The sequence below is a fragment of the Sneathiella litorea genome, from assembly GCF_009882915.1.
GTDB classification, from domain to species: domain Bacteria; phylum Pseudomonadota; class Alphaproteobacteria; order Sneathiellales; family Sneathiellaceae; genus Sneathiella; species Sneathiella litorea.
Genome location: NZ_WTUW01000001.1, coordinates 1,206,370 through 1,264,040, shown reverse-complemented (window position 1 = coordinate 1,264,040; position 57,671 = coordinate 1,206,370). Strand labels below are relative to the sequence as shown.

Genomic DNA, 57,671 nt, shown 5'->3' with positions numbered 1-57,671 from the left:
TTCAGGTGTATCTGGATTGGCCGCGCAATCAACGGCGATGGCAACCATTTCGGACAACATCTCAAATTCCAACACCATTGGCTACAAGGGCACTAATGCGATTTTTTCGACACTGGTGACAGAAAGCGCAACGGACACAACATATTCTGCCGGCGGCGTCCTTGTACATCCGCGCGCGCAGATTGATCAGCAGGGCCTGGTCACGGGATCAAGCTCCACAACACATATGGCAATTGCAGGCGATGGTTTCTTCGTCGTATCGGACGCAGCCGACCCGAGTGCATCCGGCGGAAACTATGTCTACACTCGCGCGGGTACTTTTGAACCTGATGCTGCAGGCCTGCTGCGTAATGCCCAAGGGTACTATCTTCAGGGCTGGGAAATTGACGCTGCTGGTAATATTCCTGCCAACCAGTCAAATCTAGCCGCACTAACTCCGGTTAATATCACAGGCCTTACAGGTAACGCCGAAGCAACCTCAACCATTGACCTCAAGGCTAACCTCTCCTCGGATCAGGCAACCTATGGGGCCGGTTATGTCGCTGGCGATATGACAAGTGGTACTGTTGATCCTCACTTTGTCCGCTCTTTCCAGATATACGACAGCATGGGGTCTGCCCATAGCATCACTTTTAATTATCTGCGGACAGGCAGCGGGGCGACTCCAAATGAATGGACGGTCGAAATAACAGCAGACATCGACGGTGATGGTAACGAGGATATGCTGAGCTCAGACATTCTCGCCTTTAATTCCGACGGAACGCTGGATATGGGATCTACAACGCTCTCGAATACGGTCACGATTCCCTGGGCTGCGGCTATGGGTATTGATACGCCACAGGCCGTTACCCTGAACTTCGGCAGCGATGGTCTTTCAGACGGTTTCACCCAATTCGCGTCAAATTCCGAACTCGTATCCTCGGAAGTAAACGGTGCATTGTTTGGTGCCTTCAACTCTGTCTATATTGATGAAGAAGGAACCGTGATTGCCAAATTCGACAACGGTACATCGAAGGAAATCTATAAAATTCCGATTGCAACTTTTGCAAATCCAAACGGACTGCAAAACCGTGATGGCAATGCCTATGATGAAACGCCTGAGTCAGGCGCCTTCACTCTGCGTGAAGCTACAGTAGGCGGTGCCGGCACCATCATTTCTTCAGCAACGGAAGCTTCAACCGTCGATATTGCGGAAGAATTTACCCGTATGATTATTACCCAGCGCTCCTACTCGGCGGCCGGTAAAATTATTACGACGGCAGATGAGATGCTTGAAGAACTAATCCGCCTGAAACGATAGTTCCCTAAAGCCCTACAGTCGACCTCTTCATGGCAGGAATTAAGCCTTTCTGCCATGAAGATAAAATTAACCAACCTCATTAGCTGTTTGTTAAATCGATGGGCCTATTATCTCAAATCAAGGCGAAATGTAAGAGTGAGGTAGAGTGCAGATGCAGTCGCAAATGGACCGCAAAGTAAATCGGATTATTGGACTGGACGGTCAACCCATGACGATTCATGATCTACCGCCGAAAGATACCAAGAGATGGGTTATCCGGCGGAAGGCTGAAGTCGTTGCCGCTGTTCGCGGTGGATTGATCAGCCTGGATGATGCATGTCGTCGATACACGCTTTCAGTCGAGGAATTCCTATCCTGGCAAAAAGCAATTGACAAGCACGGTCTACCGGGTCTTCGGACGACCCGGATCCAGGAGTACCGTCCCAATGATTCAACATTTAAAAGTGACTAGTTAATTTACTTGTTATTCTCTTTTGTAAAAAGCCCGGCAGGAAATGTCGGGCTTTTATTTTGGCCAGAGCAGCCCGTATCCAAAATCCGGGCTTTAGAAGGCATTTAACGCCAAAGAAAATCTACTAGGCAAAAATTTCCACATACCCGGCAAATATTGCCTGCCGTTAACCACTTGTTTATCTCCTCATCGTATCGTTCATGAAGTGGAACAAATTTTACGAGTAATTTAAGTGAGTGGGAGCATCAACGTGAACGGATTAAGCCAGCTTCTGCAAAGTCTGGGAACAGTGAGGGTTATGATCCTCGGCGGTGTGGCCGTCGGGTTGATTTCGTTGATCATGCTAATGGCAACGCGGATCAGCAGCCCGGATTATGCCCTGCTGTATGGTGGTCTGGAGCCATCCGACTCTGCGGCAATCGTTTCTAGGCTCGAAACAGAGAATATTCCGTTTCAGATTGGCGGTAACGGCCGCGATATCCTCATTCCTGATGACCAGGTAGCTTTGGTGCGTCTGAAAATGGCGGAGGCAGGCCTCCCGAATGGCGGCTCCATTGGTTACGAAATTTTTGACAGCTCCGATACGTTCGGTACGACCAGTTTTGTGCAGAACGTAAATTACGTCCGGGCTCTTGAAGGCGAACTTGCACGCACTATCCGTGCCTTGAATAATGTGTCCGCCGCCCGTGTCCATCTTGTGCTTCCAAAGCGGGAAGTCTTTAGCCGCGACAAACGCGAAGCCAGCGCCTCTATAGTGTTGAAACTTAATGGTCGGGGCCGACTTGCGGATGACCAGATTGCTGCTATTCAGCATATGACAGCATCTGCTGTACCTTCCCTTTCACCATCACATATTTCTATTGTTGATGAAAATGGCAACCTGCTCGCCCGTGGCGACGGCAAGGAAACACCGGGTACCGGCTTCAGTTCACAAAATGACTTCAAGCGCATCGCTTATGAAAGTCACCTGAAAGAACAGATCGAGAAGCTATTGGAGAAATCCCTGGGCCCCGGCAATATCAGAGCAGAAGTAAGTGCCGTCATGGATTTTGACCAGCGCACAATTCATTCCGAAACTTATGATCCGGATAGTCAGGTCGTCAGATCTTCGCAGCTCGTTGAGGAAAACAGCTCATCAAACGAAGGTACTTCCATCGATCCCGCTGTTTCCGTCGCCAACAATCTTCCTGAAGCAGACGCCGATAATGGTGGTGGCTCCAACTCCAAGAATGCCGCATCGCGGACAGAAGAGACAGTTAATTACGAAATCTCAAAAACCATTACGACAGAAGTGCGTGAATCCGGCCCGGTTCGTCGCCTCACTGTCGCCGTCCTGGTCAATGGTCGGTCTGAAACTGCAACGGACGGCACCCGATCCTATGAACCACTCAGCGAGGAAGCTCTTACACAAGTCAGCCGCCTTGTAAAATCAGCGATAGGTTATAATGAGGAACGCGGGGATGTCGTCGAAGTCGTTAATATGCCGTTCGCCGAGGTAATAGAGAATTTCTCGGATGAAGAAGTCATCACTGACGATATTTTCATGGGCCTGACGAAAGCCGATCTTTTCAAAATGGGTGAAATGGGCGTCCTTGTAATAGTCGCGATTCTCGCACTTTTGCTGGTTGTCCGACCCCTTCTAAATCGCGCTCTCACCGCTGGCGGTGCGACGCCCGCGCTTGCCGGCCCCGGTGGCGCTGCTGCGGCCGGTGTGCTGGGTGGTGGCGGCTCCGTACCGGCGATCGCCAATGGCCAGGGACAAGCTGGAAATCCTGCACAATCTCAAACACTCAATGAAATCGATAACATGATTGATCTCGATAAAGTTGATGGTCAGGTTAAGACCTCGGCCCTCAACAAGGTCAGTGAAATCGTAGACAAACATCCAGACGAAGCAATTTCCATTCTTCGTAGCTGGCTCTATCACGACGCGTAAGGAACCGTCATTTCATGGTAATAACTGATACAAAATATCTAAACGGTCCGGACAAGGCCGCCATCATGATGCTCGCCCTCGGAGATGAGCATACAAAGGATCTTTGGACTCGCCTCGACGAAGAGGAGATCAAGGAGATTTCTCAGGCGATGTCAAATCTAGGATCTGTCTCCTCGGAGGTGATGGAAGCGCTTTTCGTCGAATTTGCGAGTAAGATTTCTTCTACCGGAAACATCGTCGGAAGCTATGAAGCCACAGAACGGCTTCTGATGAAGGCGCTTTCCGGCGACAAGGTCGAGGGTATCATGGAAGAAATCCGTGGTCCCGCAGGTCGGACCATGTGGGACAAGCTGGCAAATGTTAACGAACAGGTGCTCGCGAACTATCTCAAGAATGAATATCCCCAGACCGTGGCCGTTGTCATAAGCAAAATTAGCCCCGGCCACGCGGCAAAGGTCTTATCGACACTGCCTGAAGACTTCTCCCTCGAAGTCGTGAATCGCATGTTACAAATGGAATCAGTTCAAAAGGAAGTGCTCGACAAGATCGAAGATACTCTGCGCAGTGAATTCATGAGCAATCTTGCGAAAACCAACAAGCGCGATAGCCACGAATTGATGGCGGAAATCTTTAATAATTTCGATCGCAATACTGAGGGTCGTTTTATTTCAGCTTTAGAAGAACGCAATCGGGACTCCGCAGAGAAGATCAAAGCGTTGATGTTCACATTCGAAGATCTACTCAAGCTCGATCCCGCTGGTGTTCAAACACTGCTTCGGAATGTCGACAAAGAACGCCTGGGTATCTGCCTGAAAGGTGCCTCGGAAAGCCTTCGTGACCTCTTTTTCACAAACATGTCAGAGCGGGCAGCAAAGATACTCCGCGAGGATATGGAAGCCATGGGGCCGGTTCGCTTGAAAGACGTGGACGAAGCGCAAATGGAAATTGTTAATACGGCACAAGAGCTTGCCGATAACGGCGAAATAATGCTGGCCGAAAGTGGCGGCGATGACGAGTTAATTTACTAAGGTGCAATTAGACATGGCTGCTACCAACAGATTTCTTTTCGATACTGAGTTCGGCACGGACTCTTCATCATTTGATGAAGCGCCAAAGCAAGCTGAGCGAGAAGAAATGGTATACACGAAAAGCGATGTCGAAGCGCTTAAAGCCGAAGCCTTTGAAAACGGGTTGCGTGAAGGGCAAAACCAGTCACTGCAGGGAATTGAAACGTCCGTTGCTGAAACGATGAGCGCAATCAATACCCAATTGGCGCAACTTGCATCCGAACATGATGGGAGAATGAACGTTATCAAGCAGGATTCAGCCCATCTTGCATTCTCCATCGCCTCAAAGTTTGCGCCCGCCCTCATCGACCTCACGCCGGAAGCGGAAGTACAGAAACTGATCGAAGAATGCCTCATCGATCTTCACGATGAACCACGGATAGTCGTTCGGGCGAATGCAGAGGTATGCGACAAGATCTCCAAGAAAATTGATGATCTTACCAGTCGCTCTGCTTTTCAGGGGAGTATTATCCTACTCCCGGACGAGACCAAACACGCGGGAGATTGCCGGGTTGAATGGGCTGATGGTGGCACGGAGCGCCGTCTTGAAGACATTCAGCAGCGCCTTGAAGAAGTGATCAATCGTTTTATTCGCTCGAACCGTGGCGAAAACCAGGAATTCAAGAATGATATGGATCAGCCGACAGCTGACCAATTTTAAGGAGTGATAACGTGGCAGAAGATGAAGAACTCAATCTCGAAGACTTGGGTAAACCGCAAGCCCCGGAAACCGACATAGCAATCCCTGAGGAAACTGCCAATAACATGGCTTCCGATGACATTGATACGGATGAAGATACAGAGATTGCCCGCACAGCAGCGGATCTTGAAGCTGTTTTTGATATCCCGGTGCATGTGACAGCCGTTCTTGGCAAATCACGGATGCGGGTGAGCCAGCTTCTTAAACTTGGTCGTGGGGCAGTGATTGAACTTGATCGTAAAGTTGGTGAAGCAATTGATATTTATGTAAATAACCGTCTGGTTGCACGAGGCGAGGTCGTTGTTGTAGAGGACCGCCTTGGCGTAACGATGACAGAAATCATCAAAGCGGATCGCCGCTAGAAAACAACGGGTAACGCAGTGAATAAAATTGATTTAGCAACGGTTCTGGGTCTGTTTGGCAGCTTTATGCTTGTCACAGGTGCCGTTTTGCTCGGAGGTTCAATCGGCTCATTCTATAATCTGCCGTCTGTCCTGCTGGTGCTTGGTGGAACCTTTCTGGTTACGATGATCAGCTTTTCCCTGTCTGACATTATCCGTGCCCAACGATTAATTCTGAACACCCTATTCACGCGAAATGTAACACCGAACTACGCCGCCTACTCCATGCTTGATCTCGCCGATAAATGCCGCGGCAAGGGAGTGTTGCATCTGCAAGATTATCTGCAGTCTCTTGAGGAGGACAGCTTTCAGCGCAAATCGCTGCAACTTGTTGTTGACGGCTTGCCCGCAGAAGAGGTCAATCGCATTCTGCAAAATGATTTAAATGGCATGATCGCACGGCATAACGCCTGTTCCAGCGTTCTACGCAAGGCAGCAGAAGTCGCGCCGGCGATGGGCCTGATCGGGACACTTGTTGGCCTGGTACAAATGTTGGGTAACCTGAATGACCCATCCAGTATTGGACCAGCCATGGCCGTTGCCCTGCTCACGACATTCTACGGAGCCGTTCTCGCAAATATGTTTTTTAATCCGCTGGCATCCAAACTGGAGCGTAACTCTGCGGAAGAAGTTTTATTGAACCGGGTATTTATGCTCGGTGCAGCGTCCATCGGACGGCAGGAAAACCCCCGCCGCCTTGAAATGTTGTTGAACACCCTGCTGCCGCCCGCAAACCGCGTGCAGTTCTACAGTTAAGATACTAGGAGAGTAAGTCGATGAGGTTGCTTATAATTGGTTCCCTGAACGGTCAGATTGGCGCTGCCAGCCAGATCGCCATCTCGCGCGGTGCCAAGGTCAGTCATGTGGACGATATCGAGATGGCAATGGCGTCCCTGCGGGCGGGCAAGGGTGCGGACATGGCCATGATTGACGTCAATCTGCCGATAAAGAACCTTGTCAGTATGCTTTCCGGCGAACGGATCAATCTCCCCGTCATTGCCTGCGGCGTAAACACCGACGCAACCGCAGCGGCAAACGCCATCCGTGCCGGTGCCAAAGAATTTCTTCCTCTGCCGCCTGATCCCGAACTGATCGCAGCAGTCCTGGAAGCAGTATCCCAGGAGAACAACAAGCTCGTTTTCGCTGATCCCGCCATGAAGGACGTCGTCAATTTGGCAGAGCAAATCGCACCCTCATCTGCGTCTGTTCTGATCAATGGCGAAACCGGAACAGGTAAGGAAGTCATGGCAAGTTATCTGCACTCACATAGCAACCGTGCTGATAAGCCATTTGTTTGCGTAAACTGCGCTGCAATCCCTGAGAATTTGCTGGAATCAGAACTTTTTGGTCATGAAAAAGGAGCCTTCACCGGTGCAATTGCCCGGCGTATCGGTAAGTTTGAAGAAGCAAACGGTGGAACCCTGCTGCTTGATGAAATCAGCGAAATGGATATCCAACTGCAGGCGAAGCTCCTCCGTGCAATTCAGGAAAAAGTGATTGATCGCGTGGGCGGATCAAAACCGGTTCCTGTCGACATTCGTATCATCGCGACATCTAACCGCGATCTTGCGGAAGCAGTCGCCGAGAAAACCTTCCGCGAAGATCTGCTCTTTCGTTTGAATGTCGTGACTCTCAAAATCCCGCCGCTTCGCCAACGGCCCGTAGATATCGAGGTTCTCTCGCAGCATTTTGCAAAGAAATACGCTGATTCAAACGGACTTAGCGAACGCCGTATTGATGAAAGCGCGATGGCCAAGCTCAAGCTTAACCCCTGGAAAGGGAATGTGCGTGAGCTTGAAAATACTATCCACCGCGCTGTTCTCCTCTGTCAGGGCGATACAATAACCGGGGAGGCAATATTGATGCCGGATGGCAGTGCCACACCATCCAATCAGACTGCCTCTGCCGAGAATGGCGTTGCGGCTACTGCGGCGGGCGCAGGTTCCCTCGTCGGCAGGAAAGTCGCTGACGTTGAGAAGGATCTCATTTTGAACACGCTTGACCATTGTTTCGGCAATCGAACACACGCTGCGAATATTCTCGGTATTTCAATCCGGACTTTGCGCAATAAGCTGAAGCTCTATTCCGATGATGGTGTCAACATCCCGGCGGCAACTGGGGACAACCGTTATCAGGCTCGTGCGTAAACACCAGTAAAACTCCATAAGCTCTTGAAAGTGCCCCGTAAATGAGTGACCCCCAATCAACAGCAGCAGCCCCTCAGGGAAGCGGTGAAATTCTTCAGCGGATAAGGCAGGTAGTCGGGCGCAGTGATATCGGTTTGGCACTTGGTGTCGTCTGTATCCTGATCATCCTGATCCTGCCGATGCCAAGCTGGTTGCTTGATTTTAGCCTTGCCATCTCGATCACCTTTTCCGTCGTGATCCTGATGACCTGCCTGTTCATTTCCAAGCCATTGGATTTCAGCTCATTCCCGACTGTACTTCTGATTGCAACGATGTTGCGGCTGGCACTCAACCTTGCGTCTACACGCCTTATCCTTTCGGAGGGACACACCGGCCCGGAAGCGGCAGGACATGTAATTGCAGCCTTTGGCAGTTTTGTCATGGGTGGCAATTTCGTCATCGGGATCATTGTATTTTCCATTCTGGTACTGGTGAACTTTATCGTCATCACAAAGGGTTCTGGCCGTATTGCTGAAGTCGCAGCTCGCTTTTCCCTCGACGCGATGCCAGGCAAGCAGATGGCAATCGATGCAGACCTTTCTGCAGGCATGATCAATGAGGATACGGCCCGCACACGCCGCAAGGAACTGGAGGACGAAAGCGGTTTTTTCGGCTCCATGGACGGTGCATCAAAATTTGTTCGGGGCGACGCAATCGCGGGCCTTTTGATCACCTTTATCAATATTATTGGCGGCATCATTATTGGTGTTGCTCAGGAAGGCATGTCTTTTGCGGCCGCCGCGGACAGCTACACGCTTCTCACTGTTGGTGATGGCCTGGTCAGCCAGGTCCCGGCTCTGATTGTATCTGTCGCCGCAGGCCTCCTGGTATCGCGCGGCGGCGTTGTTGGCACGACAGACAAGGCCTTGCTGGGCCAGCTCGGTGGCTACCCCCGTGCCCTCGGCGTGAGTTCCTTCTTGCTGGTCGGCCTCTCTCTTCTTCCCGGCGTACCTATGATTCCGTTTCTGATTTTGGCAGGCGGCATTGGCTATTCCGCATTTGTTCTGAACCGCCGACAGGAGGTTAAAGCGTTCGAGGAAGAACAGCTAAAGATTGATCACAAGAAAACGGCAGTTCCAGCGGAGGAGCCAATCTCCACGGCCCTTGCGATTGACGATTTGCGGCTTGAGCTCGGCTACGGTCTTCTGTCTCTGATCAATGACAATGAAGGCTATCGCCTTACTGATCAAATCAAGGCCCTGCGCCGACAGATTGCCAGTGAAATGGGTTTCGTGATGCCAAGTGTGCGCATCCTCGATAACATGCAGCTGCCCGCAAATAATTACCTTGTCAGAGTCAAGGAGGTTGAGGCCGGTGCTGGCGATGTTCGGCCTAATAATCTTCTAATCATGGATCCCCAGGGACAGCATATCGATCTTCCTGGTGAAGAGACAGTAGAGCCAACATTTGGCTTGCCCGCTGTCTGGGTTGATACGGGCCAGCGTGAAGAAGCGTCTTTCCGTGGTTACACAATTGTTGATCCGGCAACCGTTATCACCACCCATCTGACAGAGATATTGAAGGATCATATGCCGGACCTGTTATCCTATGCGGAGACACAGAAACTTCTCGATGACTTGCCAAGCGTTCATCAGAAGCTCATCGCCGACCTGATCCCGACGCATATCTCGGTAAGTGGCGTTCAGCGCATCCTGCAAAACCTTCTTTCAGAACGCGTTTCCATTCGGGATCTACCAACTATTCTGGAGGGTATTTCTGAAGCTACCGGGTACTCACAGAACATCAATATCATTACAGAGCATGTCCGCGCCCGACTGGCCCGGCAAATCTCCGCAGTAAATACAGCTGACGATGGCTATATCCCACTCATTACACTAACACCGCAATGGGAGCAGAATTTCGCCAATGCCATCATTGGGCAGGGCGACGATCGGCAACTTTCCATGGCGCCTAGTCAATTGCAGGAGTTTATTGCAAGAGTAAGAGAGGTATTCGAAACGCTGGCAACACAGGGCCACAATCCGGTAATGCTGACCAGCCCTGCTATCCGTCCGTATGTCCGGTCCATTATTGAACGCTTCCGTCCGTCAACCGTGATCATGTCACAGAATGAAATTCACCCAAAAGCCAAACTAAAAACACTGGCGCAGGTTTAAGGCAGCGATAGATGCGGATCAAGACCTACACAGCCCCAACCATGGAGAAGGCAATTAACAAGTTGCGCCTGGAAATGGGACCGGAAGCAATCATTCTCTCCAGCCAGAATACGGATACTGGAGATGTCCAGCTGACTGCTGCGATTGAGCAGGTGGATACTCCAGCGCCTTTAAATGGAAATGGCTGGGCGGAGGAGTGGGATAGTGACTGGAAAACGGAAGCCGCCGATCCGTTGCACCAGAAGCCAAATGGTCAAGCCAACATTAAAGCATCCACGAAACCTTCTGCTTCCGCGACAAGGAAGAAACCTAACACGGTTCAAGTTACGCCAAAGATGGAATCTCTGGTTCAATCCATGGCCTATCACGGGATTCCGACGAAATTAGCGGAAAAGCTATGCCGAACGGCACTCTCCATCAATACAGAAGATACCGGAATGGCACTAGCCGCCGCACTGGACAGCCATTTCAAATACTCTTCGAAGGTTATCGGCCGAAAAACACCAATAATGCTAGTAGGGCCTCCCGGTGTTGGGAAAACCATAACGATTGCCAAATTTGCAGCGACCGCCAATAGGGAAAAACGCAAAGTTCATATTATCACCACAGATACCAGCCGAGCCGGCGCTGTCGAGCAGCTCAAAGCATATACAGATATTCTTGGGTTTGGTCTCGATATTGCCAAGACGCCGGAACAGCTCGCCTCACTTGTCAATGAAAGAAAGCTGACGGAGAGTACAGACATTCTCATCGATACCGGCGGGATCAATGTTTATGATACAGAGGAGGTCACCAAACTGACCCGGCATATCATCGCTGCAAAGGCGGAGCCCGTGGCGGTTCTTGCGGCAGGCACAGATACCGCCGAAATGAGTGATACCGCGGAGGGTTTTGCGGTCTTGGGCGCGCGACGCATGATCGTCACACGCCTTGACACCACGCGTCGATATGGAGGGGTTTTCACGGCCGCCCATTCCGCCAAACTCAGCTTTTCATACGCCAGTGTTTCTTCCTCCGTTGCTAAGGGATTGCATACTATCAATCCAGTTAACCTCGCCAGGCTTCTGCTTAGAGATCCGACACGATCTGAAGTCGACAAAGAATTTGATAAGGTAAAACCATGATTCAGACTGAAAGCCCACTTCGCAACCGCCCGTCGATGCACCCAGCGACGCAAGCCTCCGGTAATAACCTGATTACTGTAGCCTCAGGCAAAGGCGGTGTCGGAAAAACAGTTCTTGCCATTAGTCTCGCCCAGTCGCTTGCCAAAGCAGGAAAAAAGGTTCTGCTTTTTGATGGTGATGTAGGACTTGCCAATGTGGACATCCAGCTCGGGATTATGCCCGAAAAGGATCTGGCGACCGTCATCACGGGGGAAATGACCCTGGAAAATGTGATTTTTAAGTGCGCGGCAGGGGGATTTGATCTTATCGCGGGTCGATCAGGATCTGGCACGCTCAGCACGATGTCTGTCGGACAGCTAAAGAAAGTCCGTGAAGATCTAACGATCCTCGGCAACAAGTATGATTTTATAATTTTGGATCTTGGAGCAGGCATCGATGATGCGGTGAAAACACTTTCAAACGGACTGGGGCCAAAGCTGGTCGTAACGACCGGCGATCCGACGTCACTCACCGATGCCTATGCGTATATAAAGGTCACATCGCAAATTATGCCCGGCGCCGACCTGCGGGTACTGGTTAATATGGCAAAATCGGAAGCAGAAGGCCGAAAGGTTTATGAAAAGCTGCTCAGTGCATGCCGGAATTTTCTCAAATTTGAACCTCCGCTCGCCGGCATCATCGAGCTGGACGAAAAGGTTTCCAACGCTATCCGCGCTCAGTCTGGATTAATGACGCGATATCCAACCAGTCGAGCCGCAGGCAATATTGATGATCTTGCCCATGGAATTATAAAGGGGACTGCATAGTTATGCGGTGATGATGAATGAGTGGCATTCGCTCACCATCCGGCGTGCCGTCAGGTTTGACGGGAACCGCTAATTCTCCCGCCTCCGGTCAGGGGCCGATAACACCTGCCGCACCTGCAACCGCGCCAGGTAACGAAAGCAGCTTGCCTACAAATACACCCCGGCCCAAACCCGCGGCGACAATCAGCGAAAACACCCCGATAAATGCCGTGGTTATGGCCAAATCCACGAATGAGAATGTTGTCCTGCATACCGAATTCGGCAATTTTCGAATGACAACCCCCACCCCGCTGCCACTCGGGAGCCATATCGTCTTTGAGGTCATCGAGTTACAGGAAGTTATTTTAGCGCGGCTGCTCTCCATGAATGGCAAGGATATTTCACCGCCCCTCGACATCCGCCTTTTACCCACCGTTGAAAAGACAGCATCCGGGGCGGAAGGCTACTTGAAAGCCGGACAATTACATCCACTCGAATTAAAAGCGGGTATGCAGGCTCTTGCCTCTCTGCTCCCCGGTGTCAAAGCGGAGGCGATGCTCCCCAAAATACCTGCTCCGTTATCTGCAATGATGCCTGATCTGCGCGTCGCCTCATCCTCGGGCAGCGTCGCCACCATTCAAGATGGTCGATCACTCGGAATGAACCAGCAGGGTTTAGCTGCGTATCAAAGGTACCATAACCCTTCAGCCCCGGCATCCTCTTCCCCCTATGGGACGTCAATAAGTTCAAGCGGCAACCAATTTCATGTTGTCGAAGCTGATATCCTGCGCCTGTCTGCTCTTGCAAAGGGTGATGCATCGAAAGGTTCAGGTTCACTCGTGGATGGCGCCAAAATTAATCTCATCATTCGGCCACAACAGATGGACGGTTTGCTATCTTCACGTCCTGGACTTTTTCAAGGTACTGTTATCGCCGCAAGCACAGAACTGGCGACAAATGGCAGTAGCCGCGTGACCCTGCAAACACCTTTAGGGACACTGTCCTTTAACTCCTCGACACCTCTTGCGACGGGAACAACGGTACAGTTTGCTCTTGCAAACAATATTGGAGCTTTCCCCCTTCCCAATGCGGAAGCTCAGCAAGCCGGCGGACGACTACCGGCGATCGGTGCAATGGGAGACTGGCAGAACCTCCGTGAGGCACTTAATCTTGTTGCTCATCATGACCCCATCATTGCCCAAACTGTTATCAGTCAAATTATGCCGCAGGCCAATGCACAACTATCAAACACTCTATTATTTTTCATGGCGGCGCTCAATCTGGGTTCTATTGAAAAATGGCTGGGTCAGGACTTTACGCTTGCCTTGAAAGCCGCTGGCCGCAATTCGCTTCTAAATGCACTCGAAGATGATTTCGCTACTTTTTCAAGGCTGCAGTCTGAGCCTGGAGGGCAAGATTGGAAGGCCCTTAACTTCCCCTTCTTTGACGGCACTAATCTCCGGCAGGTCCGTATGTTTCTGCGGAACCATAAAAACCCGAACAATACTGACAATGAGAAGGATACAACGCGTTTTATAATCGAACTTAATTTGACGAAAAACGGACAGATTCAGCTCGACGGGCTATTTAAGCGCCATTTATTTGATCTGGCCATTCGTAGCCATCAGGCCATACCGGAAGAGATGCGACTTCATATCGGCAAGCTTTTCAATGAACATATGGAAATTTCAGGCCTTAAGGGGCAATTGATTTTCAAGACAGTCCCTTCTTTCCCCATCGACCCCCTGGCAGAATGGGAGAGTTGCCCGATGAGTGGCGCAAACACCTAGAGTCCCAACTTTTTGCGCATGGTCTTGGTTAGCTTCAACTTTATAATGGAATAGGCTTCGCGAATATAAACCTTAATATCTTGATCCTGCATAGCGTCCAAGGAGGCCAGCTGCACCCATTTCGCCCGCGCAAGATAGGGAGCTGGTATAATCCCTTTTTGTTCGATTAGTATTGCATAGGTAAGATCGCTACATTTAAAGCTGATTTTATCTGTCTCGTCCGCGCCCCAGTTGGAACAGATGGCAAAAATCTTTCCCCCGACTTTCCAGACAGATGCATTCCCCCATTGAATAACATTGGCGGTGGCGGGCAGTGAGCCACAGAAACGATCAAACTCTTTTCGCGTCATCGTCTATTTCTCCATTCACGGCACCTGATCATACCAGCATTCCTTCAATTACATTTCAAATTTCGATCTTGATAGATCGCTACCGCTACGCCATATTCGCGGGCAATTCTATACAGACAGGAAAACGAGTGATGTTCGTTGTTGCAGCGCTTTATAAATTTGTAGCCCTGCTTGACTATGAGGAGTTGCAGGGACGACTGCTCACCCTTTGTCAGGAGAAAAATATTCAGGGAACGCTTCTTCTTGCTGAAGAAGGAATTAACGGCACGGTTTCCGGTACGCGGGAGGCCATCGATGCGTTGCTTGCATTTCTTAAAGCTGATTCCAGGTTTGATGATTTGCAGTACAAAGAATCATTTAATGAAGTTCAGCCTTTCTATCGCATGAAGGTTCGCCTCAAGAAGGAAATCGTCACTCTCGGCGCAGCGGGTCTCAATCCACGTGAAACAGTTGGCACCTACATTAAGCCGAAGGATTGGGATGCTTTGATAAGCGATCCAGAAACCTTAGTGATTGATACGCGCAATGATTATGAAGTTGAGGTTGGTACCTTTCAGCGGGCTATTAATCCGGAAACCAAAACCTTTCGGGAATTCAAGAAATTCGTCGAGGAAAAACTTGATCCTGTGCGGGATAAGAAAGTTGCGATGTTCTGCACGGGCGGTATCCGTTGTGAAAAATCAACCTCCTATCTTCTCTCCAAGGGCTTTGAGAATGTCTATCACCTCGAAGGCGGCATTCTGAAGTATCTCGAGGAAATTCCGAAAGAAGAAAGTAGCTGGGAAGGTGAATGCTTTGTGTTTGACCAACGGGTCACGGTCAACCATGATCTTGAAAAAGGCTCGTATGACCAATGCTATGCCTGCCGCTATCCGATTACGGACGAGGATAAGACGTCGCCACTATATATGGAGGGGGTTTCCTGCCCGCGCTGCCATGATAGTTTAAGCGCAGATCAGAAAAAACGGTTTGCGGACCGCCAGAAACAGATCACTCTCGCAAAAGCACGAAACGAAATCCATATTGGCAACAAGTAAAGCCAATTTTTGTCACCGGTATTCCACTGAGATATTTCTCATGATTTTCTTAGTACCAGCCGCTTAACGGTGCAGCGCGAGTAAGAAATAATTTTAATTATGTTATAACGGTATGGTGATGTTATCGCGCCCGGCTTTTGCGCCGATGCAGCTCGATCGCAAGCTCATCTAGGCCCATCTGTTCGATCCTGTTGCGCTCATATTTCTCCCTTACCTCCCGGGCATTGAGTGCGACCTGGTACTTTTTTAGTTCCTGATACAAGACACGCACCTCTTCATTCAGCTCCGTGAGCTTGTCATCAACCTCCGCAATGCTCGCCTGGATATTTTCTCTTTGCTGCTTGGCGGCGGCGACATAATTGGCAAACGAAAACCCGACCTCCGGATTATTACCGGCGACATCCTGCTCTCGCTGTTGCTCCTCCTCAAGAGATCGCAATTGCTTGACAAAACCTGCCCGCAGGTTTTCGAAATCAGCAAGCTCTCGCCGTTTCTCGTCAAGTTTCCATTTATGGACCCGTATGAGACTATCCAAGCCCTTCATATTCTTCTCGACCTCATAGCATCAGCTCCGAAATTATGCCGTTTCAAAATTTGGTTCCCGCGCAAGAATTTCAGAAAGCGCGGTAAAACACTCGGATAGGCTGGTCCGTTCCTTCTTCCCTTGGCTCATGAACTTCTCCAGCATGGGGAAGAAGTGAATAGCTTCGTCAACTAATGGATCCGCCCCTTGTCGATAGGCACCCAAGCGGATCATTTCTGACATATCTTCATAAGCGGCAAGATATTGTTTCGCCTTCGAAATGACGACGTTCTCGGCGTCGCTGTTACATCCTGGCATGGTTCGGGAGACAGATTTAAGAACATTGATCGCCGGGTAACGTCCTCGCTCCGCAATCTGTCGCTCCATTACGATATGACCATCGAGAATTCCCCGGACGGCATCCGCTATCGGTTCATTATGATCATCGCCCTCAACAAGAACGGTAAAAAGGCCCGTAATACTTCCCTTGCCGGAACCGGGGCCGGCACGCTCAAGTAATTTTGGCAATTCACTGAAAACCGTTGGCGTATAACCTTTACTCGTTGGAGGTTCACCGCCCGATAGACCGATATCACGTTGTGCCATGGCAAATCTGGTGACGCTGTCCATCAGGCAAAGCACATCGCGGTCCTCATCACGGAAATACTCCGCCAGCGAAAGCGTCAGATAAGCGGCCTGGCGTCGCATAAGAGCGGATTCATCTGATGTCGCGACAACAACGATGCTTCGCTTCAGTCCTTCCTCGCCGAGGTCATCCTTAATGAACTCCTGCACCTCTCGGCCACGTTCACCGATAAGACCAATTATGTTGATGTCTGCCGCTGTATTCCGGGCAAGCATTGAAAAAAGGACAGACTTGCCCACACCAGAACCGGAAAAAATTCCCATTCTCTGGCCACGACAGCAGGTTACGAATGTATTTAGGGCGCGGACGCCAAGATCTATTTTTTCACCAACCCGTTGCCGCGTATGTGCAGGCGGTGGCGCACTCCGAAAGGGTACCGCCTTATTTCCGGGCTTTAGCGGTGGTCCGCCGTCTATCGGCTCCCCCATCGCATTGACGACACGCCCGAGCCAGCTCTCATTCGGAAAGATAACCGGGTCCCGCTCCGCGATTTCCGCTTTGCAGCCTATACCAATGCCCTCCAGCACCCCAAACGGCATTAGCAACGCGCGTTCATCTCGAAACCCAACGACCTCGCATTCAACCTTTCCACCGTCACGGGCCCGTAAATTAACCCGGCTACCGATACTCAAGTGTCTTTGGATGCCACCAATTTCAACCAGCAATCCCATGATTGCGACCACGCGCCCGTAATATTGGGCTGTAGGAACCCTGCTGATTTCCGAAATAATATTCTTCACGAAAGACGCCTCGCTATTCTTTTTCCGCAACCCTGATTTCAGTTGGTTAAGTCATTTTGCCTGAGACACTTTAAAGTTTCGTAAATACCGTCATACGAGGTTAATAAAGATAGTTAATTTTTATCTTTTGTTTTAACTAATTGTTAAGTTAAGTTGTTAATAATAGTTGCGTACAGGAGGTACAGTATATGCGGGTACTATTGATAGAAGATGATAGCTCTATGGCTCGTGGCATTGAATTGATGCTGAGCGCAGAGGGCCTAAACGTTTACACCACCGACCTCGGTGAAGAGGGTGTGGATCTCGGTAAACTCTATGACTATGACATTATTATACTGGATTTGGGTCTACCTGATATGTCTGGATACGACGTCTTGAAAAAGCTTCGTACGGCCAAGGTAGGGACACCCATTCTGATATTATCCGGCATGTCCGAACCTGATGACAAGGTTAAGGGATTGGGTTTCGGCGCCGATGACTATTTGACCAAGCCTTTTAACAAAGATGAACTTGTTGCACGAATTCATGCAATTGTCCGTCGTTCGAAAGGTCACGCACAGTCCACAATTCAGACCGGAAAGCTAACGGTCAACCTTGACTCCAAATCTGTTGAAGTTAGTGGCCAGCGCCTGCATTTGACAGGCAAGGAATATGGCATGCTTGAACTTCTCAGTTTGCGGAAAGGGACGACATTAACAAAGGAAATGTTCCTCAATCATCTTTATGGGGGCATGGACGAGCCTGAATTGAAGATCATCGACGTTTTTGTCTGCAAATTACGCAAAAAACTCGCCGCAGCGACCGCCGGAGATAACTACATCGAAACCGTTTGGGGACGAGGATATGTTCTTCGTGATCCAGAAGAGAACCTACAAGCCCGGGCAAGTTAATTACATTCAGTTAGCGAGAAGACCTAAAAAAGCACCCCCGCAGTACCGAAAATACTGCGGGGGTGCTTTTTTATAGGAAATATGGCCCACCAAAGAACCTTTTAGAATTATGCGGCAGAATTAGCTTGTGGCGCGGCCGTCAGACCGCCATCAGCTGAAGTATAAACTCCCCGCTGACCGTCTATCGGCTTAAAGCTGTCACAAATGCCAAGGACTGTTTCTGCACCTCCCAGGAAGAGCGCGCCATCATCGGCCAAAGCTTTATGGATCTCCTTCAACACCTTGCTTTTTGTTATTTGGTCAAAATAAATCAGGACATTACGGCAGAAAATAACGTCAAATTGCCCGACACTTCCTAGATCTTCCAGAAGATTTTTAGGCTGAAATTTAACCATGGCCCGTATGGAGCTATCGATTTGCCACATCTCACCAACCTGATGAAAATGTTTCATCAAAAGCTGAATGGGAAGGCCCCGCTGCACTTCAAACTGAGAATAAAGCCCAGCCTTTGCTTTTTCCAAAACTTCGCGCGAGATATCGGTTGCCATAATTTCCACACGCCAACCGGCCATTTTGGCGGCCTCTTCCTTCAGCAACATAGCAATGGAGTAAGGTTCCTGCCCGGTCGAGCATGCGGCTGTCCAGATGCGCAACGATTTCTTCGCAGCCCGCTGTTTCAACAACTGCGGCAACACCGCGTCACGGAAAGTGTCAAAAGGCTTGGTATCGCGGAAGAAAAACGTTTCGTTGGTCGTCATCGCCTCAGTAATTTCTTCCAGAAGATGTTCGTCATTGGATCGACGTACTTCATCTGCCAAGGCTTCAAGATTTTCCAGGCCGCGCCTCCGTGCAAGAGGTACCAACCTGCTTTCCAGCAAATACACTTTCTCTTCGGTCAATACCAGCCCGGAGCGCGATTTGACGATATTACTGAACAGTTGGAAGTCCTGACTATTCATACTGGCCCCCCACAAGTTAAATTTTCAATCGCAACGGGGATTTTCTGCAATGGTAAAACCTTATTACAAAGGCCTGCATTCGCGACGGCCCCTGGCATTCCCCAAACAACACTTGTTTCTTCATCCTGGCCGATCACCACTGCTCCTGACTCCGCAAGTTTTTTGCAACCGTCCAGCCCATCCTGTCCCATGCCTGTCAAAATAACCGCGAGTACATGTCGACCATATACATCGGCCAGGCTTCTCAACATTGGATCAACCGAGGGACGGCAATAATTCTCAGGCGGTTCTTGGTTCAGCTCAATAACTACATCCAAATTTCTTCTAGCGACCGTCATATGCCAACCTCCCGGAGCCACATATACGCGATTGCCCAGAACTCTTTCACCGTCAGTTGCCTCAACACAATCCTTGTCGTAAATCTTGTTCAGATGCTCTGCCAAAATCGTCGTAAAAGTGCCGGGCATATGCTGTGTAATTAATATTGGCAGACTGGTTTTGCCTCTCAGCGCGTCAAAGGTTTTAAAGAGCGCTTGCGGTCCCCCCGTGGAAGCTCCAATGGCAATCACTTCAGGTTCGAAGCCAGTCTCTAAAGGCCGTAATTTCAGAGAATTTTTCTCTGAAATTAAAGGTGTTCGTCTCTGCTTTGGTAAAACCTGTCTCAATAGCGGTCGTGCTGCCACATTATTCGCTATGCTGTTTCTCGAACGTCGAGTTGCGCCAAGTGCCCGAACCTTTTGCATTAGGCCACGATGGAACTCTTCCTTTTCATTGGCTACCCTGATTGATTCCGGTTTCGCAATATAATCAGCAGCACCACTAGACAGCGCCTTCAAACTGACATTGGCATTTCGCCGCGTCAGGGTCGACACCATGATAACCTGAACATCCGGATCCATTTCAACAAGTTGCGGCAATGCCGTCAGGCCGTTCATTTCCGGCATCTCAATATCCAGGATAACCAACTCCGGGCGGGTGCGTTGGAACTCGCGTAGGGCCACAACGCCGTTGTTGGCTATAGCAACAACCTCGATATCCGCTTCAGCTTCAAGCCACCTCGTCAAGAACCCGCGTATTACCGCGGAGTCATCGACGATCATCACCCGGTATGGATCACTCGTGCCCTTGTCCTGCAGCTTTGCTATCGTGTTGGCGTGCACCACTTAGAGAACTCCCACCTGTGAGAATTTCGCTTCAATAATTGCCCTGTCGAATGGCTTCATAATATATTCGTTTGCGCCCGCGGAAATAGCTTCGCGAATATGCGCCATGTCATTCTCGGTTGTACAGAAAATGACGACAGGCTGCTCGCCATTCTCGGAACTGCGGAGTGTCCGCAGGAAATCTATTCCATTCATTACCGGCATATTCCAGTCGAGCAATATGACATCCGGCATTTTTTCAAGGCACGTATTCAGGGCCCCTTTCCCGTCTTCCGCTTCAAGGATACCGAAACTTAAATCCTCCAAAATGCGTTTCGCGACCATGCGAACAACTTTGGAATCATCAACAATCAAACACGATGGCATCGAATTTCTCCGTTCTATATCAAGCTGCGATGGTCGAATTGGCTGTAATGTCCAGAAGCCGCTCAATTTGCAAAATAACGAGCAGCTCATTTTCCAGGCGGTAAATCCCCCCAGAAATATCTTTCCAGCAGGCATTCAACGTGACTGGTGTAGGTTGTAATTCATTCTTATCCAGGCTGAGCACCTCGCCGACATCATCGATCATCAAGCTATAGGGTTCGCCGTTATGTTCGACGACAATACTCAGGCCATTTTCATAATTCTCTAGCTGCGGCAGGCGAAGCCGCTTGCGAAGATCAATGGCGGTTACAATACGGCCGCGCAGATTGAGAACGCCGGCAACTTCAACTGGTGCCAGAGGTACTTTCGTTAGTTTAAGACCGCGAAGAACATCATGCACTTCGAGTACCGGAATGCCGAAGAGTTGATCCGCGACTATAATCGTTACATAGTCTTGCATATTGCTGACGGTCATTTTGCACTCCCACATTCTTTGAGGGTTTGCGAGAGCGTGGATATCAATGAGTCTCTGTCGAATTTTGCGACATAATCTGAAAACCCGACGGCGCGACCACGATCAAAATCTCCTTGTGTGGTATGGGAGGACAACGCGACGATTGGCGTCTCATGCCATCTGTCGTCTCCCCGAATTTCTTCAGCGAACTTGAAGCCATCCATCTCAGGCATTTCAATATCGCTGATGATGATGTCGAAATGCTCGCCTATGTCCCGTTTCTTGAGAGCATCAAGCCCATTTTCAGCTGTTGAGACATCATAACCAGCGCTTTTGAGAAGCGGCACGAGCATATTTCGGAAAAAGGGGCTATCATCGACCAGCAGGACTTTCTGTTTCTCGCTGACGGGATCGAAGGGTCGTACGTCCGATCCGCTGAAACTATTACCAAAGCATTTCTGCAGGCAATAACCTACGTCAATAATATCCGTTGTCTTGTCCCGAATAATGGCGCTGCCAACGTAACCGTCACCTTCGGAAATTATTTCGATATCAAGGTAATCTTCAACGATATCGATAATCTCATCGACAACCAACCCCATCGTATGGTCTTGATCGCTGAAGACAAGGACGGCCTGTCGGCCTTGTTCATTGATCTTGGTGTCCTCGTCAATTGTCATCAGCGGCATTAACTTTCCGCGGTACTGCACAACTTTTCTGCCGTTAGCGACCTCGATGGTGTCTACGTCAATTTCCTCAAGACGCGCGACCAGGGATAGAGGAACAGCCTTCGGATTTTTTCCGCCCGCCCGGAAGAGAAGAAGAGCGACCTTCTCCTCCTTTACCTCCGCCTGGGTTGTTTCCTCTTTTATGGAACTGCCCGACCCGACAACGGCATCGCCAGACATTGCAGCTATACCATTCGGATCAAGGATCATAATTACGCTGCCATCCCCGAGAATTGTATTCCCTGAAAAGAGGGCGAGATTTTTCAGAATTGGCGCAATCGGTTTAACGACAATTTCCTCAGTATCAAAGACACGGTCGACGACAATGCCAAATACAAAGCTTGCGACCTGAATAACAATGATAAACTCCTCGGCACCTTTAACATTACTTTGGTCAGCAATTTCATCCGCAGCCGTTTCAAGGCGCAGGATTTCATTCAGGTGAACGAGTGGCAATAATTGATCACGCAGACGGAGGACCGCCGCCTCGTTTATCATTTCGATGAAATGGTTGCAGTTGCCCTCGGCAGATGTCCTGACAAGTTCAAGTACACTGGTCTGAGGTATGGCAAATCTTTCACCGCCACATTCCACAATCAGCGCCGAAACGATAGCAAGGGTAAGGGGAATTTTGATCGTAAAAGTCGACCCTTCCCCTTCTTCGGAGGTTAAGGCAATCGTTCCACCAATCTTCTCGATATTGGATCGAACGACATCCATACCGACGCCCCGACCCGAGACATTGGTTACCTTCTCGGCCGTTGAAAAGCCCGCGCGCATAATGAAATTATGGATCTGCTGCTTGCCCATGTCTTCCAGTTCGGCCTCGCTTGCCAAACCATTTTCAATAACCTTTTTCTTGATTTTGGCGCCATTCAAACCGCGCCCATCATCGGTAATCTTGATGATGATGTGCCCACCTTCGTGAAAAGCCTCGAGTATAATCTTGCCTGTCTCCGGTTTGCCGGCCGCGACACGATCCTCTGGCGTTTCAAGCCCATGGTCGGCTGAATTTCGCACCATATGGGTCAGCGGGTCCTTAATCAGTTCGAGGACCTGACGATCAAGCTCAGTCTCGGACCCATGCATAACCAATTCTATTTTCTTGCCAAGATCATGACTGAGGTCACGGACAATTCGTGGCAGCTTTGACCAGGCGTTGCCGATCGGCTGCATCCGCGCCTTCATCAGTCCTTCCTGCAACTCCGTCGTTACATGGCTGAGACGTTGCAAAGGAACAGTAAATTCACTATCGCCCATTCCGCGAACCATCTGAAGGAGCTGGTTCCGTGTCAGGACGAGTTCACTTACCATTGTCATGAGGTTTTCGAGCATCTGTACATTCACGCGAATGCTCTGATTGGCGATGCTTGATTCCTTCGTGACTTTCTCGGCGACAGGTTTCTTTTCGGCCGTCGGTTCAGGGGTATCATCAGGCCCTTCGGCTGCCTGAAAGGCGGCCTCCAGTTCTTCAAGAGAAACTTCTCCAGGGCGAATTTTTTTATCTGCGGAGCCTGCGTTCGGACCTTCCGCGGCCCGAAAAGCAGCTTCCAGATCTTCTTCGGAAACAATTCCCAAAGACGGCTCTTTTCCAGTTTGAGTGGCCAAAGCAGCTTCGAATGCTGTCTCTCCAAACGCAAGGTCATTCAAACGAGCAATCAGATCCGCATCATCCCCAGCTGGTTCTTTTTCCGTTTCCTCGATTGCAGCCAGTATTCCCTTGATGGCATCTATTGCTTCCAGAATGAGGGTCACAACGTCACTGGTAACGGTAATTTCTTTATCGCGAATTTTTCCAAGAACATTTTCGCCGGCATGCGCAACCGCCTCAAGTCTAGGCAGAGCAAGAAAACCGCAGGTTCCTTTGATGGTATGAACAAGGCGAAAAATACCGTCGATATGGCTTTCGTCGCTCGGATCCTGTTCCAGAACGACAAGAGAAGCGTCAACGATACCAATGCTTTCGTTGGTTTCCGTAAGAAACTCACTCAGAAGATCATCCATTCGCCTGCGCACTTTCCGCATCTTTACTTTCTTTTCAGAGCATTAAATGCCCAGAAAATTTCAGATATAGAATGCAGGATAGAGGTTAACAAGCAGTTACGGATTGACCCGATAATTGGTATTATTGGCCTATAAAATAGCCTCTAAATACAAGCAGGTGTTCTCCATTTTAGAGATCTACCCATGGGGAAAAGACGCAAAAGTATCCGGTACGGCGCGTCAAGTTGAGTGAACAGCAAGTGCGACAAGGTCATCTTCCACTTCAAGAATCTCCAACGCCGCACTAGCATTCTCGCAAAGTGCCATTAGGTACTGGACACCAACATTTTGCGCCGTAAGCTCATTTTCATTATATCCGTTCTGAAGAACATGAGTGACGTCTTCACGCAATACAACACGCGTTCCTACTCCTTTAAATGAAAACGACCAATCCTCACCGGTCACACTACCGGTTACGCGCACTTCACCACCGCGAGGTAAGGCACCCGCCGTGATAACCAACAGATTACATAAGATCTTGATGACATCTTTTGGCAGCATCTCCACGCCGCCTTCGCTGTCAGGCCAGTCCAGATTTACCTTGCCGTACGCCATTAGGTCACGGCTAAGACTACGTGCATCACGCAATGAAAGTTCTTGTCCCATACCTCCTGCAAGACCAAACGCAAGCCGGTAAAACTGAAGCCGCGCAGACGCTTCCCCGGCGCTTTCACTAATAAGTTTAAGCGCCTCGGTCCTCATATCTTCGTTGCCGTCATCGCTGACAAGCTCTATCCCATTGCATACAGCACCAATAGGACCGATGATATCATGGCAGAGTTTGGAGCTCATTAGCGAGGCAAGTTTCAAATCAATCATAGGATCTCCAAAATCCGCAGTCCGCGGAACTCTAAAAAAATGGAACAAGCTTTGTCGTCTGCACGACAATTTGTTAGAGTGAATATGCAACAATCTTATCTACCATGTTAAGAGAAAAATCATGCTCGCTCAGTTTTCGCCCGGCCAATATGTTCGCCACCCGCAGGAACCCAACTGGGGGATTGGGCAAGTGCAATCATCGGTTGCGGATCGTGTCACAGTTAATTTCGAGAATGCCGGAAAGCAGTTGATCATTGTTGGTATGGTTGAACTTATTGTGCTTAGCGCGGAAGAAGCGCATAAAGAGCAAAATCGCACAAGATAGGACCGGAGGAACTTGAATTGACAGCAGGGAAAACATTATTTGCAGTTCCAAAAGCTCCGGGCAAGGGAGGACGAAAAGCCCGCTATCAGAAGAAGGGGCGACAAGTCAATCCATCTGCCGCCCGTGAGATCTCCGCCCTACTCGGAGATCGCTCGCGTCAGTCCGACCTGCTCCTCGAACATCTGCATTTGATTCAGGATAACTATGGCCACCTTTCTGCGGATCATTTAGCCGCGCTGGCAGAGGAAATGCGTCTTGCTCTGGCTGAAGTCTACGAAGTCGCAACCTTTTATCATAATTTTACGGTCGTGAAGGAAGGTGACGCAAAACCTGCCGCTCTCACCATCAAAGTCTGCGACAGCCTCTCATGCGAGATGGCCGGATCGATGGAACTGAAGAGGAAGCTCGCTGAAAAATACGGCAGCAATATTCATATCACCCATGGCGCCTGCATGGGGCGTTGTGAAATTGCTCCCGTTGCACGCTTAAAGGATCGCTACGTCGGACATGCAACACTTGAAGATGTCGAAAAACAGGTAGAGGCGGAAAAGAGAAATAATCCGCTTCCAGTCCCCGCCTATACTTCATTTGAGGAGTATATTGCTACGGGGGGATTTACTTCTCATGGAGAATTGCGCCGCGGGGACTTGCTGGCAGACACCATCATCGAAGCATTAAACGAAAGTGGTCATCGCGGCCTTGGTGGGGCAGGCTTCCCGCATGCGTTAAAGCTTAACTCCGTGTTGTCCGTTCCGGGCCCGCGTTACATGGCCGTCAATGCCGATGAAAGCGAACCCGGGACTTTCAAGGACCGGTATTTTCTCAATAAGAACCCATATCAGTTTATAGAGGGCATGCTGATCGGTGCGGAGATCGTTGACGCGGAAAAGATATATATCTTTCTGCGTGATGAATATCCGGAGACAGCCCGGATACTTTCGGAATGTATCAACAAGCTGAAAGCTGAACAACTTGATAGCGGGCGGGAGATTATTCTGCGGCGAGGCGCCGGTGCCTATATATGCGGGGAAGAAAGCGCTATGCTGGAAAGTATCGAGGGAAAGCGCGCCCTGCCCCGTCATAAACCGCCCTTCCCGGCCCATGTCGGATTGTTTGGTCGGCCAACCCTTATCAATAATGTGGAAACACTCTATTGGCTGCCCGACATAATTCGAAAAGGGCCGGACTGGTTTAAGGAAGGTGGACGACATGGCGGCAAAGGATTCCGCAGTTTCTCCCTATCCGGTCATGTGAAAAAGCCGGGTGTCTATATCACCCCTGCTGGTATCACGGTGAAAGAACTGATTGAGGAATATGGCGGCGGCATGGAGGATGGCCATGAATTTCGCGCCTATCTTCCCGGTGGCGCATCCGGTGGCCTTCTTCCGGCAAGCATGGCGGACATCCCGCTCGATTTCGGAACGCTGGAAAAATACGGATGTTTTATTGGCTCTGCCGCCGTTATCGTCATTTCGGACAAGGATGACCTGAAGATGGTGGCACGCAACCTGATGCGCTTTTTCGAGGATGAAAGCTGCGGGCAATGCACCCCGTGTCGCGCCGGTACAGAGAAAGCGCTCAAAATAATGGAGGCCGAACATTGGGATAGCGATCTTCTGACCGAGCTTAGCGCGGTCATGCGTGATGCCTCCATTTGCGGGCTCGGGCAGGCAGCTCCCAACGGTCTGATGTCGATCCTCAAGCATTTTCCGGAGGCGGTCAAATGAGCGAGACAGTCACCTTTGAACTGGATGGCAAACAGGTAACCGCAAAAGCCGGTCAATCCATCTGGGATGTTGCCAAGCAGCAGGGCAAAACAATCCCGCATCTTTGTCATGCGGACCGTATCGGCTTTGAAGCGGATGGAAATTGCCGCGCCTGCATGGTGGAGGTCGAGGGAGAGAGAGTTTTAGCCGCAAGCTGCATCCGCAAACCAACTAACGGAATGAAAGTTCACACCGCGACAGAACGCGCAGAGAAATCCCGCAAGATGGTTATGGAGCTTCTCATTGCCGATCAGCCAGATCGCGAAACTGCCTATGACGACGGCAGCCATTTCTGGCAAATGGCAGACCAGCAGGATATTACAACCAGCCGCTTTGCCCCGCGAGAAATGCCGACAGAGGATTTGTCCCATCCGGCGATGGCCGTAAATCTCGATGCCTGCATCAATTGCAACCTCTGCGTCCGGGCTTGCCGTGATGTTCAGGTAAACGACGTCATCGGCATGGCAGGACGCGGAGTACATTCAAAGATTGTCTTTGATTTTGACGACCCCATGGGAGAGAGCACTTGCGTCGGCTGCGGAGAATGCGTGCAGGCTTGCCCCACAGGCGCATTACTGGAAAAATCTATCCTGCATGACGATCACATAGATCGTGAGGTAAACAGCGTCTGCCCCTTCTGTGGGGTAGGCTGTCAGCTGACCTTCAAGGTTCGGGATGACAAGATCCTCTATGCCGATGGCCGCAACGGCCCCGCCAATGAGGAACGGCTCTGTATCAAGGGACGCTTCGGATTTGACTATATCCATAACCCGGAACGTCTGACTGTTCCACTAATTCGCAAAGAAGGTGTCGCGAAAGAGGATGTTGCCACCCTCGACCCCGCTAACCCTTATACCCATTTCCGTGAAGCAAGCTGGGAAGAGGCACTTGATTTCGCCGCTAGTGGCCTTCGGAAGGTGCGGGATGAAAAAGGCGGCGGCGCGCTCGCCGGATTCGGTTCAGCCAAAGGATCGAATGAAGAAGCCTATCTTTTTCAGAAGCTGGTTCGTATTGGCTTTGGCACCAATAATGTTGATCACTGCACGCGCCTTTGTCACGCCTCTTCCGTGGCAGCACTGCTGGAAACCGTTGGGTCCGGTGCCGTGTCAGCCCCATTTAATGAGGCGGAAAATGCCGATGTGATTATGGTGATCGGATCAAACCCGACCATCAACCATCCAGTCGCCGCTACTTTCTTCAAGAACGCAGCCAAGAAGGGCGCGAAGCTGATTATTATCGATCCACGCGGTCAGTCGCTTTCCCGCCATGCTAAATATATGTTGCAGGAAAAACCGGGGACAGACGTGGCGCTGCTTAATTCGATGATGCATGTCATCGTGAAGGAAGACCTAACAGACAAGGACTACATAAAAAACCACACTGAGAATTTTGAAGAGCTGAAAGTCCATCTGGAGGAGTTCAGCCCGGAAGCCATGGAGCCTGTGACCGGAATCTCACCGGATCTGATCCGGGAGGTTGCGCGGGAGTTTGCCAAGGCCAAGGCGGCAATTATATTCTGGGGAATGGGGATTAGCCAGCATGTCCATGGAACAGATAATTCCCGTTGCCTGATCAGTCTCGCTCTGATGACGGGTCAGGTAGGTCGTCCCGGAACCGGACTGCATCCCTTGCGTGGTCAGAATAATGTTCAAGGCGCCTCGGATGTAGCGCTTATCCCAATGTTCCTGCCAGATTATCAATCGGTTGAAGACCCCGCTATACGCGAAAAATTCGAGCGCTTCTGGGGTGCAGAGCTTGATCCCAAGAAAGGCCTCACAGTGGTTGAAATCACGGAGGCTGTCCATCGGGGCGAAATCAATGCCATGTATATCATGGGGGAGAACCCCGCGATGTCAGACCCGAACGTAAGTCACGCTCGGCAAGCCCTTGCCATGCTGGATCACCTTGTGGTGCAGGATCTATTTGTGACAGAGACGGCGGCCTATGCCGATGTCATTCTCCCGGCCTCGGCTTGGCCCGAGAAAGATGGAACTGTTACCAACACCAACCGTCAGGTCCAGATTGGCCGCGCAGCCGTGCCCCTTCCCGGCGATGCGCGTCAGGATCTCTGGATTATCCAGGAAATAGCCAGACGCCTTGGGCTGGATTGGCATTACGATCACCCGAAAGACGTGTTCGCCGAAATGACTCAGACAATGGATAGCATTAAAGGTATCAGCTGGGAACGGCTTGAGGCTGCCGATTCTGTTATTTACCCTTGCGAAAGCCCGGAAGATCCGGGACAGCCGCTTATATTTACCGAGGATTTTCCGACGGCGAACGGCCTCGGAAAATTTGTGCCCGCGAGCTTGATTTCTCCGGATGAAATCCCCGATAAAAATTTCCCCATTGTTCTGACCACCGGCCGCCTGCTGGAGCATTGGCATACTGGTTCGATGACCCGCCGAGCAAGTGTTCTGGATGCGGTAGAGCCGGAGCCAATCGTTCATATGCCCCCGGCAATGATGGAGCAGCTGGACGCTGCACCCGGAGATCTGGTGACCATTCGTTCGCGTCGCGGAGAGATAGATATTCGGGTTCGTGTCGATGGCGCGGTCCAGAACGGTATGATTTTTATTCCTTTTTGCTATGCAGAAGCAGCCGTCAACCTCCTGACTAATGATGCACTTGACCCTTTTGGTAAAATCGCTGAAGTTAAATTCTGTGCAGTAAATGTTGAAAGGAAGTCAGCCTGAGATGTCCCTTGATTTGGAGAAGAAAACAACGGTTGGAATTATCCAAACGGGGCGTATTGGTGGGTCGCTCGGCGTCAAGTATGGTGAGTATCCCGACATGTTCAAAGAATTGTTCGAAGACGAGCCCTTTGATTTTGTTACCTACGCAGCAATCGATATGCAGCTTCCGAAACATCCATTGGAATGCGATGCATGGGTCATCACCGGATCTAAGCATGGGGTGTATGAGGATTTTAACTGGGTAAAACCATTGGAGGCCTTCATTCGCAAACTGATTGCTAGCGGTCAGCCGACTGTAGGTATTTGTTTTGGCCACCAACTAATGGCGCAGGCAATGGGAGGAAGGGTTGAAAAATTTGCAGGCGGATGGAGTGTCGGGCGCACGATTTATTCAGATGTCCTCAACAATAGAGAGGCACGCCTCCTCTCCTTTCATCAGGACCAGGTGGTCCAGGCACCAGAGAATGCAGAGCTCATTCTCACGTCCGATTTTTGTCAGTTTGCCGGACTTAAATATTCACCCAGCTGCTTTTCGCTTCAACCCCATCCTGAACATACGCTGCCCTTCTTAGTGGATTTGATCAATCAGCGGCGAGGGGTCCAATTAGACCCTGACTTTGCAGATGATAGTCTTGCCTCCCTCGCAGAATCTAATGATCAGCAGCAATATGGCCAGTGGATAGCTGAAATCCTTAAAGGAGAAAGACGGATTTAGTGAATTCTGGCGAGGACTCAACCTTTCTTGAAGGTGGACAATCGCTCTTCTTTGCCGGTGGCCCGTCCCGGACTATTTTCGCGTTCGAATGCAAGCCCATCTTTCAATCCGTAATCCTGTCCCTTGGTTACCAGCATTTTATCAGCGCGAACTGTATGCCAGGAGTTATCGACTATGGCGCGCGCCATTTGCAAGGTCTCTTCGGAAAGCTTTGAGTCGACTACGCATTTATTGACCAACCCGATTTCAAACGCTTCAGCGCCATTGACGACCCGCCCCGTGTACATCATCTCCTTCGCACACAGCCCCCCTACCCGACGAGGGAGCCGCTGGCTCATCCCCCAGAGCGGAGTGAGGCCCCATTTACCATGGGTGTCAGCGAACCGTGCACTCTCGCCGCAGATCATCAAATCACAGGCAAGAACCAACTCCAGTGCGCCGGTATAACAATGACCTTGCACTTCAGCAATGACAGGCTGCGGGAGGTCTTCAATCATTTCAACAGTTTCGGCTTGGAAAAAGGGATGAGGCGCTTTTTCACCGGCCTGCATCGCCTTGAGATCATTGCCAGCGGAAAAAGACCGGCCCTCCCCGCGCAAAATTACACAGCCAATATTTTCCGTCTCTTCAGATAAAGCCGCCACATGGTCATGGAGTTCCACAAACAGTGACGGGCTCAGAGCATTCAGCGCATCTGGTCGGTTCAGGCTAATTATAGCGATACCATCGATATCTTTTCGTGTGACCAGCGCTACCATTTATTTTATCCTTTTTGAAGTACCGTTATCGTCAAACCCATAATCCTTCGCATACACATACCGTTCGCGGTAAAAAGTATATACGCCACTTCCTACGATAATGAGGCTGCCCATAATTGTCCAATTGTCTGGAATATCGCCAAAAACAACGATACCAATAATGATTGCCCAAATCAGGATGGTATAGCGAAATGGGGAGGAAAAACTGATATCGCCTATGCGCATTGCCATAACACTAAAAAGATAGCCAAAGATGATAAAAAGGGCCGCCACTGCTAGCAGGCTAAGCTCTCCAAAACTCACCGGTCGCCACTCTTCGGTCAATGACAGCAACGCTCCGACGGACATAACCGCAACAGAGGTCAAGAGAGATATAAACAAAGATGGAACCCCCACAGACAAACGGCGCGTTGAAATATCCCGCAGAACAATAAACAATACGGCAACGACAGCGAACATTGAGTATTCATTAAACCCATCGGACCCAGGCCGGACGATCATCAGGACGCCAAGAAATCCCGAAATAATAGCCAGATAACGGCGCCAGCCCACCGTTTCGGATAGGAAAATGGCTCCGGCAAGCGTCACGGCGAGCGGTAGTGCCTGCAAAATTGCTGAAGCATTTGCGATCGGCATATGAAATAACGCGGTCAGGTAAAATACCGTCCCGCCGACTTCACCCACAAGACGAAGGGAAATTGTTAAACGGTCTCCTTTTGGGATTCGATAAATCAACACCCCTTTGAACAGGCAAAGTCCGCCGATCAACATGGTTGTGAATATGCCACGCAAAAACATCGCTTGATAGAGATTGAGATGGTCAGACAACAGCTTCATTACCGTGTCGTTAGCAACGTAGGCGGCCATGGTGATAGACATGAACGCCGCACCGCGCATATTATCTGAGATAGGTATAGTCATACCTAATTAGTCAATCAAATGGTTGCAAACCGCAAGCGATATTCAACAAACACCGTGAAAATTAGGGTGATCTCCAGGATAGCTGCTCGGATATAAATTCAGTGGAATATAAATGCATTTTCGCGGAATCCTTTTGCCAGGGATTGTGTCCACAGTTTTCTAGAATTCGCTTCTCAACAGGTCCCTGTATTGCGGTATTGATCGCATCAATCTGGGCAAGGGTGCCGAATGGATTTCCCGGCATTGGATCGCAAGAACAGGAACCTTTATATGCGATAAATAGTTCTCAAGGGTCCATGCCATAAATGCCGGGTCAAGCCAGGTATCATTTCAGCGGCGAAAGGCGCTTTCTGTACTCATTCCGTGGAATTTTTGGAGTTTCGCTTTTATTCCATCCTCGCCATAGGCCCGTTATGCCTCCGCAATCGCCTGCACTGACGCATCCTCGCAAAAACATGAGACTCGAAATTTAAGCCAACCCACCCGTCACGATTTCCGGATCATATTGACAATGCCAGAGAAGTCCGCAGATTTTCCTTCGCCCGAAACATAGTTCTCATATAATTCCATTGCCATCTTGCCGAGCGCTGTCGAGGCGCCAAAGCCTTCCGCCGCTTCCTGACTGAGATGCAGATCTTTCAACATGTTTTCTGCTGAAAATCCAGGCTTATACTCATTGTTTGCCGGACTCGCCGGGACCGGACCAGGAACCGGACAATAGCTTGTAAGCGACCAGCATTGACCCGATGCCGTGGAGACAATATCAAACATAGTCTGGTGCTCCAGGCCTAGCTTTTCCGCCAACACGAAGGCTTCACAGACGCCAACCATGGATATACCGAGGATCATGTTATTGCAGATCTTGGCCGCCTGCCCGTTCCCCGGGCCGCCAGTATGCACGATATTCTGGCCCATTGCCTCCAATATAGGTTTTGCAGCTTCAAATGCCCCTTTGCTGCCACCAACCATGAAGGTCAACGTCCCTGCTGCCGCGCCGCCAACACCGCCACTCACTGGCGCGTCAACCATCATCATACCTTTTTTTGTCGCATCCTTTTCAACATCTCTGGCGGTGGCGACGTCAATGGTCGAACAATCTATAAAAAGTGTACCCTGGTCAGCCGCATCAAGAAGACCACCGTCGCCAAGGTAAACCGCACGTACATGATCGCCCTTGGGCAACATGCTGACAACAATGCCAACACCGCTTGCGGCAGCAGCAGCACTTTCCGCAGCTTCCGCACCTTCCTTCACACATGCGGCAACTGCCTCTTTCGACAGATCAAAAACTTTTACTGAGTGACCGGCTTTTAACAGGTTCAAGGCCATCGGCCCGCCCATATTACCAACACCCACGAAACCTATTCTGGCCATGATACCATCCCCGTTTTGTTTGCGCAGGGCCCGAAGGCCCTGCAGTTTATTCTTATTTTATTTATGTGTCGGCATGATGAATTCAGCACCTGCCTTGATGCTATCCGGCCACCGCGAGGTCACTGTCTTTACCTTCGTGTAGAACCTGACGCCTTCAGGACCATGCTGATTATGATCACCAAACGCTGAATTTTTCCAGCCACCGAAGCTATGGAATGCCAGCGGAACAGGAATTGGGACATTCACGCCAACCATGCCGATTTCAACATTATTGGAAAAGGCGCGCGCCACGTCTCCGTTACGTGTGAAGATCGACGTGCCATTTCCAAACTCATGCTTATCGACCATCTCGATGGCTTCATTAAAGGTTGGAGCGCGCACAACAGAAAGTACCGGGCCGAAAATTTCTTCCTTGTAGATGCGCATATCAGTCTGGACATTGTCAAAAAGACAGCCGCCCATATAAAAACCGTTTTCGTAGCCCTGAAGTGAGAGATCGCGGCCATCGACCACCAGATCCGCTCCTTCTTCAATTCCGAGATCTACATAGCCTTTTACTTTTTCAAGGTGCTCTTTCGTGACCAAGGGTCCCATGTCCCCATCGGCCGCACTCGGACCAACTTTAAGGTTACGCACTTTCGGCGCGAGTTTCTCGACGAGTTCATCGCCTGCATCACCAACGGCAACGGCAACTGAGATCGCCATGCACCGCTCCCCGGCGGAACCGTAGCCTGCGCCAATCAAGGCGTCCACGGCCTTGTCCATGTCGGCGTCTGGCATAACCAGCATATGGTTCTTGGCCCCGCCCATGGCCTGCACCCGCTTACCGGCAGCAGCAGCACGTGAATAGACATATTTCGCGATCGGCGTTGAGCCAACAAAACTTATCGCCTTAACCCGAGGATCATCAAGAAGCGTATCCACAGAAAGCTTGTCGCCATTTATAACATTGAGAACGCCCTTTGGGGCACCTGCCTGCAGCATCAACTCACCCAGGCGCATTGGCAAGGAGGGGTCTTTCTCCGATGGCTTCAGAATGAATGTATTTCCGCAAGCAATCGCAACGGCAAACATCCACATCGGTACCATGGCCGGAAAGTTAAAAGGTGTAATACCTGCAACAACACCGAGTGGCTTGCGCATGGAATACATATCAATGCCAGAAGAAACATTGTCAGAAAACTCGCCTTTTAGTAGATGCGGAATGCCGCAGGCAAACTCAACCACTTCAAGGCCACGAATGATCGAGCCCTTGGCGTCCGAATGGACCTTGCCATGTTCACTGGCAAGCAGAGCGGCAAGTTCCTCAATATTTTCCTCAACCAATTGCTTGAACTTGAACATTACCCGCGCGCGGGTAATCGGCGAAGTGTTTGCCCAATCGGGGAAAGCAGCGAGACTGTCAGCAACCGCGTCGCTAACCTCAGCTTCCGTCGCAAGCGGGACATCCGCCTTATGCTCACCGGTGCTTGGATTATAAACCGGGCTGAACCGTCCGGATTTCCCGGCGACATACTGACCGCCGATAAAATGTTTCAATTGTTCTGTCATCTGATCTTCTCCCAATGAGCTCTTATTTCACGCCACTTTACATAGGTAAAATTGCAAAGTAATTAGATAAGAACGCACATTCCCTGTGTAAAATCGCACATGAGGTATTTCTTATTTTTGACTGGGACGACATTCGTTTCTTCCTGGAGCTTAGCCGTAAAGGGCGCCTGACGGAAGTGGCTAAAGCGCTTAAAGTAGACCATACTACGGTCGGTCGCCGAGTTCTTGCACTGGAAGGCAAGCTGGACGCCAAATTATTCGAGGCGACATCCCGCGGTTTCGTTCTGACTGAGGCGGGGGAAAGATTGCTGCCGCTGGCGGAGCAGATGGAGAGCGCGTCAGCGAACATCCAGGATACGGTGGGCGGGGAGAACCAGACTCTTACAGGAACGGTACGCCTTGGCGTCCCGGAAGGGTTTGGCAGCCAGTTTCTGGCCCAAGAACTACCGGCTTTCCAGAAACTGCATCCGAAAATCGAGCTCGAATTTGTCGCGAACGACCGATTTGTCAGCCTTTCCAAACGAGAGGCTGATTTATCCATCACACTTGGTCGCCCGAAATCAGGCCGCCTGATTTCCCGAAAATTGACGGACTATCGACTCCGCCTATACGCAACACGGGACTATCTCAAAAGCCACAAGCCAATCCGCAATCTCGAAGATTTATACCTGCACAACTTCATCTCATATATTGAAGAACTGGTGCCGGATCCACAGCTTCTCTATCTAAGCGACATCATTGGCAATCCGAATATCGGCCTGAAAAGTTCCAGCATCGTATTTCAATTTCAGGCGACACTTGCAGGAGGGGGCATCAGCATCCTGCATTGCTTCGCCGCCGACGGATACCCAGAGCTCGTTTCTATTCTCCCCGATGAGATCAGTATAGAGCGAAGTTACTGGCTAAATACACCAGAAGACATTCACGATCTGGCCCGAATTCGAGCTGTCAGTGATTTTTTGAGTGATGTTGTCGAGCGCCGCCGCGAAAAACTGATGGGTGAGAACTAGTTTAACAAATATCTACCCTAATATTAAACTCGATTACTCTAAGATAACAGTTCGATCTGGAGCGAAACAAAAATCAGATTTAGAATCTATGCTCCTGCCATAGCAAAATATTTATAACAGAGGCCAAGCCCATTTCCGCTTCAACCATCAATCGACCAAGGGAATATTTACTACTCGTCCTTTTGGCGAGTCTTTGGGGCTCTTCCTATCTACTCATTCGTATCGGAGTGGAAACCATCCCGCCGACCTCCTTGGTTGCGCTTCGAGTGTCCGTTGCCGCATTTGTCCTTCTTACCGTTATCTGGTGGCAAGGCTATCGATTACCGACAGACTTTTCAACTTGGCGAAGTTTTGTTATCCAGTCCTTCTTCAATAGTTTTGGCGCTTGGGTGCTTCTCGCCTGGGGCCAGCAATATGTCGAGAGCGGACTTGCTACTGTTCTTAATTCAACATCGCCAATATTTGTCTTTTTCCTCACTTGGCTGGTAACAAAACATGAGACAGTAACCGCACGAAAAATTTCCGGTGCCTTTATCGGACTAGCCGGGGTTGTCATGATTATTGGTGTCGACGTTCTGCAAAACCTGGGACAACAGGTCATTGCTCAAGTTGCCATTCTCGCCAGCGCCATGCTGTATGGCTATGCAGCCATCTATGGTAAGAGGTTCGCCGCCCTTCCATCTACTGTCACTGCCGCGGGCGTCATGATTTCTGCGACGCTGGTTTTGGTTCCCGCCAGTCTTATTATTGATCGACCATGGACGCTTTCGCCATCTGCTTCTTCGCTTGTGGCGGTTGTCACGCTTGGAACATTCGGGACAGCACTCGCCCTGCTCCTTTACTTTCGCCTGATCAACACGCTGGGATCGCTTGGCACGGCCAGCCAAAGCTATTTGCGTATGGGAATCGGGGTGATGCTGGGCATCGTCATTTTGGGAGAACAGTTTTCACTGATCGTCGGGCTAGGCTTGGTGATTGCCATTTGTGGTGTTGCGTTAATCAATATCCCTGCAAAACGCCGTTGATTGCCTCGTTATAGAAGACGGCGTTCTGCTTCTGCAAGATCTTCGGGGCGGTTAATATTAAAGAACGGATCGCCTGCGCTTTCTTCCCAGATTACCTCGCATCGCGAATAGCGATCTGCAAAGACGAGGATTTTTCGCAGGTCTTCGTCAACAAGTGCCGCACGCAAGTCCCGGGCAAGAGAAATTGGCCAGAGAGCGACCACAGGATGCACACGCCCCACAGAATTCGCCATAACAATCTTTTCGCTATTTCCCTTAATTTCAAGCGCTAAGCGTTCGACGAGATTATCTGGAATAAAAGGCGCATCCGTTGGGACACTCAACATATGGGTGGCACCGCCCCCTTTTCTTCCAAAATACTCCATACCCGTCAATATTCCCGCAAGCGGGCCTGCAAACCCGGCAACACTATCCTGCACAACTGGAATTTCTGGCGGTGCAACGCCGGCTATTTCAACGTTCATGTTCAAGACAATTTCGCCCACTTGTGGACGGAGAGTGTCGATAATGCGCGTTAACAATGTCTTGCCGCCCAGTTTCTGCAAAAATTTACTGCCGCCTCCCATACGCCGCGATTGTCCGCCTGCCAATAGGAGGCATGGAAACTCCATCGAAGTGCCTTTCATTGCGCCGCCTTTCGCTGATATTTCCGAGGTTCATCTGGAATTTTTGCAGGGTCTGCATCGAAGACCAGTCGCTCTGCACCAGACAAACAGACAAACCGCTTTCCTCTCGCACGACCAATCAGCGTAAGATTGGCTTGCCGGGCGAGATCAACCCCCCAAGCAGTAAATCCTGAGCGGGAGATAACAATTGATAATTGCATCTGAACTGTCTTGATCACCATTTCCGAGGTTAATCGCCCAGTTGTGTAAAAAATTTTGTCTCGTGGCGAGATGCCATGTCGCCACATATAACCTGCAATCTTGTCGATCGCATTATGCCGGCCAACATCCTCCATATAAATCAAGGGTCGGTCTCCTTCGCACAATACACAGCCGTGAATAGCGCCCGCTTCCAAGTAAAGAGAGGGTTGTTGATTAATTTTTCGCGACAGGTCGTAAATCCAGGATGTTTTAAGGACGGCATCGGTATCAAGGACAATATCTTCAAATTTTTCCATAACATCACCGAACACAGTGCCCTGCGCACAGCCGGATGTTTGGGTTTTCTTCTTCAGTTTATCCTCAAAATCAGTTTCCCTTTCGGTACGTACCACGACGACTCCAAGGTCTTCGTCATAGTCAATGCCCGTTACTTTGTCATCTGCATGCAGCATATTCTGGTTCAACAAATAACCCAGCGCCAGATAATCCGGATAGTCGCCAATTGTCATCATGGTGACAATTTCCTGACCGTTCAGGAACAGAGTTAGCGGCTTCTCAACCACAACAGGCAAACTGATTGCGTCCCCACTTTGATCAATACCCTGCAGGTTTTCGCTCAGGCTCGCCGCTTTGGGATCTGGAGCAATTAGAAATTCCTTCATGTTTGCCGTCATGTCCTTACATTTATTATTAAATAAATTCGTGTTAAATTAGAAGTTTAGCAGGCAGCGATCGACCTGTCATTTTTCCTTAGTCGAAGAATCGTCACTGACGGGTTGGGGGCATTAAATGGGACGAGTATTTTTGTCCGACGTTGACAAAGGGCGCGACAATAATCTCAATCTGATTAGATTGCTGGCTGCAGCCGGTGTGCTGATATCGCATGCCTGGCCAGTTTCAACGGGCAAAATCAAGCAACAACCATTTGCTGAAATACTGCTTGGTATTGACCTTGGAATAATCTGCGTTTCCATTTTTTTCGCAATCTCCGGGTACCTTATTGCACAAAGCTATGATCGCGACCCGAACCTCAAGCGCTTTTGGCTATCGCGCGTTATGCGCATTTTTCCAGGGTTGCTTGTTATGCTTCTCATCACTGCACTTGTCCTCGCCCCATTGATTACCGTTGCGGACATAAGTGCGATATGGCAGGCAGCGCCAGAATACATCCTGCGGAACTTCACTCTATTCTCACTCGAACAATATTTACCGGGCGTCTTCAAGGGAAATCCAGTTGGCGGTACAATTAATATCCCCCTTTGGACATTGAGCCATGAACTTGTTTGTTATTTCTTTGTAACAATATTGGGGCTCGCAGGATTATTAAAATCGCAACGCCTCATGTTCTTTGCCTGGCTTACGTTTATCCTATTCTACGGTTTTATACTCTACTTTGAACCGCAACAGCGCCTTGTCGCGCTCGCAAAACTGGCCTTCCCTTTCATGATTGGAGTTTTATTTTTTGTCTGGCGTCAGAAGCTTCTTTTAAACTGGATGATTGGTGGTGTGCTGATCATTTTGACAGCGCTTTTGTACGACAGCGTGATCTTTCGGGAAGCTTTCATGCTGTCTCTCACCTATATTGTTTTTCTGATGGCCTTTTTACCCAAAGGAAGAATAAGGGAATACAATCGGCTGGGCGACTATTCCTATGGTGTCTATATCTATGCCTTTCCCATTCAGCAGCTTGTCGCCTATATGGGGGTGACCAACCCATATCTCAATATCCTGTACGCCTTTCCGCTGGCTCTCATTTGCGCCTTTCTTTCCTGGATAATTATTGAAAAACCATCCCTCGGCATTGCCAGAAGGTTCAAGGCGCGCACCCGTAGCATCGTTGGGTCAAAATAGGTGTACACGTCCGTTTCAGGAGTGACAGAACCATTTTAATCGATATGTTGTTGGCTGAATTAGAACTTGGCAATTCATCAGGAAAAATAAATGACACTTGACCGTCCAAACCTTATCCAAGCCATCACGAAAATTGCCCGTGAGGCAGGTGACAAGATCCTGACCATTTACCAACAGGATTTTGACGTGAAGACCAAGTCCGATGCGTCACCAGTTACCGAAGCTGACGTTGAAGCAGAGAAAATAATTCTTAAAGGCCTGAATAATCTTACACCTGATATTCCTGTCCTGGCGGAGGAAAGCGAAGCGGCGGGAAATGTCCCTGATTTATCCAGCGGCATATTCTGGCTAGTTGATCCTCTGGACGGAACCAAGGAATTCATTCACAAACGCGGGGAGTTCACGGTAAATATTGCGCTTATCGAACAGGGTCGTCCGACTATGGGTGTCATTCACATACCCGCGAAGAATCAAACCTACTTTGCCGAAGGGCCAGGTAAAGTTTGGCGACAGGACGATGGAAGTGAACCGCAGAAAATTAAAGCACGCGTCGCCCCAGACGATGGGCTAGTTATCGTCGCCAGTCGCTCTCACCGCACACCGGAAACAGACGATTATATTGCAAAGTTTAAAGTGAAAGAGCTTATATCCGCCGGTTCTTCCCTGAAGCTTTGCCTTTTGGCAGAGGGTAAGGCCGATCTATATCCGCGCTTTGGTCGCACCATGGAATGGGATATCGGGGCAGGCCAAGCTATACTTGAGGCGGCGGGCGGTACGGTCGAAACCCTCGATGGCTCGCGCCTCATCTATGGTAAAGACGGCCATGACAACCCCTATTTCGTTGCCAAAGGCCGCCCTTGAAGTCTTTGGTTATCAGGCGTTAACGTCGATGACGACGCGGCCCTTGATCTGTCCTTTAAGAATATCACTCGCGAGAGTAGGCAGATTGCTCATTGGCTCAACGCGTATCATGTCTGCGAACAGGGATTTATCGAGGTCCGTTGCCAAGCGGGACCAAGCCTCGACACGTATGTCCCGAGGCGCCATGACGCTGTCCACCCCAAGCAGGGAAACACCCCGCAGGATGAAGGGAAGAACAGAAGTTGGCAGGTCATTACCACCCGCGAGGCCGCATGCGGCAACCGCGCCACCATAGTTGGTCTGCGCAATCACAGCGGCCAGAATCTTGCTGCCAACGCAATCGACGGCACCAGCCCAGCGTTCCTTATCAAAAGGACGCCCTTTGCCCATCGTTTCCTCGCGGCTGATGACATCCTTAGCGCCAAGCTTTTTCAAATATTCATGGGTTTCCTCCCGGCCACTCGATGCGACAACCTGATAGCCAAGCTTGGCAAGCAGGGCAATCGCCACGGAACCGACGCCACCTGCGGCCCCCGTCACCAGAATGTCCCCCTTATCCGGCGTAATTCCCGCCTTTTCCAGCGCCAACACACAGAGCATGGAGGTATAGCCAGCAGTACCGATGGCCATAGCTTCCTGCATGGAAAAAGCGTCTGGTAACTTGATCAGCCATTCGGATTTGAGTTTCTGCTTCTGGCTGTATCCGCCCCAATATAGCTCAGATAGGCCATAGCCATTGACGATCACCTTGTCGCCCGGCTTAAAGTCCGCGGACTTGCTTTCCAGAACTGTACCGGCAAGGTCAACACCACCTACCATTGGTAGACGACGGGCAATTCCCTTGCCTGAAACCGCGAGACCATCTTTGTAGTTCAGCGTCGAATAAGAAATTTCGACAAGGACATCTTCATCAGGAAGGTCCCCTACCGTCAAATCCTTAAAAACTGCCTGCTGCTTCCCATCCTGATCTTCTATGACCAAGGCTCTAAATGTGTCGCCCATTTCAGTATCCCTTTAATTATATTTTATCCCTTATAGCCCTTCCGACACCGGGAATAAAAGCCAAAATTACATAAGCAATTGATTGTTAATGTATTTATTCTAATATTAATACTATGGACAGAGAGGCTCCCCTGATTTTCTAGTAAAATGGAGTTACAACATGTCAGAAATGGAGAAAATTCTACAAGGTTACGTTTTAACGACCGCAGAGATACTATATCATCTTCCTGACTATCCGGAATTTCTGCAAACATATATCTGGCAGGAATATGACCTGGCCCCAAGATATCCGACATTGAAGAAGTTTCTGGATTTTTGGGAGGCTGAACTTGACGGACCTTTACATTCAGTTCGCATAGCGTCCAAAAAGCTTATCAGCCCTAGCGAGTTACGCTACAGCAGCGCCGAATATCTAGTGAACTAGCCTCTACGTCCGGACGCACAAAATCCAAGCCTATTCCGGCGGCGCAAATTTTGCGAAAACTTCTTCGCCGGTCATCATCGTCGTCTTATTGGCGAAAGTATAGAAGGCAGGCTTTTCATCAATGAAAATCTGGTGGTCCAAGACAAAGTCGTCGTCCCCAAACAATCCCAACGGCACAACATATTGGCCATTTTCTTTGAGACGGTAAAACAGATGGGTCCCGCAATTCATGCAGAACCCTCGCTCTGCCCATTCCGAAGAATTGAAAACCTTGATATTCTCATCACCATCAAAACTCACTTCTGTTCCACAATCAGTGGTCAGCAACGGGCCGCCGCCCCAACGCCTGCAACTGCTGCAGTGGCAGACGCCCGCTGTGTCATCAGTTTTCTTTGCGTTGATTTTGACGTCTCCGCAGAGACAGGTTCCGGTTCTTTCTTTTCCAACCATCGTTAATACCTCCGAAAAAATAATGGCCTTACTATTAAAGAGAATCCGTTAGGATTGTTTCCTCAAGATGAAAGGGCGCCAAAACAACTCAGGAACTCAGCCAGCTGTATTAAATTAGTCCCCGTTCTTTAGCTTCCACGCGAGCATTTCTCCGGCGTGGAAGGGCACGACAGAGCCATTTGGCGATTCAATATGTTCAATCGCCTTTATTTTGGTAGGCTCTAGCGTGATACTTCCTTCATTCAATGGCAGGCCATAAAACCTTGGCCCAAACTCCGACGCAAATGCCTCTAGTTTCTCCAGCGCCAACTCTTCCTCAAAGACAGTTGCATAACTCTCCAATGCGTAGGGTGCGTTGAAAAGTCCGGCGCAGCCACAGGCTGACTCTTTATCCATCTTCGTGTGCGGCGCGCTATCCGTTCCCAGGAAAAATTTGGGGGATCCCGAAGTAGCGGCTTTACGAAGTGCCAGCCGATGTTTTTCCCGCTTAGCGATAGGTAGACAATAGAAATGCGGACGAATTCCACCTTTAAATATTTCATTCCGGTTAAAGATCAGATGATGAGGGGTAATTGTGGCCGCAACATTGGGCCCGCTCTCCATTACAAAATCGGCGGCATTAGCCGTTGTAATATGTTCAAACACCACCTTTAATTCGGGAAAATCAGCGAGAAGGCCAATCATCACCTTTTCGATAAAGACCGCCTCCCGATCGAAAATATCAACCTCGCTATCCGTTACCTCGCCATGAACAAGAAGGGGCATCTTGAGTTGTTGCATTACCTCAAGAACCGGATAAATATTCTGTATATCAGTCACCCCGTGACTGGAATTCGTTGTCGCATTCGCGGGGTAAAGTTTCGCAGCTGTAAAGATACCTGCCTCATGCCCCCGCCTAACCTCTTCAGCGTCTATGCTATCCGTAAGATAACAGGTCATGAGAGGTGTGAAGTCCATCCCTTCCGGCACGGCGGACAAAATACGTTCACGATAGCTTTCAGCTGCGGCCATTGTGGTCACAGGCGGCACAAGGTTAGGCATGATAATGGCCCGCGCGAATTGCCGTGCCGTATATTTTGCAACCGCTTGGAGCATGCCCCCGTCGCGTAAATGTGTATGCCAGTCATCCGGTCGCCGGAGCGTAAGAGGTACTCGTGCCGTGTTAGGGTGAGAGGAGGCTTTCTCGGATTCAGCTTGGCTCATAAATTGGTCCATCAAAGCAAAAGGGGCGTGATTGCAATCATCTTATTAATACGCAAGCTTCCCCTTGCCAAGAGTGCGATCCTAACTTACCTGTTATTAAAATAATTAGGAAGGTTCCTCGTTTTGGAAGCATCATTGGCGGAATTGAAAATTGCAGCGTTAGAAAACCGGACTGTGCTCACTTTACGCGGGGCAGATGTTTGGAGCTTTTTGCAGAATCTCGTCACCAATGACATGCAGGATGTCAGTGAGACACACGGAATTTACGCGGCGCTCTTAACTGCCCAAGGTAAATTTCTTCATGATTTTATAATTGTGAGGATAGGGGAGGCCTATCTTCTTGATTGCCTAGCGGATCGCAAGGATGACCTTATTCGCCGGCTGACGCTTTATAAACTTCGTGCAGATGTCCTCATCAGTGAGGAAGGACAGCGCGTCTTCGCGCTATTTGGAAATGATGCATTCGGAGCAGCCAACCTGCCGGAAACTTCGGGTGCCTTAAGAGAATCTGGAGGATGTGCCTTTCTTGTGGATCCGCGTAATAACGCACTTGGCGTTCGCCTGTTTGCCCCCACCAGCTTCGATCCTGTCACTGAGTTCCCGACAGCAGACCTCGTGGGGGAGGACGCGTATGATGCTCACCGGTTGAGCCTTGGCATCCCGGAAGGTGGACATGATATTCTGCCGGAGAAAAACTTCCTTCTTGAAGCAAATTTTGAGGAATTAAACGGTGTCAGCTTTACCAAGGGCTGCTATGTGGGACAGGAACTGACAGCCCGTACCAAGCACCGCGCCAAAATCAAGAAACGCCTTTTCCGGATTGAGTATGATGGCGAGCTTCATAGTGGCGATAAAATCATGCATCAAGGTCGCGAAATTGCCGAAGTGCGTTCAATCTCAAATGGCCGAGGCTTAGCATTGGTTCGCCTGAATAGCTTGGCAGTACCCCCGGAAGAGCTTGAGCCAAAGGGCGTAAAGCTTATCCAGCCAAATTACATAGACTTACCTTTGGGCGACCCATAACGGTAATCCGGTTGCATAAATTTGGACTGACTTACCTCTAGGCGGGGTTTCACCAAAAGTTTTCAAAAAGGAAAACAAACAAATGCCTGATGGCTGCACCTGGTATGGAGATGACCCTTTTTATAAGGCTTATCACGATGAAGAATGGGGCGTGCCCGAATATGACAGCCGCGCACTCTACGAAAAACTCATTCTCGATGGATTTCAGGCTGGTCTTTCCTGGATTACAATTTTACGAAAACGTGAGAACTTCAAAGCAGCCTTCAACAATTTCGATCCGGAAGCTATTGCGCGCTATAATGACGCCAAAGTAGAAGCCCTGATGCAGGATAGCGGTATTATCCGCAATCGCGCGAAAATCCTCGGGACGATTAAAGGCGCCCAGCTTTTCCTGGACATTGAGGAAAAGGAGGATGGCGGTTTTTCGAATTTTCTATGGAGCTACCTGAAGGGCGAACCACTACAAAACAGTTGGCAATCCATGGCGGAGATCCCGGCCCAAACACCACTTAGTCAGGCGATTTCAAAGGACCTTAAAAAGCGGGGGTTCAATTTTGTCGGACCGACCATTGTCTATGCCTTTATGCAAGCTGTTGGCATGGTCAATGATCATGTAGTCACTTGCCCACGCCATGAAGAAGTTAAACGGCTTATACGAGCAGCAAAACATTGACATATGGTGCACGAAAACGCGAAGAAAATGAGAATTGGCACGAACAGGATAGGATCGAACACTGGAACCCAGACTTAAAGCCGAACTATGGATAAAGGCCTATATCCGAAAATGTGCCACGCTAAATGTCCCGGTCATGGTAACCCGACGCGGCGATGAAACGGCGGGTACTGTTCTTCTAAAAATTAACCGTTTAGGCCCCGGTTGCATGGTCCTCTCCCCAACGACAAATTTCGATGACGGCGCCCGCATGTGGCTAAAAGGAACGGGGCCTGACTGGGTTGAGGAATCAGATGCTGACACCTATATTGAAAAGCGGATGAAGAATGATCCTGATCTCTGGGTGCTGGAAATTGAAGATCGGGAAGGTCGTGCGTTTCTGGACGAAAAAATTGAGTAAAACAAACGAAATTTACGCGTGAATTCCCTGAATTTTGGCTGGCATTCAACAAGAGCATGCCTTATCCTTCCACTACATATGCCATAAAACCCGACAGGAACCCGCTCAATGCAACAATATCTTGATCTTTTGCGCACCGTACGCCACCACGGCGTCTTTAAATCGGATCGCACGGGCGTTGGCACCTATAGTATTTTTGGCCATCAGATGCGATTTGACCTCTCGCAAGGGTTTCCCGTGCTTACCACGAAAAAATTGCATCTGAAATCGATCATACATGAATTACTCTGGTTCCTTTCAGGCGAGTCAAACATCCGCTATCTGAAGGAAAATGGCGTCCGAATCTGGGATGAATGGGCAGATGAAAATGGCGATCTTGGGCCAGTTTATGGAGTGCAATGGCGCTCCTGGCCGCGCCCGGATGGTGGAACTATCGACCAGATCGCGAATCTGCTGCACCAGATCAAGACCAATCCAGATTCACGGCGGCTGATTGTCAGTGCCTGGAACCCGGCAGAAGTTGATAATATGGCACTTCCGCCCTGTCATTGCCTGTTCCAATTCTATGTCGTGGATGGCAAACTCTCCTGCCAGCTTTACCAGCGAAGCGCCGATGTCTTTCTGGGTGTCCCCTTCAACATCGCGTCCTATGCACTCCTGACAATGATGATTGCCCAGGTTTGCGATTTGGAACCAGGTGAATTTATCCACAGTTTTGGGGACACTCATCTGTATGCCAATCATTTGGAACAAGCGGATTTGCAGCTCGAACGAATTCCCGGCAAGCTGCCCACTATGCAGATCAACCCTGATATTAAAGACCTGTTCGCCTTTACCTTTGATGATTTCAAACTTCAAGGGTATCAAGCTGCTGCGCATATCCCAGCGCAAGTTGCAGTTTAGGTTATCAATGCCGGAAATTCTTCTCTCGGCAATGGTTGCCGTATCCGATAATCAGGTGATAGGCAAAGATAATAGCCTACCTTGGCGGCTTTCCAATGATCTGAAATGGTTTAAGAAAACGACCATGGGCAAGCCCGTCATCATGGGGCGAAAGACGTACCAGTCGCTTCCCGGCTTGCTTCCCGGACGTCCCCATATTGTCATTACCCGTGATCGTCATTTCACCGCTAAAGGAGCCGTTGTCGTAAACAGTCTGGAAGATGCCTTGATTGCCGGGGAAAGTGCCGCCCGGCAAATTGATGCCAACGAAATGGTCATTATCGGCGGGGCAGAAATTTATCATCTGGCCCTCTCTAAACTGGACCGTGTCTACCTAACCCGTGTCCATGCGACAATAGAGGGTGACACCTTTTTTCCGGAACTCGATCCCAGTCAATGGGTCGAATTATCATGTGACTTTTATAACAAGTCCGACAAGGACATGTTTGATCACAGTTTTGTCCTGCTTGAAAGAAAGCGGACTTAAAAAAATTAGCGACGAAGGCCCCTTTTAAAATCTGCGCAAAAGAACTATATTAAAGGCGTTGGGAAACCAACTATGGTAATAAACGTTTCATGGAATAAACGTTGCGGACCCGGGGGCGGTACCCGGCGCCTCCACCATAAAGGCAGATATATACAAGTAATCAGCTGTCTTTTTGATGGGGGCGAAATAGGCTCGACGCGCGCAGTAAAGATGTAATTTTTACCCGGCATGATACCACCGACATCGGGTCATTTTTATAAATGCTAACGATAATGACGAAGCATTTGCCGTAGCTGCTTAATTGCACTACACGGGGTTCGGAGGGGCACCTGGCAACAGAAGCCCCTCCACTTATTTTTATGCCATGCAGCCCCCACATCGACATCTCGCTGCATTGTTAGAAATAACGTAATGAGTAATAGTGTTGGAGGCGGGAGTTTATTCACGACATGAATGACGAAATCAATTACACGAAAATGGTGGAGAACGCACTGATGGACGTTGTCCGAAATGCGCTTCGTCATGCAGCCGAATACGGACTTCCCGGCGACCAACATTTCTACGTTACGTTTAAAACCGGCTTTCCCGGGGTGTCTGTGCCAGCTCATCTTTCAGAGCGCTACAAAGATGAAATGACGATCGTACTGCAACATCAGTTTTGGGATATTGTGGTCGAGCCGGATTATTTCACCGTTGACCTGAGCTTCAATCACAAGCGCGAGACGCTAAAAATTCCCTTCGATGCATTGACTGCATTTGCTGATCCATCTGTGCAATTCGGCCTTCAGTTCTCGGCGACGGATTTAGAAAGTGATTTAGAATCGCAGCCTGAATCTGAGGATACCGAGCAGAAGGAAAGCTTGAACGATGAAGAAGGCGAAACAGCTGAAAAACAAGGCGAAATAATTGCTCTTGATGCCTTCCGCAAAAAATAGCTAATCTCCCAAAAAAGCATTCCCTGTTACAATATAACCGAAAGCCAACCCATGCCCGAATTTCACTATCAGGACATGTTTTCCCTCGGGAAAGATGACACCCCTTATCGCAAGCTGACGTCTGATTATGTCTCGACAATCAGTGTCGATGGCAAGGAAGTTTTGAAAGTGGAGCCTGAGGCGCTGAGCCTGCTTTCCGCGGAAGCCATGCATGACGTTGCTCATTTATTGCGGCCACAACATTTGCAACAGCTTGCCAATATCCTTAAAGATGATGAGGCGTCCGAGAACGATAAGTTTGTTGCGACAGAGCTTCTGAAGAACGCCAATATTGCAGCAGGCATGGTTCTTCCCGGTTGCCAGGATACCGGCACTGCAATCATCATGGGCAAGAAAGGTCAGTATGTCTGGACCGACGGCTCGGATAAGGAACAACTTTCCCGCGGTGTATTTAAAACTTACACGGAAACCAATCTCCGCTATTCCCAGTTGGCGCCGATCAGCATGTTTGAGGAGAAAAACACCGGCACCAACCTGCCCGCCCAGATCGATTTGTATGCCACAAACGGAGATTCCTACGAATTTCTGTTCGTCGCGAAGGGCGGCGGATCCGCAAACAAGACCTTTCTCCATCAGGCGGTACCAAGTGTCCTTACCCCAGAACGGTTGGTACCTTTCATTGAGGAAATGCTGATGTCCCTTGGGACAGCAGCGTGCCCTCCTTACCATCTTGCAGTGGTCATTGGTGGCACTTCCGCGGAAGATACAATGAAGACTGTCAAGCTCGCGTCCACAAAATATTATGACACCCTGCCGACTACGGGCAATGAGCATGGCCGCGCCTTCCGTGATCTCGAAATGGAAAAAGAGATTCTGAAAATTTCCCAGACGATCGGCATAGGCGCTCAGTTCGGCGGCAAATATTTCTGCCACGATGTCCGCGTTATCCGCATGCCGCGCCATGGCGCCAGTGTTCCCATTGGCATAGGTGTGTCCTGTTCGGCAGACCGGCAGGTCAAAGGCAAGATTACCAAGGATGGCGTGTTTCTAGAGAAACTTGAAACCAACCCTGCCAAGTATCTGCCGGAAGTTACTGCCACGGATCTCGATGAGCATGTGGTGAAAGTTGATCTGAACAAGCCAATGAAGGAAATCCTGGAAACGCTTTCGCAATATCCGATTAAAACCCGCCTAAGCTTAAGCGGCACAATTATCGTTGCCCGTGATCTTGCGCACCGTAAGTTACGGGAAATGCTGGAAAATGGAGAAGGCCTTCCACAATATTTCAAGGATCACATCATTTATTATGCGGGTCCCGCAAAAACACCGGAAGGCTATGCATCTGGCTCCTTCGGGCCAACAACCGCTGGTCGGATGGATGGATATGTAGACCAGTTCATGGCCGAAGGCGGCAGTATGGTCATGTTGGCCAAGGGTAATCGGAGCAAGGCTGTTGTCGATGCCTGCAAAAAGCATGGCGGTTTCTACCTCGGCTCTATTGGGGGCCCAGCGGCCATCCTTGCGCAAAACAATATCAAGAAAGTTGACGTGCAGGCATTCGAAGAATTTGGCATGGAGGCAATCTGGCGCATTGAAGTTGAGGATTTCCCGGCGTTTATTGTCATGGATGACAAGGGGAACGATTTCTTCGCCCGAAAGAAAAATGAATAAGGAACCAGTTACTGCCGGAACCGTCTCAACGGATATTCTCAAGCATTCAGTGAGCATAGCTGGCCATCGGACCAGCGTGTCGCTAGAAAGAAAATTTTGGGAACTATTTCAAGAAAGCGCCCGGCGTCGCGGCATTAGCGTAAATGAATTGATCACGGAAATCGACGCCTCGAGACGCGGAAATCTATCTAGCGCAATTCGTCTATATGTTTTGGAAGAGCTACTGGAACAGGCGTCACCCAAAATATCTTCTTTCTGAAAATATTTTTGAGAATATACATCAGGCTTCCTATATATAAGTCAGAGTAAATGCTTTAAAAAGGTCGCGATCAAAATGGGTGATGTTGTCAATCTGAACCAGTTTCGCAAAAAACAAAACCAAAAGAAAACGCAAGATACTGCCCGAAACAATCGGGTCAGTTTCGGGCGATCCGCCGTCCAAAAAAAGCAAGATAAAAATCAACAAAAAAAGCAGGATGCTTCGCTTGATCAAAAAAAGTTACACAACCAAGGCGAAGACAAAAATGAAACGCCACCCGAAAATTAGGCCTTTCTTTACACATTCCGGGTAAAAATCAGATTATCGTCATAGAAATGACTCAACCTTCTTCTATTGAGGAACGGCGCTTCGCAAAGGCAGGCGTAAGAGGAGGTCTAAATGGAACCCAATTTACAGAAATACCCAGAACCAGCTTTGCAAGACTTACTTGCAGATCCTGTGATATTGGCGGTTCTTAAACGAGATGGCCTTACCGTGGATGACATTAAAGAAATTGTGGAAACCTATCAGCAAAAAGCGCTGACCCGCCCTTCCTGACCCACCGCAACCATTTGTAATAAAAAGACTAATTAACGCCCAACTTCTTTTGTTGTGCAATTTCCCATGCTCGCGTTATTATTCCGCTAGAACCATGCTTTGATTAATTTTTATGCATACAGCGGTCGAGGAGATAAACCTAGCGTGACGGCAGCAACAAGATACAAGAAGAAATCGGCAACCATCCGAGGATTGAAAATGTCCTATATTGAGGAAGGTGAGGGAGATCCTATTGTATTTTTACACGGGAATCCGACATCTTCCTATTTATGGCGTAACGTCATGCCGCATCTGGAAGGTCGCGGCCGCTTAATCGCGCCGGACTTAATTGGCATGGGTGATTCCGAGAAGCTGCAGGACAGTGGTCCGGATCGCTATACATTCAAGGAGCATCGCGCTTTCCTGAATGATCTACTTGCGTACCTTATGGTAGACAAAGACGTCACCCTCGTTGTCCATGACTGGGGATCTGCGCTCGGCTTTGATTGGGCCTATCAGAATCAATCCTCCATGAAAGGTATCGTTTATATGGAGGCAATAGTTCAATCTATTAAGAGTTGGGATGATTGGCCCGAGAATGCTCGGAATATTTTTCAGGCTTTTCGTAGTCCGGCCGGGGAAGAACTGATACTCGAAAAGAATATCTTCGTGGAAAAAGTTCTCCCCTCTTCCGTCATTCGCGAGCTTGAGGATGAAGAGCAACGCGAATATACGCGCCCCTTCAGAAATTCCGGGGAAGACCGCAGACCAACATTGACCTGGCCACAGCAAATTCCCATTGCGGGAGAACCTGAAGATGTGGTGAAGATTGTTGATGAATATTCCGCGTGGCTTAGCCAATGCGACTTGCCTAAACTTTTTGTCAATGCTGACCCCGGCTCTATACTAGTGGGAGCGCAACGTGACTTTTGCCGGACATGGCCAAACCAAACAGAAGTTACGGTTAAAGGGTTGCATTTCATTCAGGAAGACAGCCCGGACGAGATTGGCCAAGCCATTTCAGATTTCATCAAGCGAATATAGATCACGACACTCCTACGGAAATTATTTTGGAAAAAAAACGTATTAAACTTAACTCTTTGCAAAGCAAGACACTTGTCCTGTTGCAAGTGCTGGCACGTGATCCTGATAGTGCCAGCCCCGCCGGAAACGGCAATGAGGGAGATATCCGCATTACGCGCCTTCCCCATGCTCATGGCCATCACATGCACGTCGGTGACTATGTCGTTTCAAGTCGCGATGCCAGCGGATTGAATAATAAATCAGTCTGGACCGCTCTCAGCCGCAAAGGCTTAGTAAGGGAAAACTGGGAACAGGAAATTATTTTAACGAAACAAGGTCTTGATTTCGTAACCGGCCTTGGAGATAAATTCTTAACAGCAACAGATCATTAAGCCCGGACATTTTACCGCACAGCCGGAGAAATTACTGCACATGAATGTTGAGCTGGACAGAAAACTCACAACAATTCTTTGCGCGGATGTCTCCGGATACAGCAGGCTGATGAGTGATGACGAGGGAAAAACCCTCCAGCGGCTTAAAATTACGCGCGAAATTTTCCGGGAGAACATTGCCCGCTATGGCGGCCGCATCGTCAATATGACGGGTGACGGCCTCGTCAGCGAATTTTCAAGTGTTGTAAAAGCAGTGCAATGCGCCGTTGAGGTGCAAAACAAGATCAACAAAGACAATGCCCCTCTCGCAACTGACGATCAGATGCTTTATCGCATCGGGATCAATCTGGGGGATGTTATTATCGAGGGAGATGATATCTTCGGTGATGGCGTCAACGTGGCCGCAAGATTGGAAGCAATGGCGCCTGTAGGGGGCATATGTATTTCCGGCTCCGTTTTTGAACAGGTGAAAAACAAGCTACCGAGAGCTTTCAAGTTTCTTGGCGATAAGAATGTCAAAAACATAGCCGAACCGGTTGCGGTGTATTCTTTGAGTTTAAGTGAAGATCCCGGCAGAAAATCTCAAACATCCCATCACCATATTCCATCGTCCGAAGGAAAGGTTAAGGAACCAGAGGAGGTTGAGGAAGAGGATAAGCGAATTCGGGCCTATGTGAAAAGGCAGGCCGCATTTTATCGGCGCGCCCTGAGTTTTGGCACCATTATCCTGTTTCTCTTTATCATCAACATGTCGACGTCACCGGATTACTGGTGGTTTCTTTGGCCAACCGGCCCGTTCCTTTTTATGTTGATAATGGATGCTGTCCGGATATTCGGTGTCGGGCACAAGGCAGAAGATTGGGAAAAGCGTAAAATTGCGGAAATCAAATCTCATCGCAAAAAGCACGGCCGCTAGGATTCATCAACAACAATTCTTGTAACAAGGTTATCCAAAGCCTGCACATCTGGATCGACGTAATTTTCGAATACAATCGTCGGGCCATTGGCGACAAGCAAGGCAAGGGTTGCTTTGCCATCAGTCGCCGTTAGTTCCCATGCCTCTCCTTGATCGCGACTGTCCGCAAGAATACCGAGATCATCGAAGATTTGATCTAAATTGATGCTATCTTCTGCGACATCAAAATCTGTAATCGACACGTCTCCGTTGTCGATATCAGTAAAGACGAAGATATCCGCACCTTCGCCACCGGTAAGGGTATCATTCCCACCATTTCCTTGAAGAAAATCATCGCCACCGAAACCAAAAATCACTTCATCCGCTACGGTTCCAAGAAGCTGTTCATTTTCATTGCTCCCTTCGATGATATTCGGAACGAGGGAAAACGCTGAAAAGGCGGCCAATCCATCTGCATTATCTTCAACAAAAGTGAAGGTCAACAATGCACTGCTGGTATCGCCGTCTCCGTCGGTAAGCACATATTCGAAGCTCTCCATTTCACCGGGGTCGGCTTCGTCAGGCGCGGTATAGGTATAATTTCCAACGGCATCTATAGAAATGTTGCCCCCGAGATTCGTGTCAATAATAAGAGGGTCGCCATTTTGCGGGATATCATATTCCACCGCATTGTGAACAAGCAATGTCAAGGTACCGCCATCCGCGCCCAGACGGTCAATCGATCCCGAACTGACAACGTTATCCGTTTCAACAACCGGTACGGTATCAACCAGCACGGAACCAAGCTCACCGGGATCAATCACCATTGTCGGTTCATCAGTGGCATTGTCGACCTTGGCCAATTCCGTCGTGTCGATACCAGATCCCAGCCCGACGGCAATGACCTCAATACCATTGCTGTCGACAAACTGTTGCCATTCATTGCCGCCATCTGTTGGCACTTCCTGTCCGTCGTTCGGCTCCCCGTCGGAAATGAAATAGACAACCGTTTTATAGCCGTCCAGTGCCGGATTCGCCAGGTCAGCCTCGAGCACACCTTGTGCGCCGTTTTCCGTATTAGCAATCGCAGCGGCGTAGTTTGTTGCCCCGCCCGGCTCCAGGTTATTCGTATCAGTAATAAAATCCTGGGCCTCTGCTATCGAAGTTCCGACATACGCGACAGAGGAATCAGCGGCAAAGCCGATAATGGAAATATTAACCTCACTTGAAACTTGCTCATACTCTGAAAGAACATTGTCGACTGCCGCCCGGAGTATCTGTATCCGTGTCTGCCCGGCTCCCTCTACAAAATTGGTCATTGATCCCGATATATCCAGGACAAAAACCAGGTTATATGTCGGCAGCATTGGTGCCGGCAACTCAACGGCATCCGGGCTTGCAATTGGGACATCATCAACGATTGTGGCTGTGAATGATCCGCTGACCAAAGATCCATCCTGATCCACAACATTATAACTGAAGGGTAAGTCCAGACCATCTTCGCCCGCGCCTGAATGATCAACCACATCGTTAAGCGTCAGCGTATAACCATAATTGTCACCATCGCCATTCGGACCGAATTCCAGCACAAACACTAGGCGAGAGACACCGTCGTCGGAGACCGCGGTCGCCGTAACCTGCTGCGTCACACCATCTGCAAGTGTCTCCAACTGGTAATTAACTGGATCCAGTCCAGACGTGATAACCGGCAATCCACTTATGTCAAGCGCTACACTTCCCGCGCCATCAAGACCAAAATCTATTTCAGCGGTGCCATTTGCTATTGTCGTTTCCGGCGTTGTATCGCTTCCAATAGGAAGATCATCCTCATCAACACTGATATCGCCTGCGCCGCCCAGAACGGGTCCATTATCCTCAATCTCAATCGACAATGTCCCTGACGCGGATGAATTGTTTGCATCCATGACGGAAATAGCGAGATCAAACGTTAGGGAGGAAATATTTTCACCGGCACCGCCGAGATGATCAATCGGTCCCTCCAACGACATATCATAGGTGCCGTCCGTATTCAGCGTAATCGTGAAGATCGTTGCGCCGCCTGCCGTGCCGGTAACAACATTTGATCCAAGCCCGACAAGAACGACCGGTACACCGTTAGACGTTAGATTGGCTGAATTGAAATCTGTCTGGACTGCATCAAAAGTCACGGCGGCTATCTCTCCGCTACCGCCCCCGATACCGAGAGAAGCCCCCTCGATCACATCACCCTCATCTGATTCCACGAGCTCGGCTGGCGTTGCTTCATCAACTACAACAGGATCGTCATTATCCTCAATAGTCAGAGTCACGGAAGCAGAGTCACCATCGATATTCGCGTTACGGGACGCGCCAACCAAGGTGAGCGTCAAGGATTCCGGGCCTTCAAATAGGTTGTCATCTATAATCGGGATAGTTATGAGAACTGTTGCGCCCGGTGCAAGTCCGGCTTCGCCTCCCCTAAATGTAACAGTTTGAACGGCGTCCGCTGTATAATCGCTGCCCGCTTCTGTGGTACCTGTAATCTGATAATTGATATTAACGTTCACACCTGGCGCGACCGCCTTGTCGAGTGTAAGAACAAAGGACAAGTCGCCAGCAGCCTCACTTACAGTATCGTTACCGTCACCGACGCTCACGCCGTCAACGATAACATCGGACAGGGTAACCAAACCTATATCGTCATCCGTAATTACGACCAGCGCCTGGGCAGACCTCACATCGATATCTGCATTCTCAACGCCAGTCAGCGCGACAATAAAAAATTCGAGGTCCTCAATCACATCATCATCGACGACCGTTATCGAGAAAAATGATTCTGTCTGACCCGGCGGAATGACAATGGTGCCATCACCACCGCTGATAAAATCAACACCCCCGGGAAGCCCGGAACCTGTTTCAGTCGCGGAACCCGCACGAATCTCATAAGTAACAGTAACGGGAACATTGGTTGGTTCCGTCAGCGTAATAAATATCTGAAAGCTTGTCAGATTGCCAGATTCCTGGTCAACAACCGATACAACATTCAAGCCGGTTTGAGGGCCAAGGCCAACAATCTCTTCATTATTGAGCGCAGTCCGGAATTCAAGATCGGTGCCAGAAAGTAAACCAGCAGCCTTGAGCAGGTCTCCAATTGACTGCCCGCCATCAATACCGCCTTCACTAAAGGGCTGAAAGCCCGCGCCACCTCCGGATTGTGCCCGCCTGCCCGCCTCAGGTGAAATCTCATCAGGGTCGAAATTGTCTTCGTCGTCGAGCCATTCCGGATTAATCAACCGCAATGCCTCTCCATATATATTAAACAGCTGCTCCCCAGTCAGTATAAAGGGAACGCTTGGCAATGCTGAAAAGCTTGTAACAACTAACGATTGGTTAGGAGTATCCAGAACCTGGGATCCGGCTTCGTTTGTGAAAACGATGGCACCAGTAAAAAGCGTGAAAATCGATTCATCGCCGATATTTTTAACATTCCCTGACCAGCTCGTGCCGCGAATACCAATGGTCCCGACCGGTGTACGGACATCCACATTCTCCGGGTCATCCTTGGCAATCTGCCCACTGACCAGAGAAAAAACGCCCTGCAACAGGGAAACACCAAATTTTCCACTTTCTGCCGCAGGGTTGTAGAGCATTTCATCAAGGACGGCCCGGCCATTTTCACCCATGGAAAATTGCGTCTCGTCAGCGAAAACAATGGTAAAGGATGAGCCTCCGGCTGTTTCAATGACATCGCCCTGAAAGACGGCGGCGCCTTCAACCAACTCCTCGCGGGTTCCGTCGGCATGGCGAGAGGTTACAGTACCCGTCATCTGCGTGACTTCACCGATGGGGCCTCCCGCATCGGTTTGGGTTTCAGTAGACTGTGCTAACGGTCCCGGTCCTGCAAGTTTGCTGACCAGGTCAGCCGGAATGCGCGCACCGCTGGCCGATATGAGATCCACCCCTTGCCCGGCGGCAAAATAGTTATATACCGTGACATAATCACCCGTATCAGTACTCAACGTCAGATCAACGCCATCCCGGGCATACTCCGCCGTAATTGGTTTTACTTCATCGCCAAGTTGGATCGGGCTGTTACCGGATACTTCATAAATTGCAAAAGTTTTACCGTCGAGGTCTGATAAATTAGCTTCCTTCATTTTTATACCTCTAGACAGCAAAAATATCTTTATTCCGCCCTAATGCGCGCAGAGAATTAAGACTGTTGAACAACTAGGGCAGGTTTTTAGAAAAAGCGCCCCTGTCTTCGTAAAATAAAAATCCCTTTGGGATAACTAATAGAATAAGATAACTCTAATTTTGAGACTATGCCACATTTTGGACAAATTTCATAAATTTTTTCGTTACTATAGTTAATGACGGGATTTTCTATAAACTGGCATTGGCGCAATTGGACGTTGAAGAGAGTGTAAATTTCCGCATGCCAGCAAGCAAATCAAGACAGAAATCTACAAAGAATTCAAACCGCTTTAGGTGGTTCGCTTTTGCAAGAGGTGGGCGGATTCCGGCTTTTGCTCTTCTAATGGCTGCTCTTTTCCTGCAAATTTCCGATCCTCAATTTCTTTCAAGTTTCCGGGACCGCATATTCGACGTCTATCAACAATCCCAGCCACGCGAAGCTCAATATCCACGCCCGGTTGCGGTAATTGACATAGATGAAAATAGTCTTTTGAACCTTGGTCAGTGGCCCTGGCCCCGTTCTTACCTCGCTAAACTTGTTGAGAACGCGACTAAAAACGGTGCGGCAGTCATTGGTTTTGATATGTTGTTCGCCGAATCGGATCGCCTTTCCCCTAGCGAAATGTCACAAAACATAGAGGAACTGCCACCTGCTGTGAAACAGCAGCTCAGCGTCCTGCCATCTTTCGATAATATCTTCGCGAAGGCCATTCAGAAAAGCCGTGTTATTCTGGGAATCTCTGTCAGCCCTGAGAGTGCTGGCGCCAATAATCTTGGGCTTAGCCGCATCCCTTCCTTCGCGCTTCTGGGGCAAGATCCAAGACCGTTTCTGAAAAACTACCCGGCCCTGATAGGGAACATTGACGTTCTGGATGAATCGGCCGCAGGGCGCGGTATGATCAGCCTCGATCAGGATTTTGATGG

General features: G+C 49.6%; 56 protein-coding genes and 1 other RNA gene (2 of these 57 only partly in view). 38 read left to right on the top strand and 19 right to left on the bottom strand.

All coding sequences use genetic code 11. The features are described from left to right. The 12 genes from flgE to GQE98_RS06035 all read left to right on the top strand — a co-directional run. Positions 1 to 1,300: the 3' portion of a flagellar hook protein FlgE gene (gene flgE, locus GQE98_RS06090; RefSeq protein WP_161314721.1), read on the top strand. It extends 23 nt beyond the left edge of the window; the window shows 1,300 of its 1,323 coding nt (coding positions 24-1,323); its start codon lies beyond the left edge, outside the window; its stop codon occupies positions 1,298 to 1,300. Positions 1,301 to 1,451: 151 nt separating this feature from the next. Further along, positions 1,452 to 1,751 (top strand): CtrA inhibitor SciP, encoded by a 300-nt coding sequence (gene sciP, locus GQE98_RS06085; RefSeq protein ID WP_161314720.1) that lies wholly within the window; start codon positions 1,452 to 1,454, stop codon positions 1,749 to 1,751. A 250-nt stretch (positions 1,752 to 2,001) separates the two neighbouring features. Next, a complete protein-coding gene (fliF, locus tag GQE98_RS06080; RefSeq protein WP_161314719.1) occupies positions 2,002 to 3,687 on the top strand; it encodes a flagellar basal-body MS-ring/collar protein FliF in 1,686 nt (561 codons plus the stop codon). Positions 3,688 to 3,701: 14 nt separating this feature from the next. Further along, positions 3,702 to 4,715 carry a flagellar motor switch protein FliG gene (gene fliG, locus GQE98_RS06075; RefSeq protein ID WP_161314718.1) on the top strand — a complete coding sequence of 338 codons (1,014 nt, stop codon included), beginning with the start codon at positions 3,702 to 3,704 and terminating at the stop codon, positions 4,713 to 4,715. 13 nt (positions 4,716 to 4,728) lie between these two features. Continuing rightward, complete coding sequence (locus tag GQE98_RS06070) at positions 4,729 to 5,415, top strand: FliH/SctL family protein (RefSeq protein ID WP_161314717.1); 687 nt, start codon at positions 4,729 to 4,731, stop codon at positions 5,413 to 5,415. A gap of 104 nt (positions 5,416 to 5,519) precedes the next feature. Next, complete coding sequence (fliN, locus tag GQE98_RS06065; RefSeq protein WP_281351257.1) at positions 5,520 to 5,816, top strand: flagellar motor switch protein FliN; 297 nt, start codon at positions 5,520 to 5,522, stop codon at positions 5,814 to 5,816. Between the two features lie 18 nt (positions 5,817 to 5,834). Continuing rightward, positions 5,835 to 6,611, top strand: coding sequence for a MotA/TolQ/ExbB proton channel family protein (locus tag GQE98_RS06060; protein WP_202526108.1), 777 nt, complete (start codon positions 5,835 to 5,837; stop codon positions 6,609 to 6,611). A 20-nt stretch (positions 6,612 to 6,631) separates the two neighbouring features. Beyond that, positions 6,632 to 8,002 (top strand): sigma-54-dependent transcriptional regulator FlbD, encoded by a 1,371-nt coding sequence (flbD, locus tag GQE98_RS06055; RefSeq protein ID WP_161314716.1) that lies wholly within the window; start codon positions 6,632 to 6,634, stop codon positions 8,000 to 8,002. Positions 8,003 to 8,043: 41 nt separating this feature from the next. Next, a complete protein-coding gene (gene flhA, locus GQE98_RS06050; protein WP_161314715.1) occupies positions 8,044 to 10,158 on the top strand; it encodes a flagellar biosynthesis protein FlhA in 2,115 nt (704 codons plus the stop codon). 11 nt (positions 10,159 to 10,169) lie between these two features. After that, positions 10,170 to 11,282, top strand: a complete 1,113-nt coding sequence (locus GQE98_RS06045; protein WP_161314714.1) for a flagellar biosynthesis protein FlhF — start codon at positions 10,170 to 10,172, stop codon at positions 11,280 to 11,282. After that, the gene (locus GQE98_RS06040; protein WP_161314713.1) at positions 11,279 to 12,088 is read left to right on the top strand and encodes a MinD/ParA family protein; all 810 of its coding nucleotides are present in this window, start codon (positions 11,279 to 11,281) and stop codon (positions 12,086 to 12,088) included. Before GQE98_RS06045 ends, GQE98_RS06040 begins: the two co-directional genes overlap by 4 nt. 17 nt (positions 12,089 to 12,105) lie before the next feature. Further along, positions 12,106 to 13,857, top strand: coding sequence for a hypothetical protein (locus GQE98_RS06035; RefSeq protein WP_161314712.1), 1,752 nt, complete (start codon positions 12,106 to 12,108; stop codon positions 13,855 to 13,857). Here the strand turns inward: GQE98_RS06035 and GQE98_RS06030 are convergent. Next, positions 13,854 to 14,207 carry an MmcQ/YjbR family DNA-binding protein gene (locus tag GQE98_RS06030; RefSeq protein ID WP_161314711.1) on the bottom strand — a complete coding sequence of 118 codons (354 nt, stop codon included), beginning with the start codon at positions 14,205 to 14,207 and terminating at the stop codon, positions 13,854 to 13,856. The two genes, GQE98_RS06035 and GQE98_RS06030, sit on opposite strands and share 4 nt — an antisense overlap. A 131-nt stretch (positions 14,208 to 14,338) precedes the next feature. Here GQE98_RS06030 and trhO point away from each other — a divergent pair, with 131 nt between their 5' ends. After that, positions 14,339 to 15,244 (top strand): oxygen-dependent tRNA uridine(34) hydroxylase TrhO, encoded by a 906-nt coding sequence (trhO, locus tag GQE98_RS06025; RefSeq protein WP_161314710.1) that lies wholly within the window; start codon positions 14,339 to 14,341, stop codon positions 15,242 to 15,244. Positions 15,245 to 15,365: 121 nt separating this feature from the next. On the opposite strand, the gene GQE98_RS06020 is transcribed toward trhO, so the two are convergent. Together GQE98_RS06020 and fliI are read right to left on the bottom strand one after the other, a co-directional pair. Further along, the gene (locus tag GQE98_RS06020) at positions 15,366 to 15,788 is read right to left on the bottom strand and encodes a hypothetical protein (RefSeq protein WP_161314709.1); all 423 of its coding nucleotides are present in this window, start codon (positions 15,786 to 15,788) and stop codon (positions 15,366 to 15,368) included. Between the two features lie 33 nt (positions 15,789 to 15,821). Continuing rightward, the gene (gene fliI / locus GQE98_RS06015; protein ID WP_161314708.1) at positions 15,822 to 17,153 is read right to left on the bottom strand and encodes a flagellar protein export ATPase FliI; all 1,332 of its coding nucleotides are present in this window, start codon (positions 17,151 to 17,153) and stop codon (positions 15,822 to 15,824) included. Positions 17,154 to 17,341: 188 nt separating this feature from the next. On the opposite strand from fliI, the gene ctrA reads away from it, so the two are divergent. Next, complete coding sequence (gene ctrA, locus GQE98_RS06010) at positions 17,342 to 18,043, top strand: response regulator transcription factor CtrA (RefSeq protein ID WP_161314707.1); 702 nt, start codon at positions 17,342 to 17,344, stop codon at positions 18,041 to 18,043. Between the two features lie 107 nt (positions 18,044 to 18,150). Here ctrA and GQE98_RS06005 read toward each other — a convergent pair whose 3' ends face one another. From GQE98_RS06005 to GQE98_RS05980, 6 genes are all read right to left on the bottom strand, one after another. Then, positions 18,151 to 19,002, bottom strand: a complete 852-nt coding sequence (locus GQE98_RS06005) for a CheR family methyltransferase (protein WP_161314706.1) — start codon at positions 19,000 to 19,002, stop codon at positions 18,151 to 18,153. Then, complete coding sequence (locus GQE98_RS06000) at positions 18,999 to 20,165, bottom strand: protein-glutamate methylesterase/protein-glutamine glutaminase (protein ID WP_202526107.1); 1,167 nt, start codon at positions 20,163 to 20,165, stop codon at positions 18,999 to 19,001. The genes GQE98_RS06005 and GQE98_RS06000 overlap by 4 nt, the downstream gene beginning before the upstream one ends. Beyond that, positions 20,166 to 20,531 carry a response regulator gene (locus tag GQE98_RS05995; RefSeq protein WP_161314705.1) on the bottom strand — a complete coding sequence of 122 codons (366 nt, stop codon included), beginning with the start codon at positions 20,529 to 20,531 and terminating at the stop codon, positions 20,166 to 20,168. A 19-nt stretch (positions 20,532 to 20,550) separates the two neighbouring features. Next, a complete protein-coding gene (locus GQE98_RS05990) occupies positions 20,551 to 21,006 on the bottom strand; it encodes a chemotaxis protein CheW (RefSeq protein ID WP_202526106.1) in 456 nt (151 codons plus the stop codon). Next, positions 21,003 to 23,717, bottom strand: a complete 2,715-nt coding sequence (locus GQE98_RS05985; RefSeq protein ID WP_161314703.1) for a hybrid sensor histidine kinase/response regulator — start codon at positions 23,715 to 23,717, stop codon at positions 21,003 to 21,005. Before GQE98_RS05985 ends, GQE98_RS05990 begins: the two co-directional genes overlap by 4 nt. A gap of 219 nt (positions 23,718 to 23,936) precedes the next feature. After that, positions 23,937 to 24,548, bottom strand: coding sequence for a histidine phosphotransferase family protein (locus GQE98_RS05980; RefSeq protein WP_161314702.1), 612 nt, complete (start codon positions 24,546 to 24,548; stop codon positions 23,937 to 23,939). 148 nt (positions 24,549 to 24,696) lie between these two features. On the opposite strand from GQE98_RS05980, the gene GQE98_RS05975 reads away from it, so the two are divergent. Genes GQE98_RS05975 through GQE98_RS05960 form a run of 4 tightly spaced genes read left to right on the top strand, consistent with a single transcriptional unit; the run spans position 24,697 to position 30,077 of the window. After that, a complete protein-coding gene (locus tag GQE98_RS05975) occupies positions 24,697 to 24,900 on the top strand; it encodes a DUF3553 domain-containing protein (RefSeq protein ID WP_161314701.1) in 204 nt (67 codons plus the stop codon). Positions 24,901 to 24,917: 17 nt separating this feature from the next. Beyond that, positions 24,918 to 26,627: an NAD(P)H-dependent oxidoreductase subunit E gene (locus GQE98_RS05970; protein WP_161314700.1), complete on the top strand. Its 1,710-nt coding sequence runs from the start codon at positions 24,918 to 24,920 to the stop codon at positions 26,625 to 26,627. Continuing rightward, positions 26,624 to 29,362 (top strand): formate dehydrogenase subunit alpha, encoded by a 2,739-nt coding sequence (gene fdhF / locus GQE98_RS05965; RefSeq protein ID WP_161314699.1) that lies wholly within the window; start codon positions 26,624 to 26,626, stop codon positions 29,360 to 29,362. Before GQE98_RS05970 ends, fdhF begins: the two co-directional genes overlap by 4 nt. 1 nt (position 29,363) lies before the next feature. After that, positions 29,364 to 30,077: a type 1 glutamine amidotransferase gene (locus GQE98_RS05960; RefSeq protein WP_161314698.1), complete on the top strand. Its 714-nt coding sequence runs from the start codon at positions 29,364 to 29,366 to the stop codon at positions 30,075 to 30,077. A gap of 17 nt (positions 30,078 to 30,094) precedes the next feature. On the opposite strand, the gene GQE98_RS05955 is transcribed toward GQE98_RS05960, so the two are convergent. From GQE98_RS05955 to GQE98_RS05940, 4 genes are all read right to left on the bottom strand, one after another. Continuing rightward, entirely contained in the window at positions 30,095 to 30,835 is a 741-nt protein-coding gene (locus tag GQE98_RS05955) for an enoyl-CoA hydratase/isomerase family protein (protein ID WP_161314697.1), read from the bottom strand. Beyond that, positions 30,836 to 31,756, bottom strand: coding sequence for a DMT family transporter (locus tag GQE98_RS05950; RefSeq protein WP_202526105.1), 921 nt, complete (start codon positions 31,754 to 31,756; stop codon positions 30,836 to 30,838). It abuts the gene before it with no gap. A 486-nt stretch (positions 31,757 to 32,242) separates the two neighbouring features. Then, positions 32,243 to 33,130: a 3-hydroxyisobutyrate dehydrogenase gene (mmsB, locus tag GQE98_RS05945; RefSeq protein ID WP_161314696.1), complete on the bottom strand. Its 888-nt coding sequence runs from the start codon at positions 33,128 to 33,130 to the stop codon at positions 32,243 to 32,245. Between the two features lie 57 nt (positions 33,131 to 33,187). Beyond that, entirely contained in the window at positions 33,188 to 34,681 is a 1,494-nt protein-coding gene (locus GQE98_RS05940) for a CoA-acylating methylmalonate-semialdehyde dehydrogenase (RefSeq protein WP_161314695.1), read from the bottom strand. Between the two features lie 83 nt (positions 34,682 to 34,764). On the opposite strand from GQE98_RS05940, the gene GQE98_RS05935 reads away from it, so the two are divergent. Both GQE98_RS05935 and GQE98_RS18390 read left to right on the top strand, forming a co-directional pair. Further along, positions 34,765 to 35,691 carry a LysR family transcriptional regulator gene (locus GQE98_RS05935; protein WP_281351256.1) on the top strand — a complete coding sequence of 309 codons (927 nt, stop codon included), beginning with the start codon at positions 34,765 to 34,767 and terminating at the stop codon, positions 35,689 to 35,691. A gap of 107 nt (positions 35,692 to 35,798) precedes the next feature. Continuing rightward, positions 35,799 to 36,716: a DMT family transporter gene (locus GQE98_RS18390; protein WP_343044165.1), complete on the top strand. Its 918-nt coding sequence runs from the start codon at positions 35,799 to 35,801 to the stop codon at positions 36,714 to 36,716. An 8-nt stretch (positions 36,717 to 36,724) separates the two neighbouring features. On the opposite strand, the gene mobA is transcribed toward GQE98_RS18390, so the two are convergent. Together mobA and fdhD are read right to left on the bottom strand one after the other, a co-directional pair. Beyond that, a complete protein-coding gene (gene mobA, locus GQE98_RS05925) occupies positions 36,725 to 37,342 on the bottom strand; it encodes a molybdenum cofactor guanylyltransferase MobA (protein ID WP_161314693.1) in 618 nt (205 codons plus the stop codon). After that, positions 37,339 to 38,205 (bottom strand): formate dehydrogenase accessory sulfurtransferase FdhD, encoded by an 867-nt coding sequence (fdhD, locus tag GQE98_RS05920; protein ID WP_202526103.1) that lies wholly within the window; start codon positions 38,203 to 38,205, stop codon positions 37,339 to 37,341. The genes mobA and fdhD overlap by 4 nt, the downstream gene beginning before the upstream one ends. A gap of 127 nt (positions 38,206 to 38,332) precedes the next feature. Here fdhD and GQE98_RS05915 point away from each other — a divergent pair, with 127 nt between their 5' ends. Next, positions 38,333 to 39,394: an acyltransferase family protein gene (locus GQE98_RS05915; protein ID WP_161314691.1), complete on the top strand. Its 1,062-nt coding sequence runs from the start codon at positions 38,333 to 38,335 to the stop codon at positions 39,392 to 39,394. 90 nt (positions 39,395 to 39,484) lie between these two features. Then, positions 39,485 to 40,255 carry a 3'(2'),5'-bisphosphate nucleotidase CysQ gene (gene cysQ, locus GQE98_RS05910; RefSeq protein ID WP_161314690.1) on the top strand — a complete coding sequence of 257 codons (771 nt, stop codon included), beginning with the start codon at positions 39,485 to 39,487 and terminating at the stop codon, positions 40,253 to 40,255. Between the two features lie 12 nt (positions 40,256 to 40,267). On the opposite strand, the gene acuI is transcribed toward cysQ, so the two are convergent. Then, complete coding sequence (gene acuI, locus GQE98_RS05905; RefSeq protein ID WP_161314689.1) at positions 40,268 to 41,257, bottom strand: acrylyl-CoA reductase (NADPH); 990 nt, start codon at positions 41,255 to 41,257, stop codon at positions 40,268 to 40,270. A 160-nt stretch (positions 41,258 to 41,417) separates the two neighbouring features. Between acuI and GQE98_RS05900 the strand changes: the two genes are divergently transcribed. Next, positions 41,418 to 41,681 (top strand): usg protein, encoded by a 264-nt coding sequence (locus GQE98_RS05900; RefSeq protein WP_161314688.1) that lies wholly within the window; start codon positions 41,418 to 41,420, stop codon positions 41,679 to 41,681. 30 nt (positions 41,682 to 41,711) lie between these two features. Here GQE98_RS05900 and GQE98_RS05895 read toward each other — a convergent pair whose 3' ends face one another. Together GQE98_RS05895 and pyrC are read right to left on the bottom strand one after the other, a co-directional pair. After that, the gene (locus GQE98_RS05895; protein WP_161314687.1) at positions 41,712 to 42,131 is read right to left on the bottom strand and encodes a GFA family protein; all 420 of its coding nucleotides are present in this window, start codon (positions 42,129 to 42,131) and stop codon (positions 41,712 to 41,714) included. Between the two features lie 114 nt (positions 42,132 to 42,245). Then, positions 42,246 to 43,334, bottom strand: a complete 1,089-nt coding sequence (gene pyrC, locus GQE98_RS05890; protein WP_161314686.1) for a dihydroorotase — start codon at positions 43,332 to 43,334, stop codon at positions 42,246 to 42,248. 135 nt (positions 43,335 to 43,469) lie between these two features. Between pyrC and ygfZ the strand changes: the two genes are divergently transcribed. The 14 genes from ygfZ to GQE98_RS05820 all read left to right on the top strand — a co-directional run bounded on the left by ygfZ (position 43,470) and on the right by GQE98_RS05820 (position 52,592). After that, complete coding sequence (ygfZ, locus tag GQE98_RS05885) at positions 43,470 to 44,357, top strand: CAF17-like 4Fe-4S cluster assembly/insertion protein YgfZ (RefSeq protein WP_161314685.1); 888 nt, start codon at positions 43,470 to 43,472, stop codon at positions 44,355 to 44,357. 82 nt (positions 44,358 to 44,439) lie between these two features. Further along, the gene (locus GQE98_RS05880; protein WP_161314684.1) at positions 44,440 to 45,030 is read left to right on the top strand and encodes a DNA-3-methyladenine glycosylase I; all 591 of its coding nucleotides are present in this window, start codon (positions 44,440 to 44,442) and stop codon (positions 45,028 to 45,030) included. A gap of 61 nt (positions 45,031 to 45,091) precedes the next feature. Continuing rightward, positions 45,092 to 45,430 (top strand): DUF1491 family protein, encoded by a 339-nt coding sequence (locus GQE98_RS05875; RefSeq protein ID WP_161314825.1) that lies wholly within the window; start codon positions 45,092 to 45,094, stop codon positions 45,428 to 45,430. Between the two features lie 108 nt (positions 45,431 to 45,538). Next, the gene (locus tag GQE98_RS05870) at positions 45,539 to 46,333 is read left to right on the top strand and encodes a thymidylate synthase (RefSeq protein ID WP_161314683.1); all 795 of its coding nucleotides are present in this window, start codon (positions 45,539 to 45,541) and stop codon (positions 46,331 to 46,333) included. Between the two features lie 7 nt (positions 46,334 to 46,340). Next, complete coding sequence (locus tag GQE98_RS05865; RefSeq protein ID WP_161314682.1) at positions 46,341 to 46,859, top strand: dihydrofolate reductase; 519 nt, start codon at positions 46,341 to 46,343, stop codon at positions 46,857 to 46,859. Positions 46,860 to 46,877: 18 nt separating this feature from the next. Next, positions 46,878 to 47,211, top strand: a transfer-messenger RNA (tmRNA) gene (gene ssrA, locus GQE98_RS05860). A gap of 97 nt (positions 47,212 to 47,308) precedes the next feature. Next, the gene (locus GQE98_RS05855) at positions 47,309 to 47,794 is read left to right on the top strand and encodes an SspB family protein (protein WP_161314681.1); all 486 of its coding nucleotides are present in this window, start codon (positions 47,309 to 47,311) and stop codon (positions 47,792 to 47,794) included. A 51-nt stretch (positions 47,795 to 47,845) separates the two neighbouring features. Beyond that, on the top strand, positions 47,846 to 49,465 hold the full coding sequence (locus GQE98_RS05850; RefSeq protein WP_161314680.1) for a fumarate hydratase: 1,620 nt from the start codon (positions 47,846 to 47,848) through the stop codon (positions 49,463 to 49,465). Beyond that, entirely contained in the window at positions 49,422 to 49,724 is a 303-nt protein-coding gene (locus GQE98_RS18385; protein ID WP_343044164.1) for a ribbon-helix-helix domain-containing protein, read from the top strand. The genes GQE98_RS05850 and GQE98_RS18385 overlap by 44 nt, the downstream gene beginning before the upstream one ends. Before the next feature lie 75 nt (positions 49,725 to 49,799). Then, positions 49,800 to 50,012 carry a DUF4169 family protein gene (locus tag GQE98_RS05840; protein ID WP_161314678.1) on the top strand — a complete coding sequence of 71 codons (213 nt, stop codon included), beginning with the start codon at positions 49,800 to 49,802 and terminating at the stop codon, positions 50,010 to 50,012. 111 nt (positions 50,013 to 50,123) lie between these two features. Further along, positions 50,124 to 50,282 carry a hypothetical protein gene (locus tag GQE98_RS05835; RefSeq protein ID WP_161314677.1) on the top strand — a complete coding sequence of 53 codons (159 nt, stop codon included), beginning with the start codon at positions 50,124 to 50,126 and terminating at the stop codon, positions 50,280 to 50,282. A 144-nt stretch (positions 50,283 to 50,426) separates the two neighbouring features. Beyond that, positions 50,427 to 51,305: a haloalkane dehalogenase gene (locus tag GQE98_RS05830; RefSeq protein WP_161314676.1), complete on the top strand. Its 879-nt coding sequence runs from the start codon at positions 50,427 to 50,429 to the stop codon at positions 51,303 to 51,305. A gap of 26 nt (positions 51,306 to 51,331) precedes the next feature. Beyond that, a complete protein-coding gene (locus GQE98_RS05825) occupies positions 51,332 to 51,676 on the top strand; it encodes a hypothetical protein (protein ID WP_202526102.1) in 345 nt (114 codons plus the stop codon). Positions 51,677 to 51,716: 40 nt separating this feature from the next. Beyond that, positions 51,717 to 52,592 (top strand): adenylate/guanylate cyclase domain-containing protein, encoded by an 876-nt coding sequence (locus GQE98_RS05820; RefSeq protein WP_161314675.1) that lies wholly within the window; start codon positions 51,717 to 51,719, stop codon positions 52,590 to 52,592. On the opposite strand, the gene GQE98_RS05815 is transcribed toward GQE98_RS05820, so the two are convergent. After that, positions 52,589 to 56,707: a T1SS-143 repeat domain-containing protein gene (locus GQE98_RS05815; protein ID WP_161314674.1), complete on the bottom strand. Its 4,119-nt coding sequence runs from the start codon at positions 56,705 to 56,707 to the stop codon at positions 52,589 to 52,591. The genes GQE98_RS05820 and GQE98_RS05815 overlap by 4 nt on opposite strands. Positions 56,708 to 57,090: 383 nt before the next feature. Between GQE98_RS05815 and GQE98_RS05810 the strand changes: the two genes are divergently transcribed. Continuing rightward, positions 57,091 to 57,671, top strand: partial view of a CHASE2 domain-containing protein gene (locus tag GQE98_RS05810; RefSeq protein WP_161314673.1) — the 5' end (the start) only. Its footprint extends 1,564 nt past the window's final position; 581 of the gene's 2,145 nt are visible here — the first part of the coding sequence; the start codon lies at positions 57,091 to 57,093; its stop codon lies beyond the right edge, outside the window.

What these genes read in the sequence shown, in the direction of transcription:
- sciP (WP_161314720.1), top strand. Translation starts at nt 1,452, where the DNA reads ATGCAGTCGCAAATGGACCGCAAAGTAAATCGGATTATTGGACTGGAC.
- fliG (WP_161314718.1), top strand. Translation starts at nt 3,702, where the DNA reads ATGGTAATAACTGATACAAAATATCTAAACGGTCCGGACAAGGCCGCC.
- GQE98_RS06070 (WP_161314717.1), top strand. Translation starts at nt 4,729, where the DNA reads ATGGCTGCTACCAACAGATTTCTTTTCGATACTGAGTTCGGCACGGAC.
- fliN (WP_281351257.1), top strand. Translation starts at nt 5,520, where the DNA reads ATGGCTTCCGATGACATTGATACGGATGAAGATACAGAGATTGCCCGC.
- flbD (WP_161314716.1), top strand. Translation starts at nt 6,632, where the DNA reads ATGAGGTTGCTTATAATTGGTTCCCTGAACGGTCAGATTGGCGCTGCC.
- flhA (WP_161314715.1), top strand. Translation starts at nt 8,044, where the DNA reads ATGAGTGACCCCCAATCAACAGCAGCAGCCCCTCAGGGAAGCGGTGAA.
- GQE98_RS06045 (WP_161314714.1), top strand. Translation starts at nt 10,170, where the DNA reads ATGCGGATCAAGACCTACACAGCCCCAACCATGGAGAAGGCAATTAAC.
- GQE98_RS06040 (WP_161314713.1), top strand. Translation starts at nt 11,279, where the DNA reads ATGATTCAGACTGAAAGCCCACTTCGCAACCGCCCGTCGATGCACCCA.
- GQE98_RS06035 (WP_161314712.1), top strand. Translation starts at nt 12,106, where the DNA reads ATGAGTGGCATTCGCTCACCATCCGGCGTGCCGTCAGGTTTGACGGGA.
- GQE98_RS06030 (WP_161314711.1), bottom strand. Translation starts at nt 14,207, where the DNA reads ATGACGCGAAAAGAGTTTGATCGTTTCTGTGGCTCACTGCCCGCCACC.
- trhO (WP_161314710.1), top strand. Translation starts at nt 14,339, where the DNA reads ATGTTCGTTGTTGCAGCGCTTTATAAATTTGTAGCCCTGCTTGACTAT.
- GQE98_RS06020 (WP_161314709.1), bottom strand. Translation starts at nt 15,788, where the DNA reads ATGAAGGGCTTGGATAGTCTCATACGGGTCCATAAATGGAAACTTGAC.
- ctrA (WP_161314707.1), top strand. Translation starts at nt 17,342, where the DNA reads ATGCGGGTACTATTGATAGAAGATGATAGCTCTATGGCTCGTGGCATT.
- GQE98_RS06005 (WP_161314706.1), bottom strand. Translation starts at nt 19,002, where the DNA reads ATGAATAGTCAGGACTTCCAACTGTTCAGTAATATCGTCAAATCGCGC.
- GQE98_RS05995 (WP_161314705.1), bottom strand. Translation starts at nt 20,531, where the DNA reads ATGCCATCGTGTTTGATTGTTGATGATTCCAAAGTTGTTCGCATGGTC.
- GQE98_RS05990 (WP_202526106.1), bottom strand. Translation starts at nt 21,006, where the DNA reads ATGACCGTCAGCAATATGCAAGACTATGTAACGATTATAGTCGCGGAT.
- GQE98_RS05985 (WP_161314703.1), bottom strand. Translation starts at nt 23,717, where the DNA reads ATGGATGATCTTCTGAGTGAGTTTCTTACGGAAACCAACGAAAGCATT.
- GQE98_RS05980 (WP_161314702.1), bottom strand. Translation starts at nt 24,548, where the DNA reads ATGAGCTCCAAACTCTGCCATGATATCATCGGTCCTATTGGTGCTGTA.
- GQE98_RS05975 (WP_161314701.1), top strand. Translation starts at nt 24,697, where the DNA reads ATGCTCGCTCAGTTTTCGCCCGGCCAATATGTTCGCCACCCGCAGGAA.
- fdhF (WP_161314699.1), top strand. Translation starts at nt 26,624, where the DNA reads ATGAGCGAGACAGTCACCTTTGAACTGGATGGCAAACAGGTAACCGCA.
- GQE98_RS05960 (WP_161314698.1), top strand. Translation starts at nt 29,364, where the DNA reads ATGTCCCTTGATTTGGAGAAGAAAACAACGGTTGGAATTATCCAAACG.
- GQE98_RS05955 (WP_161314697.1), bottom strand. Translation starts at nt 30,835, where the DNA reads ATGGTAGCGCTGGTCACACGAAAAGATATCGATGGTATCGCTATAATT.
- GQE98_RS05950 (WP_202526105.1), bottom strand. Translation starts at nt 31,756, where the DNA reads ATGACTATACCTATCTCAGATAATATGCGCGGTGCGGCGTTCATGTCT.
- mmsB (WP_161314696.1), bottom strand. Translation starts at nt 33,130, where the DNA reads ATGGCCAGAATAGGTTTCGTGGGTGTTGGTAATATGGGCGGGCCGATG.
- GQE98_RS05940 (WP_161314695.1), bottom strand. Translation starts at nt 34,681, where the DNA reads ATGACAGAACAATTGAAACATTTTATCGGCGGTCAGTATGTCGCCGGG.
- mobA (WP_161314693.1), bottom strand. Translation starts at nt 37,342, where the DNA reads ATGAAAGGCACTTCGATGGAGTTTCCATGCCTCCTATTGGCAGGCGGA.
- fdhD (WP_202526103.1), bottom strand. Translation starts at nt 38,205, where the DNA reads ATGAAGGAATTTCTAATTGCTCCAGATCCCAAAGCGGCGAGCCTGAGC.
- GQE98_RS05915 (WP_161314691.1), top strand. Translation starts at nt 38,333, where the DNA reads ATGGGACGAGTATTTTTGTCCGACGTTGACAAAGGGCGCGACAATAAT.
- cysQ (WP_161314690.1), top strand. Translation starts at nt 39,485, where the DNA reads ATGACACTTGACCGTCCAAACCTTATCCAAGCCATCACGAAAATTGCC.
- acuI (WP_161314689.1), bottom strand. Translation starts at nt 41,257, where the DNA reads ATGGGCGACACATTTAGAGCCTTGGTCATAGAAGATCAGGATGGGAAG.
- GQE98_RS05900 (WP_161314688.1), top strand. Translation starts at nt 41,418, where the DNA reads ATGTCAGAAATGGAGAAAATTCTACAAGGTTACGTTTTAACGACCGCA.
- GQE98_RS05895 (WP_161314687.1), bottom strand. Translation starts at nt 42,131, where the DNA reads ATGGTTGGAAAAGAAAGAACCGGAACCTGTCTCTGCGGAGACGTCAAA.
- pyrC (WP_161314686.1), bottom strand. Translation starts at nt 43,334, where the DNA reads ATGAGCCAAGCTGAATCCGAGAAAGCCTCCTCTCACCCTAACACGGCA.
- GQE98_RS05880 (WP_161314684.1), top strand. Translation starts at nt 44,440, where the DNA reads ATGCCTGATGGCTGCACCTGGTATGGAGATGACCCTTTTTATAAGGCT.
- GQE98_RS05870 (WP_161314683.1), top strand. Translation starts at nt 45,539, where the DNA reads ATGCAACAATATCTTGATCTTTTGCGCACCGTACGCCACCACGGCGTC.
- GQE98_RS05865 (WP_161314682.1), top strand. Translation starts at nt 46,341, where the DNA reads ATGCCGGAAATTCTTCTCTCGGCAATGGTTGCCGTATCCGATAATCAG.
- GQE98_RS05855 (WP_161314681.1), top strand. Translation starts at nt 47,309, where the DNA reads ATGAATGACGAAATCAATTACACGAAAATGGTGGAGAACGCACTGATG.
- GQE98_RS05850 (WP_161314680.1), top strand. Translation starts at nt 47,846, where the DNA reads ATGCCCGAATTTCACTATCAGGACATGTTTTCCCTCGGGAAAGATGAC.
- GQE98_RS18385 (WP_343044164.1), top strand. Translation starts at nt 49,422, where the DNA reads ATGACAAGGGGAACGATTTCTTCGCCCGAAAGAAAAATGAATAAGGAA.
- GQE98_RS05840 (WP_161314678.1), top strand. Translation starts at nt 49,800, where the DNA reads ATGGGTGATGTTGTCAATCTGAACCAGTTTCGCAAAAAACAAAACCAA.
- GQE98_RS05835 (WP_161314677.1), top strand. Translation starts at nt 50,124, where the DNA reads ATGGAACCCAATTTACAGAAATACCCAGAACCAGCTTTGCAAGACTTA.
- GQE98_RS05820 (WP_161314675.1), top strand. Translation starts at nt 51,717, where the DNA reads ATGAATGTTGAGCTGGACAGAAAACTCACAACAATTCTTTGCGCGGAT.
- GQE98_RS05815 (WP_161314674.1), bottom strand. Translation starts at nt 56,707, where the DNA reads ATGAAGGAAGCTAATTTATCAGACCTCGACGGTAAAACTTTTGCAATT.